This window comes from Nocardia sp. GP40, assembly GCF_050434125.1.
Lineage (GTDB): Bacteria > Actinomycetota > Actinomycetes > Mycobacteriales > Mycobacteriaceae > Nocardia > Nocardia albiluteola.
The window spans coordinates 226326-283996 of record NZ_JBNPVW010000005.1; the positions used below are offsets into that span (position 1 = coordinate 226326).

Here is a 57671-nt window from a genome sequence, read left to right on the forward strand (position 1 = left end):
GAGCCACACCGGCCTGCTCGATCGGTACGAGACCGTCGCCCTGATCGACCTCGGCGCCTGCGGCATGACCGTCACGGTGGCCGCCCCGGCCGACGAGACGGTACTGCACTCGGAGCGCACGAACGCCATCAGCGGTAACGCCGTCGACGAGCTGATCTACCACCACCTGCTCGACTGCCACTTCGCCCGGCGCGGCACCCGGCCCAACCGCACCATGCTCATCAACCGCAGCCGCGCCGCCAAGGAGCACCTGTCCATCGCCCCGGCCGTCACCATCGACCACGTCGCGGGCCAGCCGCTCAAGCTCACCCGCGCCGATTTCCAGGAGCTCATCGCCGACCTGCTCCGCGAGGCCGCCGTCTTCGCCGCCGCGGTCTTCGCGCGGGCACCCAAGTATCCGGATGCGATCACCCTGATCGGCGGCGGCGCCAACATGACGGCGGTCGTCGACGGGCTGGCCGCGCTGCTCGACGTGCCGGTGTTCAGCGTGCCCGAGCCCGAGGCCGTCACCGCGAAGGGCGCTGCGCTGGTTGCGGATTCGGCCCAGCCCTCCGCCTTCCCCGTGATCAGCATCGGCTCCGACGCGAGCCCGAGCACCTTCGCCAAGGTGGTCGGCACCCTGGCCGGCGCGGTGGTCGTCGTCGGGCTCGTTGTCGGCTACGGAGTCCGCGAGCTGGCACCCACCGTGAATCACGACATCTCCCCCGCCGGCACCAGCCGCAGCGCGGAGTTCACCCCGTCCGCGCCGCCGTCGGCCGGCACCCCGGCAACCACAACGGCCGACCAGACCCAGCCCGGCCGCCACACCGCGGCCACGACGGCCCCGACCACCACGACACCGGATTTCCCGCAGCCCACCACCACACCGGCCGACACCCCGACGACCACCGGCGTGCCGCTGCGCCCGGACCCGAACCTGCCGCAGATCCCGCTGCCGGACCTGCCGAAGCTGTTCGGCCCGCTGCTGGGCACCTCGACCGTCCCGCCGACCGTCTCGCCGACCATCCCGAATTCGACCCCGAGCCGCGGCCAGATCATGCCGCGAGCCAACTCGGGTTCCGCAGGTACGGAGCCGACCCTCGAGCCCGCCGACTGACACCTCCGTCGCGAACGGCGCATCCACGGCCCGACGTACATGGGATCGCGTGAATGTCACCGTCGCGCGTCGCCCACGATGTGATCCTCAGTCCCGCCGACGAGCCACTTCATGCCCCTGGTGCATGAGCCTGATACGGGAGCCGGTGCGGCACCAACTCGGCACCGGGTCCAGCTCTGCCTACGCCCCACCGATGTTCGCGCGGTGGCAACGCGGGCGTGAATAGTGGCGGTACAGCTCATACGGCCCGGCTGCGGGGTGTCCGGATCCCGTAGGCTTTCGCGAGATATGGACAGGAAGGGACCGGCGCGCGGCACTGTCGCGGCCCTCGTTGTGGCCGCCGCGACGATGGGTGCGAGTGCCTGCGGACATGCCCCGGTCCGCGCTCAGCAGGTCATCCAGGTGTCCGAGAACGCCTGTGGCACCGGCTGGTCCGATCCGCATACCGGGCAGCAGACGCTGTACTTCCGCAATACCGGGTCCAATCCCACCACCGCCGATCTCATCGATGCGGGCACCGGCGCGATCTACGCCGAGATTCCCAATATCGGGCCGAACACCACCCGCGGCACGCGGGTGAACCTCGGCGGCGGGACGTTCGCGGTCCGATGCGCGATGGAGGGATCGGACAACGCGCTGATCACCGGGCCCAAGATCACCATCCCAGGTAAGCCTGCGCTTACCCGCCCCGTCGGCTCCGCAAGCTCCGCCTCCTCACCATCCCGGACGGCCGCCGCGATCCAGCCCGTCACCGCCGAGAACCTGTACGGGCCCGACAAGCAGTACACGGACTACGTCGCGGCGGGGCTGTCCACGCTGGCGACCGATACCGATGCGCTGCGCGCCGCGGTCGACGGCGGCGACGCCGCCGCGGCCCGCACCGCCTGGCTGACCGCCCACCTCGACTACGAGCGGCTCGGCGCCGCCTACGGCGCCTTCGCCGATTTCGACGACAAGCTCGACGGCCGGGCGGACGGCCTGCCGGGCGGCACCGCGGACCCGCAGTTCACCGGCTTCCACCGGCTCGAGTACGGCCTCTGGCACGGTGAGCCGCTCACTGCGCTCGCCGGACCCACCGGCCAACTGGACGACACCGTGCACGCCCTCGTCGCGGCCTTCCCCTCGATGCAGGTCCCGCTGCTGGACCTCGGTCTGCGCACCCACGAAATCCTGGAGAACACACTGCAATTCGAGCTGACCGGCCAGGCCGACTACGGCAGCGGCACCGGCTTGGCCACGGCCACAGCGAATGTCGCCGGAACCCGCGAACTCCTGACCGTGCTGGACCCGCTCCTGCGCTCCCGCTACCCACAATTGCCCCAGGTCACCACTTGGCTCGACCGCTTCGAATCCCTTGTGAACAGCCACCATACGAACGGCACGTGGACTCCGGTGGCCGCGCTGAGCCTCGCCGACCGGCAGCACCTGAACGGCACCCTGAGCCAGTCGCTCGAGTACCTGGCCCCGATCGCCACCATCTGCACGCCGCGAAAGACGTTCCAGTGAACGGGCACAGCACGCGACGCCCACATCGCCGCACCGCGACCGGACACCACACAGGAATACCCGCAACAGCACCGTCGGACTCCAGCCGAACCCCTTGCCGACCAAGCGAAGCCAGGACCGAGCGTCGGAATCGCCGCACCGCGACCGGACACCACGCAGGAACGCTCGCAACAGCATCGTCCGGCGTCAACGCAACGGCGTATCGGCCGGGCTCGGGCGGCTCCGGGCACGGGCAACGAACCGCAGGCGGGCAACCACGAATCCCCGGCACAGCACCGGCCGCGCGAAGGCTCGACGTCCGGGAGGTGGGGCTGTGACCGCGAATCCGCCGAGCCGGCGCGGGTTTCTGCGCAGTGCACTGGTTGCCGGCGCCGCCGGGGTGGGCGGCGCTGTCACCAGCGCGTCCGCCCTGCCCGGCACGATCGCGAATCGACTGCCGCCCTCGTTTCACGGGATCCACCAGGCCGGGATCGCCGATCCGCCCCCGCCCGGCTCGCAGACGATCGTCGCCGCCTTCGATGTCATCGCGCAGGACCGGGCCGAGCTCACCGATCTGTTTCGCACGCTGACCGAGCGGGCACGCGTCCTGAGCATCGGCGGCCCGCCACCGGCGGTCGGCATCACCGCTCCCCCGGCCGACAGCGGCGTGCTCGGGCCCGACGTGCCGCCCGGCGGGCCGATGATCACCGTCGGTGTCGGATCGTCGCTGTTCGACGACCGCTTCGGGCTGTCCGGCAGGCGCCCGGCGGGCCTGACGCCGATGCCCGTCTTCCCCAACGACGCCCTCCAATCCGCCTGGTGCCACGGCGATCTGAGCCTGCAGCTGACCGCGCCCGACGCCGACACCTGCGTGCACGCCCTGCGCGACATCACCCGCGTCACCCGCGGCGCGATGCAACCGCGTTGGCGGACAAACGGTTTCCTCAGCCCACCGCGCCCGTCCGGAACCCCGCGAAATCTGTTCGGATTCAAGGACGGCATCGCCAACCCGGGCGGCGGCGACCTCGAGCAGTTGGTGTGGACCGGGGCGGGCGAGCCCGCCTGGGCAGCCGGTGGCAGCTACCAGGTGATCCGGCTGATCCGGATGCTGGTCGAGTTCTGGGATCGGGTCGACATCGCCGAGCAGGAGAACATGTTCGGCCGGGCGCGCGATACCGGTGCGCCGCTGAGCGGCGATCACGAATCCGATCTCCCGGACTACTCCGACGATCCCGAGGGCCTGGTCATTCCGATCAATTCCCATATCCGCCTGGCCAATCCGCGCACCCCGGACACGGCGAGCAGCCAGATCCTGCGCCGCGCCTTCAATTACGACCGCGGCAACGACCAGGCCGGCAACCTCGACCAGGGCCTGATCTTCCTGTGCTACCAGCGCGATCCGCGCGCCCAGTTCGAGGCGGTGCAGCACCGGCTGAAGGACGAGCCGCTGGTCGACTACATCGCGCCGTTCGGGGGCGGATACTTCTTCGCGCTGCCCGGTGTGCGCGACGACGCGGACTATTACGCGCGCGGATTATTGACGTGACCGGCATCGCGGCACCCACCCGGCCGCGGCGGCATGCGTCACCGCGGGGAGCCTCGGACGCGGCGACATCGCTCAGCTGACAAGCGGTCGTTGCCCTGTGTTCATCCGCGGGAAATCTCATATCGTGACTATCGTGTGACTTCCCATCGCCGTGGGGCGAGCGGGAATTTCTCACGATGCTTCAGGAGGAGATGTGAGCACAGGCTCCCAGGCGTGGCACACGCGGGCCTTCGGCCGCGGCAGGCAGCGCAAGCGCCGCACGGTCATCACCGCGGTCGCGGCGGCCGGGCTGCTAGCGGCCGCCGGGTGCTCCTCCTCGTCGGCTCCCGCCGCCGACGGCTCGGGCGCGACCACGACCCCGATCAAGCACATCGTGGTCCTGTACGACGAGAACATCTCCTTCGACCACTATTTCGGCACCTACCCGAACGCGACCAATGCCGACGGCGTGCCGTTCACCGCGGCGGCGGGCACCCCGGCGGTGAACGGACTGACCCCGGATCTGCTGCAGCACAACCCGAATCTGTTCCAGCCCCAGCGTCTGGGCCCCACGCAGGCCATGACCTGCGACCAGGACCACTCCTACACCGCGGAGCAAGAGGCGTTCGACAACGGGAAGATGGATCAGTTCGTCCAGAAGACCCAGAAGGACGAGTGCCCGGCCGAGTACGGCCCCAATGGGATCGTCATGGACTACTACGACGGCAACACCGTCACCGCCATGTGGAACTACGCCCAGCACTATGCGATGAGCGACAACTCCTTCGGCACCACCTTCGGTCCGTCCACGCCGGGCGCGCTGGAGGTGACCGCCGCGCAGACCTACGGCGCGCAGGCCGTCGACGCGAAATCCGGTCAGCCGGTGAAGGATCCGAAGCTGGTGGCCGCGCCGGACGCGAACGGCGTCGGCTCCGATATCGACGACGCCGACCCGGCCTTCGACGACTGCTCGAACAAGAGCCACACCACCACCGACAACCTGATGTCCATGCAGGGCAAGAACATCGGTGACGAGCTGAACGACAAGAACATCACCTGGGGCTGGTTCCAGGGCGGATTCACCCCGACCGGGAAGAACGCCGGGAAGGCCGTCTGCGGCACCAAGCACGCGAACCTCGGCGGCCAGCAGGTCGCCGACTACAGTCCGCACCACGAGCCGTTCCAGTACTTCAAGTCCACCGCGAACGAGCACCACACCGCCCCCGCCTCGCTGGACGAGGTCGGCCACAACGGGGCGGCGAACCACCAGTACGGGCTGGAGTGGTTCGCGCAGGCCGCCAAGGCCGGGAAGCTGCCCGCGGTGAGCTACGTCAAGGCCGCCGAATACCAGGACGGGCACGCCGGATACTCCGATCCGATCGACGAGCAGCACTTCGTGACCGACACGATCAACACGCTGCAGCAATCCCCCGACTGGAAGTCCACCGCGGTCTTCATCGCCTACGACGACTCCGACGGCTGGTACGACCACGTGGCCGGTCCGGTGATCAACGGCTCCAAGAGCGACGCCGACGTCTACGCCCCGTGCGCGACCAAACCGGCGCTGGGCGACCACCAGGGCCGCTGCGGCACCGGCCCGCGCCTGCCGCTGCTGGCCATCTCGCCGTACTCCAAGACCAACTTCGTCGACCATACCCAGACCGATGAGACCTCGATCGTGAAATTCATCGAGAGCAACTGGTCCCTGCCCGCCCTGGGCAACGGCTCGTCCGAGACCACCGCCGGCGACCTGACGGGCATGTTCGACTTCTCCAGCCCGAAGGGCGCCCAGCTGATCCTCAACCCGGACGGCACCGAAAAGCACTGAGCGCACAGCCATCGACGAAAGGCCCGGGCGACACCACAGGTGCGCCCGGGCCTTTCGTCTGGATGGACGGTAATACCCGAGTCTGTCAGCCGTATTCGGGCGTCGGGGGGATGGCCTCGCCCGCTCGGACCGCGGCGACGACGGCCTCGGCGTCCTTGCGGCGGTACTCCTCGCCGTACACCGCGCCGGGGCGGCGAGGCGACTCCATGACCGTGCAGCCGGCGATGCCGCCGAGGTCGATCGGCACGTAGCCCAGACTCGCGACGAAGTCCGCGACCACCGCCTTGGCATCGGCGTCGTCGCCGCAGATCCACTGCACGACCCGCTCGTCCACCGGGCGGCCGACCACCTCCTCCTGGAAGGCGGAGGTGAGCGTGTTGAAGGACTTTGTGTAGCGGGCGCCGGGCATGCGGGAGGCGTTGAAGCTCGCCTGCGTCTGCCCGGCCGCCGATCCCGGTCCGGGGCCGAACTGGTTGGTGGTGTCGACCACGATCGTGCCGTCCAGTGCGCCCGCCTGCTGCACGGCGCTGTCGATCGTGCTCCACGGCACCGCCAGCACGGTCAGGTCGGTATCGGTCACCGCCTCGCGCGGCGATCCCGCCCGCGCCCGCTCACCCAGCTCGGCGGCGAAGTCCGTCAGCGACTGGGGATTTCGCGAAAAGCTCAGCACGACCTCGTGCCCGGCGCGAACGGCCTGACGCGCGACATTGCCGCCGATGCGCCCGGCGCCGATGATTCCGATCTTCATCATTGTCCTCCCAACAGAGTGAGTTTCGGTGCCCGGACCGTACCTCCACCGCCCGGGACGGTGTGCCGATTGGTCCGAGCGATCGCAGGTCAGCGGTAGCCGTATTCCTGCCAGCGGGCCAGGACACGCTCCTGAGTCGCGGTGGGCCAGCCGTTTTCGAAGCTGCCCTTGATGGGGCGCTGGGATTCGTCGAAGAGGTCGGCCAACAGGCAGTTGTAGATGACCTTGCCCGCTCGGTACGAATGCTGTTCGACCTCGGAGAGATAGACCGAGAGGGCGGCGGTGAGTTCGGCAGGGAAGTGGACCTCACCGTGTTCGGGGTGAGCGCGGGTGGCGAAGGCCCAGACGATCTCGTCCACATTGGTGATGTCGATGTCGTTCTCCACCAACAACACCTTCGGAACCCCGAAACCGGCCTTGCCCGCGAAGACGATCTCGCCGACCCGCTGCGCGAGCTCACCCGAGGACACCGGCAGCTTGTCGTGCCAGTCGGAATCAGCGGCGACAATCAGCCAGTGCAGCGCCGATTCGTACGAGAACCAGGTCGAGGCGATCGGCAGCCCGGCCTCGCGCAACTGGTAGAGGATCTCGGCGGCGTGCATCGTGCCGGTGGCGGTGTGGTCCTCCTCCACCGGCGGCCCGGCGGCCACCACCGGGAGAATCGCGCCGTCGCGGTAGGTGATGGCGGAGACGTGGAAGACCGGTTTCTCCGAGGATTCAACGGCGTTGTAGCCGGGGTATTCGTTCATCGGCCCCTCCGGCACCGTCTCGTCGAAGGCGATATGCCCCTCGATGACGATCTCGGCGGTGGCGGGGACCAGCACATCCACGGTTTCGGCGGGCACCACCTCGATGCCCTCGCCGAACAGCGCCCCGAGGAAATGGGATTCGTCCGCGCCCTCGGGCATCGGCATGGCCCCGACGAACGGCAGGCCGGGCTCGACCCCCAGCGCCAGAGCGATCGGCATGGGCTTGCCCTGCTCGGCCCACTTGGCGCGAATTATACCCAGGTGCTGCGGCCCGGGAATGAGGCAGGCCAAGGTGTTTCGACCGGCAATCATCATGCGGTTGATCGACCAGTTGGTCCACGAACCGTCCGGAGTCTTGACGATGTTCATCCCGTAGGTCTGAATGTATCGACCGCCGTCGTTGCCGTGGATGAGCGGGGTCGGGAACGCCAGCAGATCGATGTCGTCGCCGCGCACGATGTTCTGCTTGCACGGCGCGGTGGCGGCCGGGACCTGGACCGGCGGAATGCCCGGCTTGCGCCGGGCCTCGACGATCGTCTCGACGATCTGCTGCCCCGGCGCGTTCGCGGGCAGGCCGAGCGCCAACGCGATTCGCGCCAGCGGATGGCTGGGCCCGGACAGTCCGCCCGGCGCACCCAGCACCCGGAACCCGCTGTCCTGATAGCCGGTAATGTTGGTGAACAGCGGGGCCGGGGCCTTGCGGTCGTAGGAGCGGCGAATGATCGCGCCCAACTCCAGGTTCCAGTCGACCTCGGCGTCGACGCGCTGGATCTCACCGATCTCGGTGAGCGCATCGATGAACTCGCGAAGGCTCTTCAGATGTGCCACAGGCTCTTTCCTTCTCGTACTCGGGCATCGGCGGCCGTACGGCGCGCCGAGACGTTCTATTCGCTTGCGGTAACGGCGGTCTCGCCCCAGCGCGGCAGGTCCGGCACGTCGATCCCCAGCAGGTCCAGCGCGCGGCCCGCGGTGTGATCGACGATGTCGGCGACCGAGCCAGGGTTCAGGTAGAAGGCCGGGACCGGGGGCATGACGATGCCGCCCATCTCGGTGACCGCGGTCATGGCGCGCAGATGCGCCAGCGTGAGCGGGGTCTCGCGCACCATCAGCACCAGCCGCCGGCGTTCCTTCAGGGTCACGTCGGCGGCGCGGGTGAGCAGGTTGTCGTTGTTGGCGTAGGCGATCGCCGACAGGCTGCGGATCGAGCACGGCGCCACGATCATTCCGGCGGTGCGGAACGAACCCGACGCGATGGACGCGCCGATATCGGCGGGCCGATGCACCACATCGGCCATGGCGGCGAGATCCCGCGCGCTCAGTCCGGTCTCGTAGGCGCGGGTCTGCTGCCCGGCCGGGGTCACCACGAGGTGGGTCTGCACCCCGGCCTTGCGGGCCAGCTCCAACACCCGGATCCCGTAGGCGATGCCGGTGGCGCCGCTGATCCCGACTATCAATCGCCGTTCCTCACTCACCGAACCAGCTTCGTCGTCGTCATGACTCGTCATCAACGGGCAAATTCGGCACAATCCATAAGCGATGTTTATGGTTGAGAACTCCGATCCGGACCGTATCGACCCCGTCGAACTGCAGGCCTTCCTGGTACTGGCGGAAGAGCTCCACTTCGGCCGTACCGCGGCCCGGCTCGGGCTGTCCCAGCCGCGGGTGAGCCAGCTGATCCGGACACTGGAGCGCCGCATCGGGCGGCAGCTGTTCCACCGCACCAGCCGTCGCGTCGCCCTCAATGCCTTCGGCGAGCAGCTACTGGCCGGCGTCCGGCCCGCCTTCGCCGACCTGCGCCGGGCCATCATCGATACCCGCCGGGCCGCGCGCGGCGTCCGGGTGGGCTTCCTGGGCCCGTATGCCTCCGCGCTGGACACCGGAATGGCCCGGTTCCGGGCACGCCATCCGGACTGCACCATCACGCGGATCCAGGTCCCGTGGATCGACATCCTGGGCCCGCTGCGCCGCGGCGAGGTCGACGTGCAGGTGTGCCTGGCGCCGATCCAGCAGCCGGATATGACGATCGGCCCGGTGCTGGCCACCTACCCGCGCATGCTGGCCGTCGCACGCACCCATCCGCTGGCTGGGCGCGGCTCGGCGGATCTGGAGGATCTGGCCGAACTCCCGGTGATCGGACCCGATCCGGCCGTCACGCCCGAATTCGCCCGCGACTTCTGGCCGCCGGAGACCACCCCGTCCGGCTGCCCGATCCGCCGCGGCCCCCAGGCGCGGACCGAGCCCGAGATGCTCAGCGCCGTCGCACATGGGGACGGGGCGTTCCTGACCACGGCGGCCATGCCCTCGCACTTCGCCCATCCCGGCGTGATGTTCGTGCCTTTCACCGGCATGCCGGACGCGCGCGCGATCCTGATCTGGCTGTCGTCCAACGACTATCCGAAGATCGCCGAGCTGGCCGAGCTGGCCACTGGCTGATTACGACAGCTGGCTGGTGGAGACCGGCAGACCGGGATCCGTTGCGACGGTGAGCGCTGAGGGCTTGGCCCCACCCGCGATGACGTGTGCGCCCAGGGTCGCGATCATCACGCCGTTGTCGGTGCACAGCCGGGGCTTGGGCACCCGCAGGGTGACACCGGCTGCGGCACAGCGTTCTTGCGCCATCGACCGGATGCGGGAATTCGCGGTGGCGCCGCCGCCGAGCACAAGGGTGTCCACGCCGACGTCCTGCGTCGCGCGAATCGCCTTGAGGGTCAGCACATCCGCTACCGCCTCCTGGAACGAGGCCGCGATATCGGGTATCGGCAGCTCCCGGCCCTCGCGCTGGGCGGCCTCGACATACCGTGCGACGGCGGTCTTCAGCCCGGAGAAGGAGAAGTCGTAGCGGGCATCGCGCGGGCCGGTCATGCCGCGCGGGAACGCGATGGCCTTCGGATCACCGTGCGCCGCGGCGGCATCCAGCGCGGGGCCGCCGGGGTAGCCCATGTCCAGCAGCCGCGCCACCTTGTCGAAGGCCTCGCCGGCGGCGTCGTCGACGGTGCTGCCGAGCTCGACGATCGGCTCGGCCAGATCGGTCACGTGCAGCAGGTGAGTGTGGCCACCCGAGACCAGCAGCGCCACGCATGGCGGCATCGGGCCGTGTTCGAGGGTGTCGACGGCGACGTGGCCGCCGAGATGGTTCAGCGCGAACAGCGGGATATCCCACGCCGCCGCATAGGCTTTCGCGGCCGCGACCCCGACCAGCAACGCACCGGCGAGGCCGGGACCGATCGTCACCGCCAGCGCGTCGGGCTTGGCGATGCCAGCCGCGGCCAGCGCCCGCCGCATCGCCGGGACGATCGCCTCCAGATGTGCCCGCGAGGCGATCTCGGGTACCACGCCGCCGAACCGCGCGTGCTGTTCGACGCTCGAGGCGACCTCGTCGGCGAGCAACTCGCAGGTGCCGTCGGCACGCCACCGGACGATGCCGACTCCCGTTTCGTCGCAGGAGCTTTCGATGCCCATGACGATCATCGCTTCGCTCCACTCACGACTCCACCTCGCCGGCGCTCGGCTCCGCCGTGCGTGGAGCCACGCTGGCCTGTCGGTTCGCTCCGCTCACATGAGCACCTCGTTCGGCTGGTCGGCACCGCTGAGCGCGGGGCGGCGCATGGTGAAGGCGTCCGCGCCGCTGGGCTGGTAGTAGCTCTTGCGCAGGCCGATGATGTGGAAGCCGTGCTTCTCGTACAGGGCGATCGCGGGCGCGTTGTCGGTGCGGACCTCGAGGAAGACCGGACCGCCGCGGCCCCCGGCCTCTGCCAGCAGCGCGCGCAGCAGCAGCGTGCCGATCCCGCCGCGGTGACAGTGCGGGTCGACGCCGATCGTATGCACCTCGGCCTCGGGATACTCGAGGTTGCCCAGCAGAGCGATGCCGCCGTAGCCGACCATGCGGCCGGCTTCCTCCCGCGCGACCAGGTACCGGTTGTGCGCCCCGGCCAGCTCCGACCGGAAGGCCACCTCCGGCCACGGATCGTCCTCGGGGAAGAGCACTTTCTCGAGTTCGGCGCAGCGCGCGATATCGGCGGGCGTCATCGGCTCGATCCGGATCCCTACGGGCGCAACGGGATCCGATAACGGCAAGTCGACCTGGTCGCCCATGTCGCGTGCCGCGGTATCGGGCGACGGCGCCTCGCCGGTCACGAGCGGACCGCCTGATAGCTGCGCTCGACCGCATCGGGCCGGCGCAGATACAGCGGTGTCAGCGGGCCCGGGTCCGCCCGGCCCAGCAGTTCGGCGGCCGCGCAGACGACCAGGCCCTCGGGAGACGGCGTCTCCACCGGCAGCACAGGCAGATCGAAAAAGTCTACGTGCGAGGCGGATCCGGCGATCACCGTGGAATCGCCCGACTCCAGGTCGCCCGGCTTGCACACCTGCGGCCCCGACACGCGCACGACCGTGTCGACCCGCGCGCTCTCCGAGGGCCCCGCGCCCGGGCAATCGCCGACGGTGGCCACCACGAACGCGCCCTCCGGCGCGGCCCCGGACACGGCCCGGTAGCGGGCCCAATACACCTCGCGTCGACGGGCATCGGTAACGACCAGCAGCTCGGCCTCGGCGTCGGTGATATCGCGCCAGGCGGCGGCCGCGATCGCATCGAGGCTGCACACCCCATACACCGGCAGCCCCAGCGCGTCGCCGAATGCGGCGGCGGTCGCCATGCCGACACGCAGGCCGGTGAAGGGCCCCGGGCCGAGGCCGACCACGACGGCGTCGAGCTCGGCGCGGGAACGGCCTGCCGCGTCGAGGCATTCGAGGATTTGCGGCGCCAGCACCTCGTTGTGCGCCCGGGCATCGACGGTCACCCGGGAGGCGAGCGTCTGCAGGTCGTGGTGCCTGGGGGCGGCCTGGTCCAAAACCACCAGTCCTGCTGTGACGGCAGGCGTCGCGGTGTCGACGGCGAGTACAAGCATGATTGCCTCAACGATACCGGTTGGTCACCTTCGGCCCGCGTGCGGTTCAGCTGGAGGCGACCCATTCCCAGGTGGCGGTGCGCACGTCGGAGTCGGGCTCCCGGCGCAGCAGGACCCGCAGGTGACGGTCGGCGAGATGTTCCACGACGCCCAGCCCCCACTCGACGACCACGACCGCGTCGTCCAGCTCGGTGTCCAGATCCAGGGCGTCGAGCTCGTCCAAATCGCCGCCGAGCCGGTAGGCATCGACGTGGACCATGGGTATCGCGCCGGGATGTCCCCCGGCGCGGTGCTGGCGGGCGATGACGAAGGTCGGGGAGCTCACCCTCCCCTGAACGCCCAGGCCCGCCGCGAGCCCGCGGGTCAGCGCGGTCTTGCCCGCGCCCAGTGGGCCGTCGAGGACGACCAGATCGCCGGGGCCCAGGTCGCGGGCCAGCTCCCGGCCCAGCGCCTCGGTGTCCTCGACCGTCGGCAATGTGCGCTGCTCAGCCATGAGATACCCACTCACATAAAGTGATTCGCGTCACTGCTCGGACAAGCGGCGCGAACACCCGTCCCGCCTCAACCACGCAGTACCTCCCGCTCGGCACCGGTGGCCGCGAGCCCGCTGCGCAGCAGGAGGCGATCCAGGGCGGCATTCACCAGGTCCGGACACTGCAGGTGCACCATGTGCGCGGCGTCGGTGACCCGCACCACGTCCGCGTCGGGCAGGTGCCGGGCCAGCGCCGCGGAATTGCGGAATGGAATCACCAGATCGTGCACGCCGCCGAGGACCAGTGCGGGCCGCGGCGCCAGCAGGGGCACCGCCGCGGACTCGTCGTGCAGCTCCAGCGCCTGGAAGAACTTCACCACGGTGGCGACCGGGGTCCGGTCGATCATCGAGGTGGTCATGCGCGACAGGGTCGGGCTCACATCTCCGTGGAACGAGCTGACGTGCAGGATCGGGGCGACGACGTGCCGCGCGGCCGCGCGCCCGGCCTGCATCAGGGCGGGCGCGGCGTGCACCGCCACCCGGAATCCGTCGATGGCCGGACTGCGCAGCAGCTGGGCCACGCCGGTCTCGGTGACCTCGGCCGCGGCGGTCGACAGCAGCGCCACCGCGCGCACCCGCTCGGCGAACAACTCCGGGAACTGCGCGGCCGCGGCCAGGATCGCCATGCCGCCCATGGAATGGCCGACCAGCATCAGCGCGCCGGTGGGCGCGCAGGCCCGCACGACTGCGGCCAGATCGCGGCCCAGCTGCGGCACCGTGCAGCTCCCGGCGCTCGGCTCACCGGACCTGCCGTGCCCGCGCTGGTCGAAGAACACCATGCGAACCCCTGGGCCCCACTGTTTTTCGAGGTCACGGCGCTGAAAATGGAAGGACTCCATGCTGTTACAGAGGCCGTGCACGAAAACGACCGTGGCCCGCGCATCTTCGGCCCCGCATTCGCGAACCGCCAGTGCCACACCGTCGTCGGCGACCACGGTGCGTGCGCGGTCCCGATCCAGCAGCGTGAAATCCTCTTCGCGCAGCTCGTCGCAGCGCGCGGGCCAGCGCACCGTGGCGCCGACCCGGCGCAGCGCATGCGCACCGGCCAGGCCGCCCAGCACGCCCGCCGCTGCCATCCCACCGCTCCAGGCGCCGATTCGAAACCCCTGTGGCCGAGCAGATCTCATCAACACGCCCCTTCGCCCACATATCGCCGCACGACCCGCCCGCGGGGCGAGCACACGATCTCATAGTGGATGGTACCGAGCAGATCGGCCCACTGCTGGGCGTGCGGATCCCCCGGGTTTCCGCCGAACAGCACCGCGGTGTCACCGTCGCCGACGCCCTCGGCGTTGGCGCCGAGGTCGACCACCAGCTGGTCCATGCAGACGCGCCCCACGCTGGGATAGCTCCGCTCGCCGATCCGCACCGCGATGCGGCCGCCCAGCGACCGGAACACACCGTCGGCGTATCCGGCCGGGATCAGCGCCACCGTGGTGTCGCGCGGGGCGACCCACTCGTGCCCGTAGGACACGCCCTCCCCGGCCGCGACCCGCTTGACCAGTACGACCCGCGCCTGGAAGGTCATCGCCGGGCGCAGGCCGAAGTCGGAGATCTCCGGGACCGGCGACAACCCGTAGAGCGCGATGCCGGGGCGCACCATGTCGAAGGCGAGGTCGGGCCGGGTCAGCGCCGCCGCCGAATTGGCCAGGTGCGCCACTTCGGGCTCGAGGCCGAACTCCTTCGCCGCGGCGATGGCGTCGAGGAAGCGCTGGCGCTGCATATCGTTCGCGGGATGCTGCGGTGTGTCGCCCAGCGCGAGGTGGGAGAAGACCGCACGCAACCGCACCGCGCGCTCGGCGGCCAGATCGCGCAGCAGCCCGAGTAGCCGCGGATATTCGATGTCCGAGGCGCCGTTGCGGTTCAGGCCGGTGTCGACCTTCACCGAGACGGTCGCCGTCCGTCCGGTCGCCTGCGCCGCGTCCGCGACGACCTGAAGCTGGCGCGCGGAGGACACCCCGAGCTCGATATCGGCCGCGACGGCGGCGGCGTAATCGGCGTCGATGACGTTGAGCCAGCTCAGGATCGGGGCATCGATGCCCCCGGCGCGCAGCTCCAGCGCCTCCGGAATCGTGGTGACGCCGAGTTCGACGGCGCCGGCGGCCAGCGCCGCCCGGGCCACCCGCACCGCGCCGTGGTTGTAGCCGTCGCCCTTCACCACCGCCATCACCGCGGCGTCACCGGCGTGCCCGGCGAGCACGCGCGTGTTGTGCGCGATGGCGTCGAGGTCGACGACGGTTTCTACCTGCGGGTCGGTGCTGTTCATACGCACCGATCCTGCCATTGCCACGGCATGTGGCCGAGAGCCGGTGGGTCGCCCGGCCGCGATCGAGGGCATCGCCGAGATCGGGCGGGAGGAAGTACTTGCTTGGAGTGCGCTCCAGGCGCCTACCGTGGTCAACGGGCACTACCGGCCCCTTTACCCGAGATGGAAGGCCCTTTCATGAGCAAGGTTTGGTTCATCACCGGTGTGTCGCGTGGGTTCGGCCGCGAATGGGCGCTGGCCGCGCTGGAGCGCGGCGATCGGGTCGCCGGGACCGCGCGGGATGTGTCCACCCTGGCCGAGATCGTCGCCAAGTACCCCGACACCTTCCTGCCGGTGCGTCTGGACGTCACCGATCGCGACGCCGACTTCGCCGCCGTGCAGGGGGCCGCCCGGCATTTCGAGCGGCTCGACATCGTCGTCAACAACGCCGGATACGGCCAGTTCGGCATGATCGAGGAGCTGACCGAGGCCGAGTTCCGCGCGCAGCTGGAGACGAATGTGTTCGGCGCGCTCTGGGTTACGCAGGCGGCGCTGCCGATCATGCGGGCGCAGGGCAGCGGCCACATCATCCAGGTGTCGAGCATCGGCGGCATCAGCGCGTTCCCCTCGATCGGCGCGTACCACGCCTCGAAGTGGGCGCTGGAGGGTTTCTCGCAGTCGCTGTCCCAGGAGGTCGCGAGCTTCGGCATCCACGTGACCCTCATCGAGCCGGGCGGCTTCAGCACCGACTGGGCGGGCCCATCGGCGAAGCACAGCACCCCGATCCCGGCCTACGACCACATCCGCGAGCTGCGCGCCAGGCAGCGGGCCGCCCGCAATTCCGGCGACCCCATCGGCACCCGCGCGGCCATCCTGGAGGTCGTCGACGCCCCGAAGCCGCCCCTGCGCATCTTCTTCGGCATCGACCCGCTGGGCATCGCCACCGCCGATTACGAGTCGCGGCTGGCGCTGTGGCGCGAATGGGAGCCGACATCGCGTTTGGCTCAGGGCGAGTAGGGGCGCGCCCCCGGCGGGTGGACTCAGGCCATCTCGGGCACTCTGAGATGGGCCAAGATCAGCTCGAACTCCGTCACCTCTTGGACGCTGACACCCGCCCGCCGGGTCAGTGTGCTTCTGATCTGATCGATCTGGACCCGGCTGCCCTCGAGCGCCCGCAGACCGGCCCACGCGGTCACGCCGACCGCGCGGCCGGTCGTCCGGTTGACGAACAGGCTGGCGCTGCAGAATCCGTCCATCGTCTCGAGTGCCGGCAGCACGCCCGTCCGGAAGGTCTCGATCTCTCGATCGATCTCGCCCGGATTGCCCTGCATCCAGGTGCACCGGGTGCTCGCGCCGTCGCCGGCGGCGTGATCGCGGTGCATGACCGGAATATCCCATTCCTCGATCACCTCGAGCCGGCCCTCGAAGGCCAGGGACAGGCCGTCGCGCAGGGGTTTCACCTGCGGTCTGCTGTCCTGCATCGCGGCTTCCGATTCCCACGCGGTGGTGGCGACGCAACGCCTCGAGGTCCTGTCGACGAGCAACGACAGCCCCACCCAGCCTGGCATCTCGGGCAGATTCGGCATCACCACATCGCGGAGGTACGCGGTCCCGGTGTCGATCGCCGACAGCCTGGCCACAATCGTGCTCGAACGTGCGTACACGGGCCACCTCCCAGTGCGAAATGAGGCGGCGCCCTGGGCGGCGCCACCCGGACATACCCACCCTCCTCCACGGTGCGCCCGTACACAATGGCCCGACCAGGGGCAAGCCGGATCAGCCGCCCTGTTCCAAGACCACGACGTCCCATCCAACGGCGACAACGAGTTCGCCCGCAGGCCCGAAGCAGACCGCGCCGACTTCAGCGCCGAAGGCGAACCGGTGTGTGAGTTGCCCGGTGGCAACGTCCCACACTCGCAGGATCCCGTCAGCGCTACCGGCAGCGGCGACGAGCCGGTCGCCGAGGACGGCGGTGCGGAATTCAAATGCGCGGCAGGGTGCATCGCCGCGCTTCAGCGCGTGGCGAGGGCACGGAGGGTCTGGATGGCGGAGTGCACCTGGTGCAGGAGTGGGGTGGCGGAGATGGGGGCGCCGGGGGCGTTGGCGGGCGGTGCCGCGTGGGCTGCCAGGTTTGCGGCCAGGGCGTGGGTGCGGGCTGCCGCGGCGGCGGCCCACTGCGGGGGACGGCCCGCGGCGAGCAGGGCGCCGATGATGCCCGACAGGACGTCGCCGGCACCTGCGGTGGCGGCCCAGGAACCGCCCGCCTCGTTGACCAGGATGGGGGCGCCGGGTGTCGCGACCAGGGTGGCACGGCCCTTGAGCAGGACTGTGACCTGCCACTTCTCGGCCAGATCACGGACCGCGGCCGACCGGTCGGGGCCGGGGTCGGCGCCGGTCAGACGGGCAAACTCGCCGGCGTGCGGGGTGAGCACGGTGGGCGCGGCGCGGCCGATGACGGGGGCCGGGTCGGCGGCCAGCAGCGTCAGCGCGTCGGCGTCGACCACCACCGGCAGGTCGGTGGCGAGGATTTCCGAAAGGCGCTCGCGGGCGGCGTCATCGGTGCCGCCGCCGGGTCCGCACACCCAGGCCTCCACCCGCCCGGTAGACGAAACGGTCTTGGCGGCAATCACTTCCGGGAAGTGGGCGAGCACCTCGGCCGCGCCCGTACCGGCGTAACGGACCATGCCCGAGGTCGCGGCCACCGCGGCTCCGGTGCACAGCACCGCGGCCCCGGGGTAGGTCGCACTCCCGGCGCAGATTCCCGTGACGCCCTGGGTGTACTTGTCGTCGTGGGGGCCCGGCACCGGCCAATGCGCACCGATCGAGGCCGGTTCCAGCGCAGCGAGTTCGGCCGCTGGGAGACGTAAACCGATGGGCACCAGCTCGATTCGCCCGCACCATGGGGCAGCGAGCGCGTGCACCGGCTTGTGCGCGCCGAAGGTTACCGTGACATCGGCTCGCACGGCCGGGCCGTCCACCGCGCCGGTATCGGGGTCGACCCCGCTGGGCAGGTCCGCGGAGACGATCGGAACATCCACTGCCGCAACGAGTTCAGCCGCTCGCGGGCGCAGCGGACCGCGCCCCGAGATACCCACGATGCCGTCGACCACCAGATCCGGCGCGCCGAGTTCGTCGGCGACGCGCCCACCCGAACGGCGTAGTGCCGCAAGCCCTTCCGCGTGCGCCCGCGCGGGGGAGAGCAGCACCGCCGTCACCGCCACCCCGCGTCGCCGCAGCATCGAGCCCGCCCACAGCGCATCGCCACCGTTGTCCCCGGAGCCGATCAGCAGCGTCACCGCCCGCCCGGCCACCCCGCCGGTGCGCGCCCGCAGCTCCGCGGCGACGACGCGGGCCAACCCGTAGGCCGCCCGCTGCATCGGAACCCCCGCGGGAACCCGCCCGAACAGCTCCGCCTCGGCCGCCCGCACCTGCTCCACCGTGAAATACCCGCGCATCGTCATGGACCGCCCTCCTACCGCATCGGCATCACACCGTCAGCAGACTACGCCGCCCGGGTCGGCGACTCGAGCGCCGCGAATGGTTGCGCGGCCCCGGCAGCGACGAGTGCTCCCAACCCGCGCCGGAGCCGGTGGACGCGCAATCGAGCCCACCCAGGGCGAATGAGCGGCTACCGCTCGGGACTAGGCTGGCCACATGTCGGCCGGTGGGAATCGATGGGTGCGTCTCGGGGGCTGTGTCGCATTGCTGGCCGCCTTGGCCGTCAGCGGGTGCGGTTCGGGGGCGAAGACATCCGCGCCGAGCCCGGCATCCTCCGGGGCGGCGACGTCAGCCGCCACGGCCCCGGTGGCCGCGGCCACCGTCGAGGTCAAGGACATGAAGTTCTCCCCCTACGCGATCACCGTCACGTCCGGCGGCACCGTGACCTGGAAGTTCGAGGACCGCTACCCCCACGCAGTGCAGGGCATCGGCGACTCCGCGATGGGCATCGACAGCCCCATCTTCAACCAGGGCCAGTGGAGCCACACCTTCACCGTCCCCGGCACCTACCGCTACATGTGCCCCCTGCACCCGGACATGCGCGGCACCGTGACCGTCCAGTAGGTCGCTTCGGGCGCGTGAGCTCCTCGGGGATCTTGCAGAACATCCCGGAGAGCGACGTCCGCCCCCGGGCCGGCGGCAGACGCACGCGACCCAGGGGCGGAAGACCGAAAACTCAGTACGCCGAGTTGACGTTGTCGATCGTTCCGTACCGATGCGCCGCGTAATTGCAGGCGGCGGTGATGTTGGCGACCGGGTCGTAGATGTCCCAGGACGTGCCGTCGACGTGGTAGGCGCGGAAGGTCGGGTCGATGACCTGCATCAAGCCCTTGGACGGGATGCCGCGGGCGGCGTTCGAGTCGTACAGGTTGATCGCCCGCGGGTTGCCGCCGGACTCGCGCATGATGTTCCGGTGAATCGCGCCGTAGCTGCCGGGGATGTGGTTCTGGTTCAGGACGAACTGCGCATTGCGGATCCAGCCGTCCAGGTTGTTCGCGAAGACCGGCGTCGGGGCCGGCAGCAGCTGCGAGAGCGGCTGTGGCAGCGGCGGCAGCCCTTGCTCCCACTGCTGCAGCTGCGTCGCGGGCTGCTGCAGCTGCGCGGGGACACCGGCGGTGAACGAGGAGGCGTGGGCCTGTGCCGGGATGGCGATCGCGGCGGCGGCAATGACGAGGGGGAACAGTTTGCGTAGATGCATGGTGTTGTCTTTCGGCAGCACGAATCCAGCGAGCGCCGGTCCGGCACTGCGGCCGGCGTTCGTCGACGCGCTGAGAATTCCTTTGTCGGTTGTTATGCGGATTGGAGATTCAGTTATCCGCGGATGTGACGCGGGGCGTGGTACGCCGAACTTCGGCGACGGGCAGCGGAGCGGCAGGAGCCGACGTTCGCCGCTGCGTGGTTTCCGTGCTCGATAAGTCGGCTCGGGGCGCGATCTAGCAAGTCACAGATTGGTTGCGACAAATGAACGCAAACCTAACGAAAGGTGAACTGCGGGTGTTTTTGCGAGTGATATATCTATCAATCGATCCCAAATGTGACCTAGGTAACATGCAGAGGGGCCGATCGCCTCTTACAAGTACCGGTTTCGCAGGGTTTCGAGACTCAAAAGAGACTCAGAAGATATCGAATCGGCCTCGATCGGACAGCCCTACTCGACGGTGACCGACTTGGCCAGATTGCGCGGCTTGTCGACGTCGTACCCGCGCGCCTGAGCCACCTCGGCGGCGAAGACCTGCAGCGGAACCGTCGACAGCAACGGCTGCAAAAGCGTTGGCGCCGAGGGGATTTCGATCAGATAATCGGCGAACGGACGCACCGTGTCATCGCCCTCCTCGGCAATGACGATGGTGCGGGCGCCACGCGCCTGAATCTCCCGGATGTTGCTGAGCAACTTGGAGTGCAGCACCGCGCGCCCCTTCGGCGAGGGCATCACCACGATCACCGGCACGCCCTCCTCGATCAGCGCGATAGGGCCGTGCTTGAGCTCGCCGGCGGCGAAGCCCTCGGCGTGCATATACGCCAGTTCCTTCAGCTTGAGCGCGCCCTCCAGCGCGACCGGATACCCGACGTGCCGGCCCAGGAACAGCACCGTGGACGCGTGCGCGAACTCGCGGGCCACCTCACGCACCCGCGGCGCGGTCTCGAGGACCTGCTCAACCAGGCGCGGCATCCCCTCCAGCTCGGCGAATTCGCGCGCCACCTCGTCGGGGTACTTGGTACCGCGGGCCTGTGCAAGCGCCAGTCCCACAAGGTAATTCGCGGCGACCTGAGCCAGGAACGTCTTGGTGGCCGCGACGCCGATCTCCGGCCCGGTCCGCGTGTACAGCACCGCGTCGGACTCCCGCGGGATCTGCGCACCATTGGTGTTGCAGATGGCCAGGACCCGCGCCTTCTGCTCCTTCGCGTGCCGGACCGCCTCCAGCGTGTCTGCGGTCTCACCGGACTGCGAGATCGCCACCACCAGCGTGGAGCGATCCAGAACCGGGTCGCGGTAACGGAATTCGCTGGCCAGCTCGACCTCGACCGGAATCCGCGTCCAGTGCTCGATCGCGTACTTGGCGAGCAGTCCCGAATGGTAGGCGGTGCCGCAGGCGACGACAAATACCTTGTCGACCTCGCGCAGCTCCTGATCCGAGAGTCGCTGCTCGTCGAGCACGATGCGGCCGTGCGCGAAATGCCCGATCAGCGTGTCGGCGATCGCGCGCGGCTGCTCCTGTATCTCCTTGAGCATGAAGTAGTCGTGGCCGCCCTTCTCGGCGGCGGCCAGATCCCAGTCGATCGTGAACGGGCGGGTGTGCACGCCGGTGTTCCCGTCGAAGTCGGTCACGGTGTACCCGCCCGGGGTGATCACCACGGCCTGGTCCTGCCCGAGTTCGACTGCCTCCCTGGTGTGTTCGATGAAGGCGGTCACATCCGAGGCGATGAACATCTCGCCCTCGCCGACGCCGACCACCAGCGGGGTCGACCGCCGCGCGGCCACGATCGTGTCCGGGTGCGCGGCATGGGTGAACACCAGCGTGAAGGCGCCCTCGAGGCGGCGCAGCACGGCCAGCGCACTGGCGACGAAATCCCCGGCCGTCGGGCCCGCGGCGTAGGCGCGGGCGACCAGGTGCACCGCGACCTCGGTGTCGGTGTCGCTGCGCAGCTCGACCCCGGCGTCCTCGAGTTCACGGCGCAGCGGGGCGAAGTTCTCGATGATCCCGTTGTGCACGACTGCCACCGCGCCGGTGGCGTCGCGGTGCGGGTGGGCGTTGCGGTCGGTGGGCGCGCCGTGGGTGGCCCAGCGGGTGTGGCCCATGCCGGTGGTCCCGGCGAAGTGCTCGGCCCCGGACTCGGCGAGCTCGGCCTCCAGATTCGCCAGGCGACCGGCCTTGCGCTCCACCGCGATGGTGCCCGCACCGTCGAGGATCGCCACGCCCGCGGAGTCGTACCCCCGGTACTCCATCCGACGCAGCGCGTCCACGACGACGCCGAGCGCGTCCCGGTATCCGACGTAGCCCACGATTCCGCACATGGGGTCCCAGCCTACTGGGGTCCGGAGGCGGCAGCGACAGGGCCGCGACCTGGGGATGCGGCCGGTGCCCGGGTGCGCTCGATCCGCACGGAGAATCGTCATGTTCGCTCGAGCGGACGGGCCGAGGTCGCCGAAACGCACGACTCGGCGTTCGATTCTCGCGCCGGCAATCCCGGCATCGGCGCTGGCCACCCGGGGTAGCGACGGCGGACGACCAGGTGCGGGCCGCGGCGCCGAATTCCGGTCGGCACCGGGGCCCAACCGGGTGCGACGACGAGGCTCGACCCGGCGAAACGCCGTATGCGGGTGGGCATCGGATAAGTTCGTCATCGTGTCGGCGTCTGTGAAATCGCTCATGAGCACCCTGGCCAGCCCGGGCCCGCATCGGGTCCTGCGCGGCAATCTCGGCATCGCCGGGCAGCCGGGCCTGGTATTCACCCCCGAGCAGGGCCTCAACCTGCCCGCGGTCGCATTCGGGCACGGCTGGCTGGCCGGTGTCGGCAACTACAGCAGGCTGCTCGAGCACCTCGCGTCCTGGGGTTTCGTCGCGGCGGCGCCGGATACCGAGCGCGGCCCGGTCCCCTCGCACCTGAACCTGGCCACCGACTTGCTCACCACCCTCGATATCTGCACCGGGGTGCGGCTGGGCGACGGCAAGATCAGCGTGCATCCCGACAAGCTCGCCCTGGCCGGGCACGGTATGGGTGCGGGCGCGGCCGTGATCGCCGCCTCCCAGCGCAAGGTCGCCGCGGTCGCCGCCCTCTACCCCGCCTATTCATCCCCCGGTTCGGAATCCCTCGCCCCCGGTATCGAGGCGCCGGCGCTCGTCGTGGCGGGTGACGACATCGACTCCACGTCCTGCAATGCCATCCCGCTGGCCGCCGCGTGGGGTGGGGAGGCCGTGCTGCGCGCGGTCGACGGCGCCTCCCAGAACGGCATCGTCCGCGGCCGCCGCGCCCTGGCCGCCCTCGGCGCCACCAAGTTCGAGCCCCGCACCGAGCGCACCACCCGCGCCCTGCTGGTCGGCTACCTCACCTACCGGCTCCTGGGCGACAAGAAGTACAAGGCCTTCGCCGACCCGGACCAGATCATCCCCGGTACCCACGTCGTGGATCCGCACGAGGTGCCCGAGCCGGAGCCGCCATCGAAACTTCAACTGCTGCAAGCGGTTCAGATGCTGCGCAAGTAGGGTTCAGCGCTTCGTCCGCGCATACCGATGCGAGGCAACGAAGCCGGGCGCTTCATGCACCGCATGCGCGAGCGTACGTGGGAGCCTCTTGGGCAACGGCATCGCATCTACGAGTGTCATTGCCGGGCAATCGAACCCGGCGCCACCCGTTCTTGCAGTGCGGCCGACGCGATCCCATTTCGGCGCATATCGCGGCGGGAGAGGACGATTCAGCCGATGCGCTGGCGGGTCGGTTCGATGAGCGCGATGACACGCTCCTCCTCCCGGGAGTAGGAGTTGCCGGTGTATTTCGTCGAGATCTTGTCGACGATCTCCCACCCCTGCTCGCCGTCGAGCCATTGGACGACCTTGCCGCGGATGACGATCGGCCGATACGGGTCGTCGACCGGGGTCAGCGACAGTGCGACCCGGGGGTCGCGATGCATGTTGTCGGTCTTGAGATAGCCGGGGCCGGTGATGATCGCGATGTAGTCGCCGTGAGTGCTGATCCAGAGGGGGACGGCGTGGGGTGCGCCGTCGGGCAGGATCGTGGCGAGGTGGGCGATCGGGGTGCCGTCGAGCACCTGGCGCAGTTCGGGGTTCAGCATGACGATCATTCCCTTCGGAGTTCCTTCAAGAGACGCCACAACCGTAGCTCGCGAAGTTCCCTGAAGGAACCCCAATCGTTAAACTGGATCCATGCAGAGAACGGACTTCAGCGGCATGGCCTGCTCGATCGCCCGGACGCTCGACGTCATCGGGGAGCCATGGTCGCCGCTGATCCTGCGCGACGTCTGGGTGGGCATCAACCGCTTCGACCAGCTCCAGGCCGATCTGGGCATCTCCCGCAAGGTCCTGACCGAGCGCCTGAACCACCTCGTCGACCACGGCGTACTCGAACGCCACCCCTACGACCAGCGACCGCGGTACGAGTACCGCCTCACCCCCAAGGGCATAGAACTGGTCGACATGCTCATGGTCATGACCCGCTGGGGCGACAAGTGGCTGGCGGGCGCGGCCGGCCCGCCGGTGCTCTACCGCCACCACACCTGCGGTCAGGTCAGCGCCCCCGAAATGCGGTGCGCCCACTGCGGGGAGCCGATGCACGCGGACAATATCGATACGCTGCCGGGGCCGGGGGCGGGTGTTTGATGGCGCGGCCAATCCGACCAGCACCCGGCCGACCGCCTCCATCGCATCGCTTCACCGTGCCGCATGGATCCCAGCAGGCCCGCTACACATCGATGATGTCGTTCAGCTATGGAACCGGTTGGACGTCCCGGCCGTCCAATCCTGACGAGCGGATTGTGACGATTCAGCCAAAGTCCGGTCGCCGCACTAGATGATGAAGGGGTTCGAGTTGGCCAGGTTCTTGGGATCGACACCTCCCCAGCCATCCGAGAACGCCGTCCAATCCCGGGGCGAAAACCAGAAACCGAAGCGACACGGCGCACTCGACGATCCCGACTATCCCTCACCGCGAAAGCTCCGGCGCATCTTGGCCTTTGCGCTGGACGTGATGATCCACGTCGCAGCCGGTGCCGCCGTCAGCGTCGCCTCCGCGCCGGAGACCGCGAGATACGCTCTGCTGCACAGAGAATGGAACAACCTGGACACCATCCCCGTCCTCACGGTCCTCTACTTCCTGGCCGCATCCTTCATCAATCGGGTGATCATTCAGGCGATCTTCCACACAACCGTCGGTAAGGCGGTATTCGGTTTGGTTGTCCTGTGCCCCGACAACGGTCGGTACCCATCATTCGGCCGCCTGGTCGCAATCTGGCTGTTCGACGTTTCCCTACCGTTCGCGTTCTTCGGCGACGGAATCGGCCCCGACCGGCCCGAGGACTGGGTACCGACTGCGGTTCGGTGGCGGGACGTCAGAGCAACCGGCAGAGCATTGCGGGCGCGCGGGTGAGCTACGGATCGCGTAGTAAAGGTCGAGGCGACGATGCGAATCATCCACCGCGGCAGGAGATACGGGGGATCGAGACCTTCGCGCGGCTCGACGAGCAGGTTGAGACGCCGCGACCTTACGGCGAGGGGGTCGACCCCCGCTACCCGTCACCGAGACTGTTGCGATGGGTATCGGCGTTCGTTGTCGATTGGCTGCTGCATGCCGGGCCGATGATCGCCGTTTTCGCCATATTGGCACGGGATGGCGAGCTGGCCGACAGGTTTCCTCAGGCTCGGCTGTGGGCGATTATCTCCTGGCCGATTCTGTCGTTCGTGAACCGCACCATTGTCCAGCGGATATTCCACGCGACCGTCGGCAAGGCTCTCTTCGGCCTTGTAGCGATCCGACCCGAGGATGGCGGGTGTCCCACCTATGGCAGGCTGGTAAAGGTGTGGCTGTTCGGTTTGCTGAGCTGGCTCATCGTCGCGATCAGCGCAATCGGCAATTATATCGGCGGCAGTGGAGGCTACAGGGACGGAATCGATTTCGTCTTGCCGGCTGTTCGCCGGATGGATGTCACCAGCGGTAAGTAAGGGCGAGTTCGTCTCTCGCAAGCGGAAACCTACGACCCGACGGCCCGAGCACGGGTATACGTCGCAACGGGACGCCGACAGCCACGTTCTCCGTCGGGCCGACCGTGATGTCCTTATGCGTCCGCTATGGGAGCGATATCGATCCGACCTTCAATCCTGTTGTCGCTGTGGAGCTCTGGCTGAGCATCATCGTGCTCGGCGACGCTACCGGGCTTGATGACGACGGACAGTGGGCCGCGCCGCTCAGTCCAGTATGGTCCGCCGGATCGCCAATGCGAGGCCGATGACCAGGTCGGCCAGGAGGCCGATGACGGCCGTCGCGAGAAGAGCCGAAAGGTACCGCTGCGGCGTCTGGTCGCCGACGTCGATCGAAATGAGTACCTTGAAGGTCTGCCCAAACCCCGCGGAAAAAGCGGCCAGGCCGTCGATGATTATCATGAATATATTGACGATCTCCGCCAGCAATATCCCGAAGTACGCACCCCCACCCCGGCGAGCGGTCCCGTCGCGACGCAGGCCGTAGGCAATCAGCACGACAAGCGCCAAACGTGCGCCCGCCACGGCGGCCGGCAGCCAGAACACCCCGCCCGAGGGGTTTGTACGCCGTTCGACCAGCAGCAGACCGACCGCCGCGACGACGCCGACAACCGCGGCGATCAAAGTTACGACCGGCACGCCGTACGGCCCTTTACGCTCAACCCGTCGTTCGATGTGCCGGCACGCTGTCGCATACTCTCTATTCGTATAAAAAAATCCAAACTGACAACACTGAACCTCGCGCTATCAGCAAGTCTGTCAGCTGTCCCGCCATTCAGGCATGAACCCGCGCAGCAACAGCTCGACCGGCACCAAACTCACGGTCGCTAGTCGAGCGGCATGCCGACTAAACCAGTCTGCGATACAGAGCGAATGAATCGTATCCGCCGTCCAATACCGCGCAATTCACGCTTGGCTCCCTGCCTCGGAGGATCTACCTGCCGGATAGAACCCGCGCGATGCCCGCAATCACCAGCCCAACTCCCGTAAGCACGACTGGAAGTCGCTGTTCGTGCCAGTAAGCCGCGAGCACGAGCACTCGATCAACCCGTTCGTCGTGGATCGTAAATTCACACCGCGAGCTACCTCCTGGTTTCGCGATGGTAAACCCTGGAGAATCGGGACCGCTGTAATGCACCAGTCGGGTGCCACGTTCTTCCACCCGAGTCAATAAACCCAGTCCATACTGTTCGAATTCGCCGCTAGCCTCTCCCTTGCGAGCACGACTGGCCATGGAGACACGTCCGATCTGAGGGCCAACCTTAAGATTTTCTCCAATGCCGAATGCGCGGCCCGGGTTACTCGGATCGACCATTCCGATCGAATAGCGAAGGTCGGGACCGAGGACGCGAAGCATATCTGTTATTACTCTCCCTCCATTCGCGTCACGTAGCACTCGTTGCATTCGCGCAATTGGACGCCGCTGCCCCGACACGAGTACATCGTGCCGACGTTCACCGCTCCACCGCGGCACAACACTGAACTCCGTCGCATTCTCCAGCACAGCTTCATTCTCCAGCACGTGAAAGTACCTCCAATCAGGCCCTAGAGAGCCGCCAGATAGCCGGTGCGCGATGCCCCGTCCTTCGCGGACCATCCGCTCTGCTTTTCGAAGTCGAATCCATGCTGCTCTACGTCCTGCATGAGCCCACCCGCACTCTGATCGCCCCAAGCTCCCGAGTTGCCCTGTTGTAGTTTCTCGATCAGCGACTGAATGAGCTCGACCGCCTGGCGAATATCATTATAATAGTTTTGAATTTGCTCCAAGCAGTTCACAACCTCCCGAACCCGCTTGTATATCTTTACCCCTCGCCACGCTGTCCAGGCGGCCGCGAGAACATCTGCAGCCGGATCCTCGGGGCCAAGGCCTACCGTTTCAATAATCGCATCACCCGCTATCACTTTGGCGGCTTCCTTTGCCAGCTCCTTTACCTCGTTGTCGATGACATTACTGGCATAGGAGACGACGATCTGAACCAAGGCGAGGATGGCCTCATATCCGTCCTTATAATAGCCAGCGATAACCTTTGCACGATCTCCCACACCCCCGATACCGTTTGTCCATCGGAACATATAGGAGTCGAACGCGGTGGCGGTATCCCCCTGCCATTCGCTGCCAATCTTCCACGACCCCTTACGGAGGGTGCCAGCAACGGTATAACAGGCATCGCCAAGCGTATCGTATGCATCGTGCAGGTACATCAATCTATCCCAGTCGCCCAGAAGAGGCTTCAGAAGTAGATCAATGAAACTGTGCCCGGTAACCATCTGAAACGCTTTGTCCGCAATCCAGATATCATTACCCGCGCCCGTAACCTGCTTTCCCAAAGCACCCTTCGTCTTATCGATCGAAGCGTCTTTGGCATTACTCAGCTTTCCTTTCACCCCCTCGCCGCTGAAAATCTTTTTGAACATCGACTCTTCGTCTTTGTCTTTAGCGCCGGGAATCTGCCCCGCAATCAACCCCGTAAGAATGCTGCCGGAAGGAGCCTTCTCGCTGGAGGGCTCCTTCAAATTGATATCTTCATCATTAAAATTCAGCTGCTCACCAGCCGGAGTGCCCAGGGTCGATATGTCCGGGACCCCGGAAACCATATCCGGAAAGGCCGTTTTCAACGCAGCGGCGTTCTTCTCGTCCTCAGTCCGCAGTTCTTGGTCAACGGTGGTGACTTTATCTTTGATGGTACCCATGCCTTTTTGGCACTGCTTGAGAAGATCGCCGATTTGCTCGGCTTCGCCTTTGACTGTCGGTATGATTACCGTCAACAGCCCGTCGAGTCCATCGACGTCCGAACACTGCTTTCCGGTCCATGCGACCATCGGTCCAAAGTGGTCGCCTTGCTTGGATACAAGACCACAGAAGCCTGTGAAATCGTCGCTCGGTGGCACCTTTATTTGGCCGGCCACGTGACCCCCTTCGATTGTCGATCCACTCTGCGTGCACGCTACCCAACCGATCGTCCGACCGCAGGGGGGCGCCTCAACTTGGACGTACGAGACCACCAGATGGTTCCAACATTGTGTAAAGCCCAGGGGGACGGCTGCATACGCGGGTGCCTCGGTCTATCATCGACCGGAGCGATGAAGGGTGTGGGAGCCGTGATGGATGACGAAACAATCAACTTTGGCGCAATCCTGGCCGAGATCGACCGGAAGGAAGCCGACCTCGAGGCGGCCGGGCGTCGTCTGGCCGCCATCACAGCCACCGCGCGATCCGCTGACGGCCTGGCCGAGGTCACGGTAAGTGCCACCGGCGCAGTGACATCCATCCACCTGTCCCCCGAGACGTTTCGTCGCAGCACCCCAGAATATCTAGGGAAGTCCGTTGCAGAGGCGGCCCAACAGGCCACGCGACAAGTTAGGCAGTCCACCCGGGCGGCGGTCACTCCGATAGCAGCAGTTGGCAAGGAGTTGACCGAAGCTGTCGAGGAACCCAAAGCGCCTCGAGCACATACGCAGTCGGCACAGATTGATGGTATCGGCGCAGAAGCCAGCTCGACTGATCGATCGGCTCGAGTGGGCGTCGACGCGATGGGAATCGTCGCGGTGGTTCATATCGCGCCCAACGCATATCGCGGAGGAACCACTACACGGTTGGCCGCCGCAATCACGGAGGCTGCCGAACTGGCCGCTCGGCAGATGTTTGAGACCCGCATAGGCACAATCGAATCGGAAATCGGCGTGGAGGACATGCCGAATATGGACGACTTCTTCCCGACGCCGGTCGCACCCGAGCCCGCGGTCCCGGTTCAGGCCCCGCCCCCCGCATACACTCCGCCTCCCCCGGCGGCCGGTCCCGCGGTTTCCAATTGGAATCCGATCAGCGGACGGCCCGGGGAACAGGTTGTCGGGCCGTCGGATTGGGACGATGAGATGGGCGATTACGGGGGCGGGCAGCAGCAGTCCTGGCTCCGCTGATGCTCTGGTGGCCGAGCCGACAATGACGGCTCGGCCCTGCCCGCCTCAGACGAGCCAGCTCTTGCGGTTGTAGTACTCGTCGTCCGGATCTACATCATCAACTGCCCGGACCACCTCGTTGGCTTTGCGGAAGGCGGCTGCGCGCGCGATGGCGGCACGCTGCTCACGAAGTTCGGCCTCTCGGCGCTCGGCCTCCGTCATCGAGCCGGACGGCTGCCACTCGCTGCGTGGCTCGTCGTCCACTCGCCTGACTGCTGGCTCATTTGCGCGCGGGACAGCGGTGACTGCGTGCTGTGCGCGCAGCTCCGCCGCCCGGCGTTCATGGGCTTCGGCCTCACGCCGGGCACGTTCCTCGGCCTCCTGGCGCTCGCGTTCCTCCGAGGTGTCCGCGTACTCCTGTCGGGAGGCTTCGGCATCCAGCCGCTCTTGCTCCTCACGGCGGGCTTCGGACGCAAAGAACTCAGCGCACGCAGCGGCGTTCCGTACTGTCTGTTGTTTGACCTCGTCGAGTTCGTCCGACAACAGCGCCATACGGCGGCGATTCTCCGCCGCGATACGGTCGATCTCAGCGGCGTAGTCCACCATCTCGAATCTCCTTGTGTCCGACGAGGTTCCGGCACATCACAGCGGTCCCGATTCGGCAAGCTCCGCGCCGCTGTCGGGCTTTTGTGGCGACTGCGTGGTGGTCTTCGATTTGTCGGTGCCGCCGGCGTTTGTCGGCGCCTGGGGCACTACCGGAGCGGTCGCGACATTCGAACTGCTTCCACTCCCCGAATTTGATGACGTGCCCTGGTTACTCGTCGATTGATCGGTCGACTTATGAGTTCCGGCCGATTGGTCGGTCGACTTCTGGCTGCTGTTCGACTGATTGTCGGACTTGCCATCGGTCGATGAATGATGAGCGGACGACGCCGACGACGAATCCGATGTCGAGCTGCCCTTACCGCTCTCGTCCTGGGAGGTGATGACGGGGATCCCGTGCTCGTCGAGCTTGAGGGTGTACGACTTGCCCTTGCCGTCGGAGTCGTCCAGGACCAGCTCCAGAACTCCGTTCTTGCCCTGCTCCAGCTTCAACTGCTTACCCGCGATATCGAACTCGGCCACCGGTTTTCCGGTCGTGTCCGACACGGTCGACTTGGCATTGTGGGTGCCGAGGAGCCCGTCGATCCCCTGCTGGATCTGCGTCGTCAGGGAACCCAGCCCCTGCGTCACCGACTGGCTCAGCGACGCAAATGTGGAGCCGAGACCACTCACCTGCGACACCGCCGATTCGGCACTCTGAACCAGCGTGCCGAGGCCGGTGAGACCCGATGTCACGGCGTTGAACGCGGACGTGATGGTCGATATACCCGAGGTGCTGGTCAGCGATGTGCTCATCCCCGAAACCGAGGTGCTGGTACCTGAGCCCGACGAATCGCTACCGGATCCGGTTCCGGTGCCTGATGGTGAGGCTGACGTGCTCGAGGGGTTGGTCGAACTCAGGGATGCTGAAGCCGAGTTCGAGTTCGAGTTCGACGGCCCCTTTCCGTCCGATGGGCGGGGATACCGCGTGTCGTGCACGGCATTCATCGCATCGGTAATATTCTTATAATACTGATTTATACTGTTGTCGGCTTGAGTGCAGGCGTCATCGAATATTTTGAGCTTACTCTCGAACTCGGGCTTGAAGACTGCATCCAACCAGTATTGGGAAGCGACCTGGGTGAGCCGCCCCTTGTCTTCCGATAGAGGGTTTTCAGCGTCCGATGCATCCTTCCATGCCGTTTCCCCATTATCGTGCATCTTCAAGATATTCCTATCGGGAAACCATGAATCTACCGAATCGACCTGCTTCCCACTGACCCACTCCCGAGCTTTACAGATATCGATCATCATCTGAACGTCAGCGGGAGATCTCCCGCTGATCTCAAACTTAGGATTGGCCCCGTCGAAATCGGGAATATGGTACACCAATGCAGCCTTGTCGATGATCGCCTGACGGGTCGAATCGATCATGCTGCCGATCGTGTCTGCTGCATGCTGCGCCGCCTCGATGTCGTTCCCGGCCAGTTTGATCTGGTCCGCAACCATGCTATGGGCAGTCTGGGCGGCCGCACCGCCGCTCCAGGCTTGCTGCAAACGAATTCCGCAGTTTTGCTGCGTCTCCAGTTGGGTCTTCGCCTCCGTCAGCGCCGCGTTCAATGCGTCACGAGTAGTCGAAAGCTTGACCAAGTTCATTCCGCGCTGCTCGTCGTATCGAGCTTCCAGGTCTTGAACTGTCTTGCAGGAGCCATTATACATCTGCTGATAGAGAGGATAGAACTCGATAAAGTACTGAATCCCAGCGTTTGCACCCCAGGTCAGGATATCGTCAACCGACTTTCCCGCATTGGTCTTTTCATCCGCATCACTGGTTGCCATTACCGCGCCCTATGCTCCCCTGAAATAGTACTGGACTACTGATCAAGATTTGATAGTTGACTTGCATTGTAGCCATCGGTCCACCCGTACGAGATCGATGCCGTGCCCAGCGCAAGAGAAGTTGCCGTGATCGCATCACTCCAGTGCTGGAGCCAATCGGCAATATGCTTCAGCCCGTCGTGAACCGCCGTCCCCTGAGCTGTATACGCACGCCCCGCCTCACACTCGGCTCCGTTACGTCCGGTGCCGAACAGGTGATCGGGACTGCTGATGGCCTTCGACTGCGTGGTGATAACGCCAGCCGATTCTTGCATGTGACCAGCCAACTTGCCCAAGTCATCCGCACTGACATCTAGTGGCGCGGTCGCCATTGCTCTGTCCCTCCGCTCCCCGAACTGTTTCCTGCCATCGCGTCGTCGACGTACTCGCTCGACTTGCTTACCTGGTTGGACGCACGCCTGGCACAAACGGTTCCGTCAGAGCATAGAAGTTGCGGGAAGCGTCCAGCAACAGTCGATCCCGACCACGTCCGTGGCCCCGCGCCCGGCTGTCTGCGCGCCGAGGGCAACTCGAACCCCATGCCGTGGCAGTAGCTCTGCGCCACCGCTACTCGAGGCCACGTGGTGGTTGGACGGCCTGGAATGTCGGCGGCTCGTTGGTAGGGCTCTGACGCCCTACTTCCCGATCTTCCCGTGATCCGTACGCACCCACTCCGACGTCCCGTCGGAATTGTGGTGGAACTCCCACGCGGAGTAGTCGCCATCATTGTCGACGACGGTGAGGTGGTCGGCGAAGCCGTCGTGGTCCATGTCGGTCCAGACGTCCATGGAGTGGGGGCCCTGGACGGTTTCGGTGTCGGGGTGGCCGTGGCCCGTGAGGTCCTGGGTGGGGTGGTGCATTTCGACCGAGCCCAGGTGGCCGAGGTCGGAGTGGGAGTCTACGTCCGGCATGTCCAGGCCTGGCAGATCGCCTGAGTTGATCATGTACGGCTCCTCGGGACGGGGCTGCGGAAGTAGGGTCCATCCTGACATCCCGGAGGGGCGCGGCGCACCAACTAATCGGCGTTCCTGGGGATAACCGGCCGAATGCGAGGTGAATCATATGCGCGTCGCGCCGGATGGACTGTGGATAACTCCCCCGATCGTCGCCGGGCATGTCGGCGCCTGATGACCGCTATTGCCCCGGACCCTCCGCCGTCGCAGCATCGACTGCACCCGAACTCCACGGACTGCGCCCACGCTCGACAGGCGCCGCCCAACACGCAAAGTGTGCGAGGCAGTCTGCCCCGCACATCTTGCGCGTCCGCACTCGACTCGGTTGCGCGGAGAGTCGACTCAGTCGTGCGGAAAATCCTCGGACGGGTACACGTTCGTCGGCCCGGCGACCGGAGAGACGCTCGGGCCCTGCGGAACCACGATCCACAACGCAACGTAAATGAGGAACTGAGGCCCGGGCAGCAGGCACGAGAGCACGAAGATCAGGCGCACGAGAGTCGCGTCCCAGCCGAAGTATTCGGCGATGCCACCGCATACGCCGGCGATCCACTTGTCGTTGTTCGAACGGGTGAGACGGCGGATTTCACTGGTCATGCCTCTACTCTGCGGTCCCGCGGCCGCCCGCACATCGGGGCGCGAACCCGATCCGCACCCTGATTTCCGCGCCCCGCGCCTCAGGGTGCAACCCGGAGCGCCGCGTCCTCCCGACGAACCTGGCTCACGCCCGCCGAGGCCGATCGCAAGCAGCCCGTACCTGTCGGCGCGGCCCCGTCTGACCGATATCCCACGCAGTTCACTTCGATCGACCGGCCGCTGCCCGGGGCAACGCGGGCCGGGCTCAGCCCGCCACGCCACGCACGGCACACTCTTACCGTGAACGAGCGCACCGCCCCCTTCGATCCGACACGACCGATCGGCAGGTCTTACCGAGCGAGCGGCCCATCAGTACAACGCGCCGCGCGCATGCTGGCACTGGGCGAGGCGCGGTCGTGAGCGAGCTTGCGAGCGAACCAGCAGCACAGGGCGCCGCGCGCACGACGGAGCCGAGCGTCAGCGAGGCGCAGTCGTGAGCGCAACCCTGCACGCCCGGAACCTCTCCGCCGGACACGGTGAGCGGGTCCTGTTCAGCGATCTGGATCTGGTGCTCGCGCCGGGGGACGTGATCGGGCTGGTCGGGGTGAACGGCGCCGGGAAGTCGACACTGTTGCGGATACTTGCCGAGGGTCGCGCGCCCGAGGGCGAGATCGCGCTGAGTCCGCCGGATGCGACGGTCGGGTATCTCGCACAGGAACCCGAGCGGGTGGCAGGGGAGACCGTGCTGCAGTTTCTGGGGCGGCGCACGGGAGTGGCTGCGGCGCAACGCATCATGGACGAGGCCGCCGAGCGGCTGGGCGAGGGCGGGGACGACGACTACTCCCCCGCCCTGGAGCGCTGGCTGGCGCTGGGCGGCGCGGATCTCGAGCAGCGCGCGCAGGAGGTGGCGGTCGAGCTGGGGCTGGCGCAGAGCCTGCCCAACGGGCTGGACACGCCGATGACGGGGTTGTCCGGTGGGCAGGCGGCACGGGCGGGGCTGGCCTCGGTGTTGTTGTCCCGCTTCGACATTCTGCTGCTCGACGAGCCCACCAACGATCTGGACCTGGACGGCCTGGCACGGCTGGAGCAATACGTCACCGGGGTGCGGGCGCCGCTGATGGTGGTCAGCCACGACCGGGAGTTCTTGGCGCGCACGGTGAATCGCATCCTCGAGCTCGACCTTGCGCAGCAGCAGGTGGGTCTCTACGACGGCGGCCACGAGTCCTACCTGGCCGAGCGCGAGATCGCCCGCCGGCATGCCCGCGAGGCCTACGAGGAGTTCGCCGACACCAAAGCCGGTCTCGAAGCGCGGGCGGTGATGCAGCGCAACTGGCTCGAGCACGGCGTGCGCAACGCGCGCCGCAAGGCGAAGAACGACTCGGACAAGGCCGGTCGCAAGATGCGCGCCGAATCCACCGAGAAGCAGGCCTCGAAGATGCGTCAGACGCAGCGCCGGATCGAGCGGCTCGACGTGGTGGAGGAGCCGCGCAAGGAATGGGAGCTGCGGATGGAGATCGCCGCCGCCCCGCGCAGCGGTTCGGTGGTCGCCACCGTCTCGGGCGCGAGCCTCACCCGCGGCGACTTCACACTGGGACCGGTGACCGCACAGGTGGATTGGGGTGATCGCATCGTCCTCACCGGCGCCAACGGCTCCGGGAAGTCCACCCTGCTGGCGCTGCTGCTGGGAAAGATCGTGCCCGACACCGGAACCGCGACGCTCGGGTCGGCGGTGGCCGTCGGCGAGGTCGATCAGGCGCGCGGGCTGTTCCGCGGAAACGCCACGCTGGCGGACACTTTCGGCGCCGAGGTGCCGGACTGGCCGGAGTCCGAGGTGCGCACGCTGCTGGCCAAGTTCGGCCTGCGCGGCCCACATGTGCTGCGCGCCAACGACACCCTCTCCCCCGGCGAGCGCACCCGCGCGGCCCTGGCTCTGCTCCAGGCACGCGGGGTGAACCTGCTCATCCTCGACGAACCCACGAACCACCTGGACCTCCCAGCCATCGAACAGCTCGAGCAGGCCGTCGAATCCTTCACCGGCACCCTGATTCTGGTCACCCACGACCGCCGCATGCTCGACACGGTCCGCGCCACCCGCCGCTGGCACATGGAGGCAGGCAAGCTGGTCGAGGACTGAACCAACCGCGTGTCAGCGGTACCGAGCCGCCAACGGCCCACGTCACCGCCCCTGCTACCGCCTCGGCGAATCGGCGGTCGGTGCGCCGCCGTATCGGGAGCTGCTGAGAGCGCGGTGCCGGATCACCGTAATGGCTTGTGCCACAATAGAAAGTAGCGCCAGAACACTAGCCGGCGGACCTTGACTCCCGGAAGACGGTCCGTGGCGATCCCCCGGACGTCGTGCGTGCTGAGCGGCGGGTCGCCGACCATCGGCATCGCAGTATCGCTGGGCTCGTGTGCGAACCATGGTCGTCGAGTTACCGTGCGCAGCAGGTAGAACGCGAGCGCGTAGACCCGCTGAGCAACCAGTGCGACCACTTCGTATCCCAGGTCCCGCCGATCGACGCGTGGAAGCGCGACGACGGCCAGCACGCCGCCCGGCCGCAGTGCCCGATCCAGCACCGGTAGCACCTCATCGAGCGGAACATGGTGCAGCGCAGTCATCGACACGATGGCGTCGTACCCCTCCGCGGGCAGCGGATGCTCCAGCACATCGCCGAGAATGCACATGACATTGTCCGGCACCCGCCGCTCGGCAAGCTCGATCATGACCGGCGACCGATCGATCGCATCCACCCGCCCGGCCCGCCGCCCCAACTCCGCCGCGAGCGCCCCCGCCCCGCACCCCACCTCGAGCACCCGCGCGCACCCCGGCGGCACCCGCCGCAGCAGCAACCGCCGATAGAACGCGTTGTGATCCCACAAGAACCGTTGCATCAGCCCACCCTGCCAGCTCCCGCACCCCGTGACTATGCGGCTGCTCCCAATCCATAATCCACGGTTCGCAACGGGGCGATCGTGTACGTCCTCGAGGTCGAGGAACTGCGTCACTTCAACCGGTCGAGCGATGGCCCATAGTTCCCCATCACGCCGCCCGTATCTCACGCCACGAGACAGTGAGTAGCGTCCCCGGCACGCGTCGGGAATGGTCGATATATGCCGATTCAACGTCTCAATCATGCCGTGCTGTTCGTCTCCGACGTGGAGCGGTCCGCGGCCTTCTACAGCGAAGTGCTCGGATTTCGTCGGCTGCCGGGCAATTTCCCGGGCGCGGTCTTTCTCCAGGCCGAGGGCTCGGCCAACGATCACGATCTCGGGCTGTTCCAATCGCCGGATCCCTCGACTCCGCATCGCACCGGGCGGGTCGGTCTGTATCACCTGGCCTGGGAGGTGAATACGCTCGCGGAGTTGCAGCGCGTGCGCGAGGCGCTGACGGCGGCGGGCGCTCTCACCGGCGCGTCCGATCACGGATCCACCAAGGCGCTGTACGCCGCCGACCCCGACGGCATCGAATTCGAGGTCTGCTGGCTGGTCCCCGATGCCGCCATCGAGACCGAACTCGCCAACCAGACAGTCGCGTCCGCGCCGCTGGACCTCGCGGCGCTCATCGATACCTACGGCGCCGACACCCTGGGTGGCCCGCGCACCGATCACGCCGTCTGGCAGCGATTGTTCGCCGCGCGGCCGCGCGACTGACGGGTGCTCTACCCGCCGTCGGCGATGGCGGCGATCAGGGTGCGGCCGCCGACGGTCTGGGTGGTGATGATCTGGGTGTAGGTCTTCGGATCCTTCGTGGGCTTCTGCTCGGTGAGGCGGACCTCCCACTGGGTGCCGTCGGGGCTGCCGCGGGTGATCGAGACGCAGTAGCGGGTGCCCACCGGAGTCTTGTTGATGCCGCGCTGAATCTGGTCCGCGGCCGGAACTTTCGCATCGGGCGCGACGACGGCGCGGGCCGCGTAACCCGAACGCTGCACGTAGTAGGCGCGTTCGAAGGCGAGGATCGCATCGGGGGCGGAGCCGGTGCCGCCCGGATCGGTGCCCGAGACGACATCGGCGTCGTGGCGCTGCTCGCACCCGTCGGACGCGATCACACCCGGCACACTCGGCACATCCGACGCTGACGACGACGGGGCGGCCGAGGCGGCCGCCGCACCCGCCAGCGTTGGCGCGGGCGCGCTCAGCATTCCCGGATGACGGTGTTTGCCGGTGTGCAGGACGGTCAGGATCACCGAAACGACGACAATCGCGATACCGGCCAGGATCAGCACGCTGATGATCTTGTCGCGGCTCGGAGGCGCGTTCCCGGTCCGCGGGCGCGCGCGCCGCAGCCGCGACCCCGCGCTGGCGCCGGTCCGGTCGACGATCTTCGGAACCAGGGCGGCATTGTCGGGATCGCCGTAGTCGTACTCGCGCGCCGGCATCGGGGGCGGCGGGGCGGCCGGCTCCGGATTCGGTTGCCGCACACCCTGATCCAGCCATTCCTCCCACCCCCCGGAATGGTCACCCGATCCGGGGATGGGCAGCGGATCGCGCCGCGGCGGCCGGCGCCGAGGGGCGCCGCGACGACTCGGCCGGCGCCGGGCCGGAGGACGCAGCATCGGCAGACCCAGGTCGAACGGGTTGTCCGAGCCCGGATCCGGCGGACCGGAGTCAGGTGGTGTCATCGCCGATCAGAACGAGTCATCGCCGAGATCGCCGATGACGGCGGCCGGGACCATCTCCTCGACGGCGGCCGGCGCGGTCACCCCGAGCTGGCCGTCGCGCTTGGAATCACCGCCGCCCGAGCCCGGCGCGGGCGGCAGTGCCAGCCCCGCCGCGGGCGGCGGAGCCGGGTGGGTGGGCGCGGCGGGAGTGGAGGTGTCGGGCGATGCGGGCGCGGGCTGCGGATCGTGCGCGGGCGCAGGCGTACTCGCGCCCGGCGTCGCGGTATTCGACGACGGCGCGGGCGTGCTGGGCGCGGCCGCCCCCGGCGTGGGCGGAAGGATCGAGGTCGAGGTGCCGGCCGGCGCGGGCGCCGACTGCGCCGCCTGGCCACCGCCGAAGTTGAACAGGCTGGGCTGGGTGCCCGCACCGTTGCCACTGCCACTGCCGCTACCGCTCGGATTGATCAGCTGCGGGATCGCCTGCTCGGCCACCGTGGCGCCCTGGTCGATGGCGTGCTCGCCGACCTCGGCGATCTTGTCGATCAGCTCGCTGCCGATGCTGACGCCCGCGTTGATCGCGTCGGAGCCGACGTTCACGCCCGCGGCCAGCAGCTGCTCCTGCAACTGCAGCTGCGCGGCCGTGGCCGGATCCAGCGGCTTGCTGTTGCCGTTGACAACCTCGTTGGGCGCGCCGGTGTAGCTGTTGTCCGGGCTGTAGCTGTTGTTCGAGCCGTAGTTGCTGCCATTCGAGTCGTAGCTGCTGTTGTTCGACGAGTAGTTGCTCGAATAGGTCGGGGCGGAGCTGTTCGAGTTGTCGTTCAACGACAGATCGGCCGGGGTCGTGACGGTCAGCGGACCCATCGAATTCAATTTCCGCGTGTGCCCGTCCATTTCGGTCTTCGCGGTGTTGACCGCGGTAATCGCCTCGCGCAGCGCCTGGGAGGCACGGGTGATCACCGCATCGGTGTCCGGCGCGGCCTTGGCGTTGTGCAGGATCGTGCGCGCGTCCTGGCGGAAGTCGGCGATGATGCCGTCGACCTTGGTCGCGGCCCGTGCACTGGTGGCCTGCGCCTCGGACAGCACCTGGACGTACTGCGGCCCGCGGTCGGAGATGTCACCGATCTGGGTGCGGGTGGTGCGCAGCGCGGGCACGGCCGCGTCGGCGGCGGGCCCGGACCAGGTCGATTCCAGCGCCTGCATGCCCTCGCGATGCGGAGCCTCGGTGTCGGCGGCCTGCGTGGTGGACCTCGTCAGCGCCGCGACGATGGCCTGATTCGGGGTGCCGGCGCCGGTGCCGAGCGAGGCCCGCAGCGCCAGCAGCGGCTGCACCAGCCGCGCGATGATGGGCGGATCGACATTCGGATCGCTGGTTGTGGTGGTGGACTTGGCGTTCCGGGCCGAAACCGGCGGCCGCCGCCGCAGCCCTGTTCCTCGCCTCATGCCTCCACCTCGCTGGCGCTCGGCTCCGGCATGAGCCGAGGACTCGGCAGCATCATTGTTCGGTCGCTTCGCTCCCTCATGCCTCCACCTCCCTAGCGCTCGGCTCCGGCATGAGCCGAGGACTCGGCAGCATCATTGTTCGGTCGCTTCGCTCCCTCATGCCTCCACCTCGCTGGCGCTCGGCTCCGGCATGAGCCGAGGACTCGGCAGCATCATTGTTCGGTCGCTTCGCTCCCTCATACGAGTGTCTCCCCGGTCTTGGCGATGGCGGTGGCGGTACCGCTGTCGGAGGACTGCATATCGGTGTTGTATCCGCGCAGCACCTGCCCGTAGGCGTGGACCAGCTGGCCCGCGGTGGACAACGCCTGCACGTGCTGCGACACCGCGGCGGTGAACTGGGCCGCGAATTCGGCGCCGACCTCACCCAGGTCGGCCGCCAGCTGTTCGGGATTCACCGCGCCGCCCGCGGCGACCGCCGCCGAGGCCAGCTGCTGTGAAACGGTATCCGCAACCGATGTATAGGCAGCCATGGCCGCCGGATCGAGCTTCAGCGTGTCCACTGTTCCCCCTCACGGAAATCAAGCTTTCGCTGTCGCTTTCACGAGACGAGATCCACCATACGTGGCATTCCGGCGCAGCGCGCTCCGATCCCGCCGATCACTCGGTGTGAAAGCCTCACCCGGTAGTGCGATCGTCTCAGAGGGCGGCGACGCGTTTGGCCAGGTCGTCGGCGAGCTGGCGGGCCCGATCCGGATCGGTGGCCTCGACCATGACGCGGACCAGCTGTTCGGTTCCGCTGGGGCGCAGCAGCACCCGGCCCGAATCGCCCAGGATCGCCTCGGCCTCGGCGACCGCGTCGCGGACCTCCGGCGATGCGGCGACCGCGGCCTTGTCCGAGACCGGGACATTGATCAGCACCTGCGGCACCGTGTCGACCACGCCCGCCAGATCCGCCAGCCCGCGCCCGGTTTCGGCCATGCGGGCCATCAACTTCAGCCCGGTCAGCACGCCGTCGCCGGTGGTGCCGAACTTCGGGAACACCACGTGGCCGGACTGCTCACCACCTAGGGCGTAGCCGCCGCGGCGCAGCTCCTCGAGCACGTAGCGGTCGCCGACAGCGGTGGTGTGCACCGCGATTCCGGCCTCCCGCATCGCGATGTGCAGGCCCAGATTGCTCATCACCGTGGCGACGAGGGTGTCCCGAGCCAGCTCGCCCGCCTCGTGCATGCCCAGCGCCAGCACCGCCATGATCGCGTCGCCGTCCACCACCGCGCCGGTCGCGTCCACGGCCAGGCAGCGGTCGGCGTCGCCGTCCAGGGCAAGGCCCAGATCCGCGCCGTATTCACGCACCGCGCGCTGCACCTGGTCCAGATGTGTGGAACCGCAACGATCATTGATGTTCAGGCCGTTGGGCTCGGCGTTGATGGCGATGACGCGCGCGCCCGCCTCCCGGTACGCCGACGGGCCGACATCCGACGCGGCGCCGTTCGCGCAGTCGAGCACGACCGTCAGCCCGCTCAGGTCGCGGCCCGTGGCCTCCACCAGATGCTCGACGTACCGCTCGTGCGTCCCGGCGAGGCTGTAGTGCGCGTCGACGTGCCCGTCGACGCCGGACTGGCTCAGCACCCGCCCGATCTCGCCGCCGGTCGGGCGCACAAAGCTCTTGGCGCGCACCAACTCCTCGATCCGGTCCTCGATGGCGTCGTCCAGCTTGTGCCCGCCCGCGGCGAAGATCTTGACCCCGTTGTCGGGCATCGGGTTGTGCGAGGCGGAGATGACCACGCCCAGGCACGCGTCGTAGGCGGCGGTCAGATAGGCGACCGCGGGCGTGGGCAGCACGCCCACCGAGAGCACGTCCACCCCGGCCGAGGTCAGTCCGGCGGTCACCGCCGCCTCGAGCATTTCGCCGCTGGCGCGTGGATCGCGGCCCACCACCGCCACCGCCCGCACCTTGCCACGGCTGAGTACCTGCGCGGCCGCGGCGCAAACCTGTAGTGCCAGTTCCGGACTCAGCGAATCGTTGGCCAGCCCGCGGACTCCGTCGGTGCCGAACAAACGTCCCATGAAAACTGCCCCTCATGTGTGGATTTCGGCATCCGCGGGCAGGAACCGCGAACGTCGTATCGTGCAGGCGAGATCCCGCGGACCGGATGCGGGAGATGCCGCGGGGTTCGAGGGTGAATACCGCCGAAACCCTACGCGCACCAGTTCAATACAGCACGAGAGCAGGCACCCCCGGTAGGGGCGGCCTGCTCTCATACATATGACGCGCCGACCGTAACCCGTCCGACACCACAGCGGGTGCCGGACGGGGTGGCCGGAGGATGCAAGATCAGCGCTTCGAGTACTGCGGAGCCTTGCGGGCCTTCTTGAGGCCGTACTTCTTACGCTCGGTCGCACGCGGGTCACGCGTGAGGAAGCCGGCCCGCTTGAGGGCGGGACGATCCTCGGGGGTGACCTCGATCAGCGCGCGGGCGATCGCCAGGCGCAGCGCGCCGGCCTGACCCGACGGGCCGCCGCCGACCAGGCGGGCGTGGATGTCGAACGACTCGGTGCGCTCGACGGTGACCAGCGGGGACTTCACCAGCTGCTGGTGCACCTTGTTCGGGAAGTAGTCCTCGATGCTGCGGTCGTTCAGCTTGAACTGACCGGTGCCCGGCAGCAGTCGCACGCGAACCACGGCCTCCTTGCGGCGGCCGACGGTCTGCACCGGACGGTCGATCACGATCGGGGCGACCGAGACGGACTCGTAGGACTCCTCGTAGCCGGCGCCCTCGTCGACGATCTCGACGGCGGTGTCCTCGACGACGTAGTCGTCGTTGAATTCCTCAGGAGCGGTCACTGGGCCACCTGCTTGATCTCGAACGGAATGGGCTGCTGAGCCGTGTGCGGGTGCGACGGGCCGCCGTAGACCTTGAGCTTGGCGCCGATCTTGTTGCCGAGCTTGTTCTTGGGGATCATGCCCTTGACGGCACGCTCCACCACACGCTCCGGGCGGGTGTCGAGCAGCTGCCCGACAGACCGGGCCTTCAGGCCGCCCGGGAACCCGGAGTGGGTGTACAGCTGCTTGTCCTGCCGCTTGTTGCCGGAGACGGCAACCTTGTCGGCGTTGATGATGATGACGAAATCGCCACCATCGACGTTGGGGGCGTAGGTCGGCTTGTTCTTGCCACGCAGCAGATTCGCTGCCTGCACGGCAAGGCGGCCGAGCACCACGTCAGTGGCGTCGATGACGTACCACTTGCGCGTGGTGTCACCCGCCTTGGGGCTGTACGTAGGCACAGTTTTTCCCTGTCTGTCGTTGTGTTCTACCGGCCAGGCGAGCGGTCGGGCGGCCCCGGCGGCCGGCTGAGACCCGGGGAGCCCGTGGAGACGCACGGGAGAATCCGCGACGTACTACACGCCAGCGGACAACGCTACCAGCCCGGCCGCACGCTCCCGAAATCGATCCCCGGCGCTCGGCTAGATGTGGATCGGCGAGCCGAGGTCGAGACCGTCCGGCTGCTGGACCGGGGCCGCCGATGCGGCCGCCGGCCGGACCGAGCCCGCGCGGGGGCCGATGGCGTCGGCGGCCGGGCCGACCAGTCCGGCGGCCGAATGGATGGCGATGGCGGCCAGCGCGACCGCCCCCACGATCGTCGGCGCGCCGAAAAGGTTGTCCTTGACCTTGTTCCATATCTGACCGGACTGCTCGCCCTCGCCACCGGGCCGGGCCGGGGGTTCGGGGTGACGCGCGCGGGGACCGGACGGTTCGGTGCCGAAACCCATCTTGGTCGTCTGCTTGGTGTCGGCCGGGGAGCCCGGCGCGATAGTCGCGCGGCCGTCCATGGACGCGAAATCGGAGCGCACGTTCGAGACCTGATCGCGGGGGACATGGATGGTCTGTTCGTCGTCCTCCTCGGCGTCGGGCGCGGCATGCCGCCCCGGGGACGCGGGGGACTGCCGCGAATCCGGGACCTGCCCGGTCGGCTCGGGCCCGCGCCGGCCGTGACGGCCGCCCTCGGCTGTCGCGACCACCGCGGAACCCTGCGCGCTCGGCGGGGTGTTCACCAGGTTTTGCGCCCCCGTGCCCGGGCCCGGGTAGGTGCCGCCCGGACGCGCCGGGCCCCGGCCGCCCTGTTGCGCCTGATTCACCGGACGGCCCTGGTCGGGCGGGCGCGGCGGGGCTGCCGCCTGCCCCGGGCCCTGCGGTACCGGCGCCGGTCCGCCCGGACGCGCGGGTTCGGGGCCGTATCCCTGATCGGGGCCCTCGTCGGCGTATTCGCTGTCGGTGACCAGCAGATGCGCCGCGCCCAGCACGAGGGAGTGCATCGGGTGGTCGGCCACGCGCAGCCGGTGCCCGAGATGGTTCTGGAACGCCAGGCGCAGCGCGTCGTTGAAGCACACGTTGCCGGTGAGCAGGACGGTGGAGGTGTCCGCGCGGATCGACCGGGCCGCGGCCATCACCTCGATCACCACGTTGTCGGCATGATGCGCGTCGCGCATGGCATCGGGCGAGATCGGTACGCCGACCGATTCGGTGGGCTGCTCGTCGTCGCCGTTGACCGAGACCACCAGGCACTCGCGGCCGTCGGAGTAGACCCCCGTGGCGCTGGTCGCGGCGCGGCCGGGCTCGGGCGGGGTGACCACGCCCAGGGCGCGCACGTATCCGGACAGCGCCACGGACTCGGGTAGCGGTTCGCAGGCAACGTCCAGCTGTTCGACCAGCCGGGCGTACTCGTCGATCTTCTCGTCCGGCCAGTCGTCCGGATACGGCAGTGCGATCACGTCCGGCTTGCCGCGCACGTACTTGCCGATCGAGGCCAGCGGGTTGTACAGCCGCGCCCGGAACACCAGCTCGGCGGGCCACGTCGCACCCGCGATGCGGATCTGCTTGTGGCCCAGGATGTCGCGAACATCGGATATGGCAATGCCCAGGTCGGAGCGCTGCCTGTCGGAGCCTGCGGTGTGCAGGCGACCGGATGCATCCGCCAGCAGGTACGCGGGCGGGGTGTATGTGCCTTCCACCTGGACCGGGCGGATCGGTATGCCACCGCCACCGCCGGCCACGGACACCACATCCCAGCCGAGATGTACTGCCCCAACTCGAGCCGTCACAGCCACAAGTGTGCCTTCTTCTTCGGCGACACGCGCGACCGGGCAGGTTTATCACCTGGTTGCCGCCGTTTCGCGGGGGTCCGACATTGACTACTCACGAGGAGGACTTCCGCAGCCGCAGCCTCCACCACGTAATGATCGATAGAACTACAGCCAACGCAACGAGCATCCCGATGTCCAGCATCCAGATGTTCGCCGTGTGTTTCCACAGCGCCTCGTGCATCACGTCGCTGTCGGCGGGGTCCAGGGTCTTCAGGTTGACCGTCGAGGCGCCGGCGCCGAAACCCCAGCGCGCGGGGAACAACCAGGCGATCTGCTCGAGTACGACGCGATTGGTCACCGAGATCATGCCGCCCGCCATGACGAGCTGCACCATGATGACGACCACCAGCAGCGGCATCACCTGTTCGCTCGACCTCGCCAGGGTCGACAGAAGCAGGCCGACAATGACGCAGCAGACCGCGGTCGCCGCGATGTCGACGTACAGCTCGATGTTGCCCGAGGGAATCAGCGTGCCGTGCCCCGGCTGCTTCTTGCCGATGAGCACGATCGCGACCAGCACCGCCGCCTGCAGCATCGCGGCGAAGCCGAAAATCGTGATCTTGGCCATCAGATACGACCAGGGCCGCAGCCCAACGGCCCGCTCGCGCTGGAAGATCGGGCGTTCGCCGACCAGATCGCGCACGGTCAGCGTGGATCCCATGAAGCAGGCGCCCAGCACCAGCACGACGAGCAGCTGCAGTGACTCGGTACCGCCGGACGGTATGAAAGCGATGCCGCCGTGCCCGTCGCTCACCTGGGTGAGCGCGCCCTTGGAAAATCCGTTCTTCCCCGGCACCACCAGGGACAGCCCGCCCAGCACGAACGGCAGGATCGCGAGGAACGCCAGGTACCCCCGATCGGCCAGGATCAGCCGGACCTGCCGCCGGGCCAGGGTCGAGAACTGTTTGCGCGCACTGGTCTTCGGCGGCCGCCCGACATCGCCGCGCGGCGCGGGCGGTGGTGGCGGCGGCACCGCGGCCTGCCGCGAGCGGTAGTTCGCGAACGCGCCGTCGGGGTCGGCCGCGACCCGCGCGAAGATGTCCGCCCAATCGCTGGTGCCCAGCACCTCGCCGACCGCGCCGGGATGCCCGAAGTACGCGGTCTTGCCGCCGGGCGCGAGCAGCAACACCTGATCGCACATGTCCAGGCAGGCCACCGAGTGGGTCACCACGATGACGGTGCGCCCGGCGTCGGCCAGCTCCCGCAGCATCGTCATGACCTGGCGGTCCAGCGCCGGGTCCAGGCCGGAGGTCGGCTCGTCCAGCAGCAGCAGCGCCGGGCCGGTGAGCAGTTCCATGGCCACCGAGGCGCGCTTGCGCTGGCCGCCCGAGAGGCGGTCCACGCGGGTGTCGGCGTGCTCGGTGAGCGAGAGTTCCTGCAGCACACCGTCGATGACCTGGCGGCGGTCGGCCTTGGTGGTGTCGGGGGGCAGCCGCAGCTCGGCGGCGAAGCCCAGGGCCTGGCGCACGGTGAGCTGACGGTGCAGCACGTCGTCCTGGGGGACCATGCCGATACGACTGCGCATGGCCTGGTATTCGGCGTGCAGGTTACGGCCCTCGAAGGTGACCACGCCCGCGGACGGATGGGTCGCTCCCGCAACGAGTTTGGACAGCGTCGACTTGCCCGCGCCGGACGGCCCGATCAGCGCGGTCAGTGTGCCGCGCCCGGCCTGCATGTTGACATCGACCAGCAGCTGCTTGCGGCCCTCGACGGTGAAGCCGACGCCGTGCACGTCCAGGCCCTGTTCGGCCACGGGCTTCTGGCGCAGCGCCAGCGTGCCGTCCTGCACCAGGAAGTCGGCGTTGCCGATGGTGACGATATCGCGCTCTCGCAACGTCGTTCGCTGTTCGCGGCTGCCGTTGACGAAGGTGCCGTTGGCCGAGCCGAGGTCCTCGATGACCAGCCCCTCGGGCCCCTTGACCAGGCGGGCGTGCCGACGGGAGGCCAGCGGGTCGTTGACGACGATCTGGTTGTCGCTGGTGCGGCCGAGGGTGAGGCCGCCCGGCGGAATCCGGTCGGCGCGCGCGACGGGACCGGTGGAGGCGCGCGCCCGCATCGGCGGGAGCATCGAGGCATCGGCCTTGGTCGTCATGTTCAGGTTCGCCGCGCCCGCGTTCGCCGCAACTGGTTGCGACGGGCGGGCATTCGGGGAAGCGGGAGGCTGCGGTGCGGACGGGGGGACCCGATCCTGGGGCCGGCCCGCGAGGCCCTGCTGCCCGGACGCCGGTGCGGCCGAATTTTGTTGCTGGCCGGCGAGGCCCTGCCCGGATGCCGGTGCGGCGGGGGGCTGCTGCGGCGGGGCCGGGGGGCGCTGCAGAGCGGCGGCCGGCGCGGGCGGCCACTGGGGAGCGGGCTGTTGCACGCCCGGCGCCGGCGTCGACGGGTGCTGCCGGCCCGGCTGCTGCAGACCCTGTGCGGGCGTCGGCGGACGCTGCGGCGGGGCCATCTGCCCCTGCGGCGCGATCTGGCCCGGCGGCGTCGATCCCTGCGGCGGCATCGCGCCGTAGGGTGAATTCCCAAGTCCCTGCGGCACATTCCCCGGCCCCCGCGGCGGAGTCATCGCTCCTTGCGGCCCACCCGCACCCAGTGGCGGAGTCAACGAACCCTGCGGGGGCATCCCCGGCGACTGCGGCGTACCCACTCTCTGCGGCGGCATGGCGGGACGCTGCGCGGGCGGCACGGGACGCTGCGGCGGGACAACCGAGCCCTGCGGGGGCCCGGAATACTGTGCCGGGGGCACCGGCGCATTGGGGAATTGCATCGCGGGCCCCGGACGCTGCTGCGGCGGGGCGGGAGGACGCTGCGGTGCGGGCTGCGGCGCGCCGTCCGGCAGCAGCTGTAGCAATGGCCCGTCGATCGCGTTGCCCAGCCGCACCTGAGTCGCCCGGCCGATGTGCACCGGCCCGGTGACCCGCTGCGCGTCGACGAACACGCCGTTGGTACTTCCGTTGTCGGACAGGATCCAGCCGCTACCCTGCCAGCTGAGTGTCGCGTGGACCCGGGAGATCAGCGGACTGTCGACGAACAGCGTGACCTCCGGCGCGCGGCCGATGGTGATCTGCTGACCTGCGTTGAAGCCCCTATCGACTCCCTCATAGCGCACGGTGATCCGCTGTGCCCCCGGTGATGACATGTGCCGGATAATATGCGAAAGCTCGGACATCGGTGGAGTGCATATTTTCTCGCGCACCCGCCCGCAACGGATCCGCGACCGCCCAGGGGAGGACGTACAAGTGGCGAAACGCCAGGTGATGGCGGCGTTTGCCGCGCTGGGGCTCGCGGTCACGGTGCTCACCGGCTGCACCTCGACCGTCGTCGGGCGCGCGGTATCCATCTATCAGGATCCGTTCCTGGTCGCGGGACTGCCCACCACGAGCGGTCCGAGTGGCCCGCGGCCCGGAGCGCCGGACAGCACGCTGACCGCCGCCGGCGGCGACCGCGGCGAGTTCGACACGCTCGCCCTGAACGCCGTCGAGGACATCCAAAGCTATTGGCAGGACGAGTATCACAAGGATTTCGACGGTACGTTCGCCCCGGTCACCACGCTGCACTCCTGGGACGCCAAGTCCACCGTGAACAGCCCGTTCTGCGGGCAGTCCACCCTGCGCCTGGTGAACGCGGCGTACTGCCGGCTGGACAATTCTATCGGGTGGGATCGCGGCGTGCTGCTGCCGCTGATGTCCGCGAGCTTCGGCAAAATGGCGATCGTCATGGTGCTGGCCCACGAGTACGGCCACGCGATCCAGAACATGGCGCACACCGTCGAGGACAAGACCCCGGTGATCGTCAAGGAGCAGCAGGCCGATTGCTTCGCCGGGGTGTTCATGCAGCATGTGGCACAGGGCGGTTCGAAGCACTTCACGCTCAACACCTCCGACGGCTTGAACAGCGTGCTGGCCGCCACGGTGGCGATCCGCGACGCCAACCCCGGCGACGTCGAGTCGGTGCACGGCTCGGCCTTCGAGCGGGTGAGCGCGGTGCAGATCGGATTCACCGACGGCCCCAAAGCCTGCGGAGCCATCGACATGACGGATGTGAACAACCGCCGCCGGGGCCTGCCGCAGTCCTACGGCGACGATCCCACGCACGGCGAACTGCCCATCACCAAGGACAATCTCATCGAGCTCGGCAAGGCCATGGCCTCGATCATTCCGGTCTCGGACGAGCCGTCCTACGACTATCACGGCGCCCGGATGGGGTGCTCGGACGCCACCGACACCGAGCCGGTGACCTACTGTCCCGCAACGAATACCATCGGCACCGACGTACCTGGCCTGGCCACCCGCGGCGCGGCGAATGCCGATGACCAGAACGGCTTTCCGACCCGCATCGCGGGCGACTACAACGCCTACGTGGTGTTCGTGTCCCGGTACACCCTTGCGGTGCAACACAATCTGCACGAACAGCTGTCGGGCGCGAAGACCGGCCTGCGCGCGGCCTGCCTGTCCGGGGTCATCACCGCCAAGCTGGGCGATCCGACCCGCACCGCGGCCACCGGCGATATCGCCCTGTCTCCCGGCGATCTCGACAAGGCGGTCTCGGGCCTGCTCACCGACGGCCTGGCCGCCAGCGACGTCGCGGGAAAGACCGTCCCCAGTGGATTCTCGCGCGTGGATGCCTTCCGCGCGGGGGTGCTGGGCACCCAGCAGACGTGCGAGTCCCGGTACGAGTAGCCCGGAATCGGTTGGGGCTCAGCCGAAGGGCGGCGGCGCGGCCGGATCGAAGCGCAGCACGCGGTTGCCCAGCATGACCTCGGTACCGTACGTCAGGGCCAGGGGCTGGCCGGGCTGCAGGCGGATCCAATCGTAGCCGGGCGGCCGGGCCTGCGTGCCGTTGGTCGAGCCGCGGTCCACGAGCGTGACATCCCAGTTCACCAGGCGGATCTCGGCATGCGCGCGGGACATGCCACCGGAATTGTCCTCGATCTGGAACGGCGCCAGGCCCTGCCGGGCGGCATCGGAGTTCTGCGGGTCCCGGCCCAGCACCGTGTCCGAGACCAGGGTGAACGTGGTGCCGTCGTCGAGCACCAGCGTGCCCAGGGCCGGACGCAGCACCTCCGCGAGCTGCTGGGTCTGATCCACCGGCATCCCGCAGACCGTGCAGAACGCCGAGCGCGGATCGCTGGGATGCGCTCGCGCACACTTGAATCCCAGCACCCGCACGCCCGGCGCGGCCGCACGGTCGGGCTTGGCCGGATATCCCTGCGGGTTCGAATCGGGCGAGCCGTGCCGGCCCTGTTCGGTGGGCATGCTGTGCGCGTCGGACTGCTGTGAGAACGGCGGGGGCTGCTGGAAGAGCGGTTGTTGCGGCAACGGCGGGGGCTGCGGCATGGGCGACGGCGCGGGTTGCGGCACAGGCGGCTGCGGCGACAGCAGGGGTTGCGGCACGGACGGCTGCGGCGACAACAAGGGTTGCGACACGGACGGCTGCGGCGACAGCGGGGGCTGCTGCGACTGGAAATCCGCAGGTCGACCGAGCTGGGTCTGCGCCAGGCGCCGCAGGTCCACCGCGGGCTGCGGCACCGAAACCGGCGCAACCGAAACCGGCGTAACCTCGACATCTCGCGCCCGTGACCGCCGTCCCTCGAACCAGATCACCGCCCCGGACGCGAGCGCCACACCCTCGACCAGGGAGCCGATTCCACGCCCGGGCAGCTCCGGGGCGCGACCGGGCTCCTCGTCGACGAAGATCGCCGCCGCCCGCGCGGGCGCCTCGGCGATCCGATCGACGGTGAAGGCCGCATCCGCGCCGCGCAAATAGTCGACGCCGGTCTCACCGGCCAGCACCGCGGTAACCGCGCCGTGCAGGAAGATCGCCACCCCTCCGGTATCGGCCTGCGACACGATCCCGAGGTCGATCCGGTTGCCCGGTTCGCTTATCAGCCAGTCCGTGACCTGCTGGGCGATGAGCCGCCCGGGCCCGCCGGGGCTCTGCTCGGCCGCCTCGAAGGCCAGCTGCGACAGCGCCTCGGCCGCGCGCATGGCCGCGGAATCATCGCGCACGGGACCGCCCTCACGGTGTGCGACCAGCACGAAGACGCCCGCCACGCGAACCACGACATGGTTTCCGGAGACGACCTCGACCTGCCGATCCCTCACAGGAATCGGCCCCTGAGGCACAGGCCCCCGATCGTCGTCAGCACACGCAACAGGTTAAAGCACCGGCACACCGCGAGTCCGGCGCTCCCGGCATTGCTATCGTACGAACCGCCCTGGAGGGAGAAGGATGCAGGCCACTCCGGCGCCGCAGTGTGCCGCCGCACTCGTCGCGAGTGCCCTGATGATCATTGTCAGTGGTTGCGGGGCAATGGTTTCCGGCACACCGGAGCGGCAGGAGACCAACATGTCGCGACTGGATGTCGGCCACTACCGGATCGTCCCGCGCGCGCTCGGCGACGCGCTGAACAACCGCCAGGCACGCATCCGCGAGTCGCAGCGGCTGGCCGATTACGTCGCGTTGCCGTCCGAGGCGGATCCCGCCCTGACCCAGCTGCAGGACTCCGGGCTCGTGATCGACCACAACGGCCTGGACGGCATCCTGGTCAACGACACCTTCGAGGCCGATACCCCGGGCCTGCGGGGCGGATGGGTTGTCACAGGGCAGATCCCGCCCACCACCGGATCCGCGCCGCCGGCGCGCACGATGAGCATCGCGGTCATCGAGCTCCCGGACGCCGCCCGCGCCACCGCCGCCGGATCGGCGCTCGAGCACGACGACTTCACCTTCGCGCCGGCCAATCAACCCGTGCCGATGCCGAAATATCCACAGGCCCGGGCACATTGGCAGCCGACGGTGGCCTCGCTGGGCACCTGGCTCACGCACGGCTCGTTCGTGGTGTTCGTCAAGGTGGACGCGCCCGCGGCACCCCCCGACCTCGGCGCCCTCATCGACCGCACGCAGCGGGCGCTGGACGCGGAACTGCCACTGCTGGACGACTTTTCGCCAACCCCGGCCGATCGTTTCGAGCACCTCCCGCTCGATCCGGACGGACTGCTCGGACACACACTGCCCTCGGCGCGGCAGACGACCCGCCAGGTCCCGGACGGCGTCTACGCCGGGCGCGGCGCGATCGAACAGCTCGACGATCCGGACATCCGGACGCTGACGACGGGAGACATCGATCGCGCCGCCATCGGGGGCGCCAAGGTCTTCCACAGCCGCACCGGCGCGGCGTCGCGCGCGCTCTGGGCGCGCTGGCGGCCGGCATCGCGCGACCATCTCCTCCCCCCGCCGCCGGGAATCCCGGGCAATATCGAATGCTTTTCCGACACACAGGAATCCGAGCCGGACACCGACGAATGCGTCTTCCAGCTCGACCGCTACACGGTCCTGGCGAAGGACCCGAACCTCGATGTACTGCACCAGAAGGTGGCGGCGCAGTACGTCCTGCTGACGGATCGATGAGGCGCATGCGAGAGCGAATCCGCCGCTTCCGGGTCGTCGTCCTCACGACGATTCTGGCCGCCGCGATCGCGACCGTCACCGGCACCCTGACCTCCTCCGTCGTGCCCGGCCACGCCGTCGCGGGGATGACGGGCACCGAGCTGCGCACGCTCAATGTCGGCCCGTACGTCGCGAATCCGGCCGACTACCGCCCGGAGACCGACTCGGCCGACGAGGTCTACCGGCTCGAGGCGCGCCGCATGTTCGGCTATCTGGCCGACCCGTCCGATATCGATCCGGACCTGAATTTCGCCTCGGACGTCGAGAGCATCGACAGCGACGCCGTGGGAATCCTGGACAACGATCATCTGCTGCCACAGGCATTCGCCTCGATCGCCCCCGCGCACAGCCTCATCGGCGGCGTCATGCTGGGGCGCAACAACCGGAGCCTGCGCGCGCGCCGAGCCGCCGACATCGCCCTGCTGCGCTTCGGCGATCCGGCCGCGGCCCAGGCGGCGGCGGGGGATCTCAACGGCGCCATGGGATCTCCCGGACGTCACCCCCTGCCCGTCGCCGAGCCGAATGCCCCGGCCGGATCGGCCGACGACGCGACCGGTCAGCTCCTCGCGGTGCGCGGCGCGTACCTCGTGCTGATCCAGGCCGTGCTCCCGCGGCCGGATCCGGTCGCGCTGGCGGCCCGGCTGACCGCGCTGGCGCGGGCCCAGTTCGCGGCAATGGCGAGCCTGACACCCACACCGCTACAGGACATCCCGGGACTCGAGGCGGACCGGGACGCGATGCTGCGACGCACACTGGCCGATCCCCGCAGCGTGGTGGCGCCCAGCGACTACTCGCTCGACAACCTCGAGGGCGTCTACGATCCCGGCGCCGCACTGCATTTCGAGGACGACGCCGGCCTGATGCGCCGGGCGTTCGCCGCCGACGGCGTCGACCTCGTCGCCCAGAACGCCGGAAAGATCTACCGCACAAGGGATCTCGATTCGGCATTCCGGCTGCAGGCGACGCTGACCCTCGTCGGGCACGACGACCAGGAGCTCGCGAACCCGCCGGGCATCACCGATGCGCACTGTGTCGAGCGGGACGAGGCGGATCCCGTGACCAACGCCCGCTCGATCTGCGCGGTGGTCTACGGGCGCTATGTCGGCCTGGTCGGGTCCGCGGACACCCTGGAGGGCCGGACCGAACAGGGGCTGTATCAGCGTGCGGCCGCGCAGTATTCGATCCTGGCCGGGAGCCGGTAACCCACGGATGTTGCCAGCCGCGAGAGCCCGCGCGGCGACCCCCGGTGCGGTACTTTTGATCGGTTACCTGGAGGAACCGGGGGTCCCGCAATGCGCCTCACGACACGCCACATACAGGCGTCGCTGACCGCGGCCGCAGCCGTCGCGCTCCTGGCCGGATGCGGGGTGAAGGGCACGCCGACCGCCGCCGAACTCGATGTCCGCACCCTGAATGTCGGCAGCTTCGCCGTGGACAAACACTCCTACACCCAGACCGCCGGCACTGCCGGTGCGCTGGCGGAGGGCATGCGGATGTCGCGGGCGGTGGTTCCGGCGGTGGCGATCGACCCGTCGCTGGTGGTCGGCCAGGGCGGGCGCGTCGTGGCGGACGACACCGAGGCCACCACCCGCCTGCTCGCCGTGGTGTCCAAGCCGATCCTGGACAAGGAGAACCTGCTCGCCGGCTACACCACCTCCGGCGCCGACAAGGCCGACGAGCCCGGCAGCGGCGTCGCCACCTCCGACACCACCTCGGTCACCGACTTCGTGATGCGATTCCCGGACGCCGACACCGCGACGCGCGCCGCGGGCGAGCTCGAGGACGCCGATTTCGGTGTCGACCCCGTCGACAACCAGAAGCTCACCCTGCCGAAGTATCACGATGCCTTCATCCACTGGCGCCCCGGCATCAACAACGTCGGGGCCTTCCTGGCGCACAAGGACTTCGTGATCTCGCTGTTCGTCGAGCGGCCCAAGCCGGACGATCAGGATCTGCTGGCGTGGGTGAGCAAGTGCTTCGACGCCCAGGTCCCCGCGCTGGACGCGTTCACCGCCACGCCGGCCGATCGGCTGGCCGGCCTGCCGCTGGATCCGGACGGCCTGCTGGCCCGTGCGGTGGTGCGCGACCGCACCGCGATCACGCCCGACCGGGATCGCTTCGCCAGCTACGGCCCCAACGATTTCATCGATAACGGCCAGGACGAGGCGGGGCGCCGGAAACTGGCCGCCGATACCGGCCTGGATGCGGTCGCCATCGCCGACACCAGCACGGTGCTGCGCGTGCGCGACGCCCCGGCGGCCGGGCGTCTGGTCAACGGCCTGGTCGCCGCCACGGACACGACCTACGAGTCGGCCGACGCTCCCGCGCAGCTACCGGGCGCCCGGTGCCTGCAGCTGAGCAGCAGCGGCGACAGCACCCGGCAGTTCTCGTACCGCTGCTTCATCACCCACGGCCGGTACGTCGAGGTGGTCGTGAGCAACGACCGCTCCGATATCCGGACCCGAGCCGCGGCCGCATATGCGCTGCTGGCCAACAGCCTGTGAACGCGTACAGGGGTTAACTTCAGACCCGGCCACCGTCGGCCGGGTGTGTAGGATACCGACGGGCCGTCGCCGAGCGGGTGGACGCGGCCGTGTTCCACGGGAGGGGAAGTATGCGCAGGTCGTCGGTATCAGCGATCGGCCTGACGCTGCTGCTCACCGCCCTGCTCACGGGCTGCGGTTCGAGCCACGGCGGGTCCTCCCCCACACCACGGATCGACCTGAGCGCGTTGGATTTCGGCCCCTACGACGCGAGTCCGCGCGATATGGGCAAACCGAAGAATGCGCTGCAGGCCGCGGACATCGAGGCCGAGCGCCTCGGCAACGTGGTCCCGCTGGCGATGGATATCGATCCCGCACTGGTCTACGGCGGAAATTCGAATGCCGTCGTGTTCACCGATCCCAAGAATTCGATGCTGCCGAATTTCTGCAATCTGGACAATTTCGCCGCCGTGGCGCCCGGCCTGGTCGGCGGCTTCGTCAGCTACGGCAGGAGCAGCCAGGCGAACGCGGGCCTCGAACTGGTCGACGCGGTGATGCTCTTCCCCGACGAGCAGTCCGCCGCCGGCGCCGCCACCGCCCTGGAACATCTCGATTTCACCAGCAAGCCCGGCAACCATCCGGTGCCGATCCCCAAATATCCCGCCGCCCATGCCCATTGGGAACCGGGCACGCAGGCGATCGACGACTGGTACGCGAGCGGGAAGATGCTCGTGTTCACCTCGGTGTACGACCACGCCAGGATCTGGTTCCACCACGCCGACCTGCCCGAACTGGTCGGCAAGGTCACCAAGAGCCTGGACACGGTCGTTCCGGCGATCGCGAAATTCACCCCGCATCCGGTCGATCAGCTCACCTATCAGCCCATCGATGATTCCGGCATGCTCGGCCGGACGATGGTGCGCCCCAAGGCCTCCACCGACGACTGGCTGAATCCGCCCGCGGTCTACGACGCGCATGCCGCACTGAACTGGAGCACCGACCCGCTGAGCACCCAGCAGTGGCTCGTCGCCGACGGCGTCGACAAATACGCGCAGTACGGCAACGATCTGTACCGCACCCGCGACGAGGGCACCGCCCTGGACGCCCGCGACCAGCTCGGCGATCCGGAAAAGCACTTCAAGTCCGCCGCACCGCCGCGCGGCCTGCCGATCGCCAAATGCCGCCAGTACCACGGCCCGCAGACCCAGGCAATCCACTATTACTGCGCGGTGGCCCACGGCCGCTACGCATCCCAGTCCTGGGGCGACCAGCTGCTCGATGCGCAGCAACGCATTTCGGCCCAGTACGCGATCCTGGTGAAGGCGAAATCATGACCTCCCCGCGTCGCCGCCTGATCGTCGCGCTGGCCGGAATCGGCCTGGCCACCACGCTCACCGCGTGCGGTTCGGCCGTGCACGGCTCCGCCGGGCCGTCGGAGATCGATGTGCGCACCCTCGACATCGGAAGCTACCCGGTCGATCCGCTGGACATCCACGACGACGATCCCCCCGATCTGCTCGACAGCCTGCAGATCGCCGGGCTGCGGCTGAGCGAATTCGTCACCACGGCCTACGATGTCGACCCCCGGATGCGCGTGGGTCTGACCTCGCAGTCGTTCACCTCGGGTCTGCTCCCGGGCAGTCTCGGCCCCGGCGATGCGATGACCGCGGTCGCCAAGCGCGACGACATGTACTTCGGCTTCGAATCCGCCGGCTCGGATCAGGGCAACTTCCTGGGCTCCGGCGACTGGCCCACCCCGGACAAGCAGAACTCGACCACGATCGATCTGATGGTCATGCAATTCGCCGACCCGGCCACGGCCGCCCGCGCCGCGGGCGACTTCTATGCCGCGGACATCGGGGGCAACAAGGCCAATCAGCCTGTCCCGCTGGGCAAATACCCCGACGCGCACGCGCACTGGCGGCCGGGCGCGCCGGTCATGCGGTCGTTCCTCGCGCACGGTTCGTACGTGGAGGCGGTGGTGGCGTTCGCGCCGACCGCCGATCAGGCCAACCTCAGCGCGCTGAGCGAAAAGACCTACGACACAGAGGGTCCGGTACTGGATCAGCTGTCGCCGATCTCCGACGTCGACACCCTGAATCTGGCATGGGATCCGGAATATCTGCTGAGCCGCGCGCTGAACCCGGATCAGGACGGCAATCCGACGTTCGGCGATCAGAACGCGGTCTTCGGCCCGCGCGGCATTCTGCACTACCTGCCAGATCGGGCCGATGCGAAGAAGACCTTCACCGCGATCGGCGGCCTGAAGTTCGCCAGAACCGGTGACGCACTGGTGGTCCGCACCGCCGACGCGGCCGACGCCGCGAAGGCGGTGACCGATCGGCTCACCCCCGGCCCGCATCACTCCAACGCGGAGGCCGTGCCGAAGCTGCCCGCCTCGGCGTGCGTGGACAACAGCGACGGCGGCGACGAGTGGGCGTCCTCGCTGGGCGGGCAGAAGCGTTTCACCTGCATCGTCGCCTACCGCAACTACGTCGGCTACGTCGAATCCAATCAGCTGATCGACGCGCATCAGCGGGCCGCCGCACAATTCGCCCTGCTGGCCAACAGTCAGTGGGAGCCTTAGTATGGGCGAGTTTGGGCGGCAATCATCCCACCGATCGAGAGTGAGTTTGTAGAAGATGGCGATGAGTCCCGGCACCATCGTCGGTGGGTATCGGATCGAGCGAGTGCTCGGCGCCGGCGGCATGGGAACCGTCTACCTGGGCAAACACCCGAGCCTGCCGCGCATGGACGCGATCAAGGTGCTCAGCGGTGAGCTGTCTTCCAATGCCGAATTCCGTGGGCGTTTCGAGCGCGAGGCCAATCTCGCTGCGGGACTTGACCATCCGAATATCGTCTCG

Annotated in this window: 53 protein-coding genes and 1 pseudogene (2 of these 54 cut by a window edge); 21 read left to right on the forward strand and 33 right to left on the reverse strand. The window is 68.2% G+C overall.

The window, feature by feature from the left end; all coding sequences use genetic code 11:
- From ABH933_RS17515 to ABH933_RS17530, 4 genes are all read left to right on the forward strand, one after another.
- Positions 1-1096 carry the 3' portion of an Hsp70 family protein gene (locus ABH933_RS17515; protein WP_429420681.1) on the forward strand. The gene continues 371 nt to the left of window position 1, outside the view, so the window shows 1096 of its 1467 coding nt (coding positions 372-1467); the start codon falls outside the window, past its left edge; it ends in the stop codon at positions 1094-1096.
- A 288-nt stretch (positions 1097-1384) separates the two neighbouring features.
- Complete coding sequence (locus ABH933_RS17520; protein ID WP_429420679.1) at positions 1385-2602, forward strand: imelysin family protein; 1218 nt, start codon at positions 1385-1387, stop codon at positions 2600-2602.
- A 313-nt stretch (positions 2603-2915) separates the two neighbouring features.
- Positions 2916-4127, forward strand: coding sequence for a Dyp-type peroxidase (locus ABH933_RS17525; RefSeq protein ID WP_429420677.1), 1212 nt, complete (start codon positions 2916-2918; stop codon positions 4125-4127).
- A gap of 193 nt (positions 4128-4320) precedes the next feature.
- Entirely contained in the window at positions 4321-5934 is a 1614-nt protein-coding gene (locus ABH933_RS17530) for a phospholipase C (RefSeq protein WP_429420675.1), read from the forward strand.
- Positions 5935-6019: 85 nt separating this feature from the next.
- Here ABH933_RS17530 and ABH933_RS17535 read toward each other — a convergent pair whose 3' ends face one another.
- Genes ABH933_RS17535 through ABH933_RS17545 form a run of 3 tightly spaced genes read right to left on the reverse strand, consistent with a single transcriptional unit; the run spans position 6020 to position 8903 of the window.
- Positions 6020-6868, reverse strand: coding sequence for an NADPH-dependent F420 reductase (locus ABH933_RS17535; RefSeq protein ID WP_429455052.1), 849 nt, complete (start codon positions 6866-6868; stop codon positions 6020-6022).
- Positions 6772-8259, reverse strand: coding sequence for a UbiD family decarboxylase (locus ABH933_RS17540; protein WP_429420673.1), 1488 nt, complete (start codon positions 8257-8259; stop codon positions 6772-6774). The genes ABH933_RS17535 and ABH933_RS17540 overlap by 97 nt, the downstream gene beginning before the upstream one ends.
- Positions 8260-8315: 56 nt before the next feature.
- Positions 8316-8903: a UbiX family flavin prenyltransferase gene (locus ABH933_RS17545; protein WP_308166429.1), complete on the reverse strand. Its 588-nt coding sequence runs from the start codon at positions 8901-8903 to the stop codon at positions 8316-8318.
- Between the two features lie 70 nt (positions 8904-8973).
- Here ABH933_RS17545 and ABH933_RS17550 point away from each other — a divergent pair, with 70 nt between their 5' ends.
- On the forward strand, positions 8974-9864 hold the full coding sequence (locus ABH933_RS17550) for a LysR family transcriptional regulator (RefSeq protein ID WP_429420671.1): 891 nt from the start codon (positions 8974-8976) through the stop codon (positions 9862-9864).
- Here ABH933_RS17550 and tsaD read toward each other — a convergent pair whose 3' ends face one another.
- From tsaD to alr, 6 genes are all read right to left on the reverse strand, one after another.
- The gene (gene tsaD / locus ABH933_RS17555) at positions 9865-10899 is read right to left on the reverse strand and encodes a tRNA (adenosine(37)-N6)-threonylcarbamoyltransferase complex transferase subunit TsaD (protein WP_429420670.1); all 1035 of its coding nucleotides are present in this window, start codon (positions 10897-10899) and stop codon (positions 9865-9867) included.
- Between the two features lie 84 nt (positions 10900-10983).
- Positions 10984-11523 (reverse strand): ribosomal protein S18-alanine N-acetyltransferase, encoded by a 540-nt coding sequence (rimI, locus tag ABH933_RS17560; RefSeq protein WP_429420878.1) that lies wholly within the window; start codon positions 11521-11523, stop codon positions 10984-10986.
- Between the two features lie 38 nt (positions 11524-11561).
- Positions 11562-12335, reverse strand: coding sequence for a tRNA (adenosine(37)-N6)-threonylcarbamoyltransferase complex dimerization subunit type 1 TsaB (tsaB, locus tag ABH933_RS17565; protein WP_429420667.1), 774 nt, complete (start codon positions 12333-12335; stop codon positions 11562-11564).
- A gap of 46 nt (positions 12336-12381) precedes the next feature.
- Complete coding sequence (tsaE, locus tag ABH933_RS17570) at positions 12382-12828, reverse strand: tRNA (adenosine(37)-N6)-threonylcarbamoyltransferase complex ATPase subunit type 1 TsaE (RefSeq protein ID WP_215916423.1); 447 nt, start codon at positions 12826-12828, stop codon at positions 12382-12384.
- Positions 12829-12896: 68 nt separating this feature from the next.
- Positions 12897-13943: an alpha/beta fold hydrolase gene (locus ABH933_RS17575; protein ID WP_429420665.1), complete on the reverse strand. Its 1047-nt coding sequence runs from the start codon at positions 13941-13943 to the stop codon at positions 12897-12899.
- Between the two features lie 50 nt (positions 13944-13993).
- Entirely contained in the window at positions 13994-15133 is a 1140-nt protein-coding gene (alr, locus tag ABH933_RS17580) for an alanine racemase (protein ID WP_429420663.1), read from the reverse strand.
- A gap of 177 nt (positions 15134-15310) precedes the next feature.
- Here alr and ABH933_RS17585 point away from each other — a divergent pair, with 177 nt between their 5' ends.
- A complete protein-coding gene (locus ABH933_RS17585) occupies positions 15311-16129 on the forward strand; it encodes an SDR family oxidoreductase (RefSeq protein ID WP_429420662.1) in 819 nt (272 codons plus the stop codon).
- A 23-nt stretch (positions 16130-16152) separates the two neighbouring features.
- On the opposite strand, the gene ABH933_RS17590 is transcribed toward ABH933_RS17585, so the two are convergent.
- The 3 genes from ABH933_RS17590 to ABH933_RS17600 form a co-directional block, all read right to left on the reverse strand.
- Positions 16153-16776: a hypothetical protein gene (locus ABH933_RS17590; protein ID WP_429420660.1), complete on the reverse strand. Its 624-nt coding sequence runs from the start codon at positions 16774-16776 to the stop codon at positions 16153-16155.
- A 348-nt stretch (positions 16777-17124) separates the two neighbouring features.
- Entirely contained in the window at positions 17125-18567 is a 1443-nt protein-coding gene (locus tag ABH933_RS17595; RefSeq protein WP_429420876.1) for an NAD(P)H-hydrate dehydratase, read from the reverse strand.
- A gap of 186 nt (positions 18568-18753) precedes the next feature.
- Positions 18754-18948 carry a hypothetical protein gene (locus ABH933_RS17600; RefSeq protein WP_429420658.1) on the reverse strand — a complete coding sequence of 65 codons (195 nt, stop codon included), beginning with the start codon at positions 18946-18948 and terminating at the stop codon, positions 18754-18756.
- Here ABH933_RS17600 and ABH933_RS17605 point away from each other — a divergent pair.
- Positions 18947-19174 carry a cupredoxin domain-containing protein gene (locus ABH933_RS17605; RefSeq protein WP_429420656.1) on the forward strand — a complete coding sequence of 76 codons (228 nt, stop codon included), beginning with the start codon at positions 18947-18949 and terminating at the stop codon, positions 19172-19174. The genes ABH933_RS17600 and ABH933_RS17605 overlap by 2 nt on opposite strands.
- A gap of 112 nt (positions 19175-19286) precedes the next feature.
- Here ABH933_RS17605 and ABH933_RS17610 read toward each other — a convergent pair whose 3' ends face one another.
- Both ABH933_RS17610 and glmS read right to left on the reverse strand, forming a co-directional pair.
- Complete coding sequence (locus tag ABH933_RS17610) at positions 19287-19808, reverse strand: transglycosylase SLT domain-containing protein (protein WP_429420654.1); 522 nt, start codon at positions 19806-19808, stop codon at positions 19287-19289.
- Between the two features lie 450 nt (positions 19809-20258).
- A complete protein-coding gene (gene glmS, locus ABH933_RS17615) occupies positions 20259-22124 on the reverse strand; it encodes a glutamine--fructose-6-phosphate transaminase (isomerizing) (protein ID WP_429420652.1) in 1866 nt (621 codons plus the stop codon).
- 331 nt (positions 22125-22455) lie between these two features.
- Between glmS and ABH933_RS17620 the strand changes: the two genes are divergently transcribed.
- A complete protein-coding gene (locus ABH933_RS17620; RefSeq protein ID WP_429420650.1) occupies positions 22456-23313 on the forward strand; it encodes a chlorophyllase/cutinase-like alpha/beta fold protein in 858 nt (285 codons plus the stop codon).
- Positions 23314-23522: 209 nt separating this feature from the next.
- On the opposite strand, the gene ABH933_RS17625 is transcribed toward ABH933_RS17620, so the two are convergent.
- Positions 23523-23909, reverse strand: a complete 387-nt coding sequence (locus ABH933_RS17625; protein WP_429420648.1) for a PPOX class F420-dependent oxidoreductase — start codon at positions 23907-23909, stop codon at positions 23523-23525.
- 82 nt (positions 23910-23991) lie between these two features.
- On the opposite strand from ABH933_RS17625, the gene ABH933_RS17630 reads away from it, so the two are divergent.
- From ABH933_RS17630 to ABH933_RS17640, 3 genes are all read left to right on the forward strand, one after another.
- The gene (locus tag ABH933_RS17630; RefSeq protein ID WP_429420646.1) at positions 23992-24444 is read left to right on the forward strand and encodes a winged helix-turn-helix transcriptional regulator; all 453 of its coding nucleotides are present in this window, start codon (positions 23992-23994) and stop codon (positions 24442-24444) included.
- Positions 24445-24637: 193 nt separating this feature from the next.
- Complete coding sequence (locus ABH933_RS17635; protein ID WP_429455053.1) at positions 24638-25210, forward strand: RDD family protein; 573 nt, start codon at positions 24638-24640, stop codon at positions 25208-25210.
- A complete protein-coding gene (locus ABH933_RS17640) occupies positions 25207-25782 on the forward strand; it encodes an RDD family protein (protein ID WP_429420642.1) in 576 nt (191 codons plus the stop codon). The genes ABH933_RS17635 and ABH933_RS17640 overlap by 4 nt, the downstream gene beginning before the upstream one ends.
- Before the next feature lie 243 nt (positions 25783-26025).
- Here ABH933_RS17640 and ABH933_RS17645 read toward each other — a convergent pair whose 3' ends face one another.
- Both ABH933_RS17645 and ABH933_RS17650 read right to left on the reverse strand, forming a co-directional pair.
- Positions 26026-26457 (reverse strand): hypothetical protein, encoded by a 432-nt coding sequence (locus tag ABH933_RS17645; protein WP_429420639.1) that lies wholly within the window; start codon positions 26455-26457, stop codon positions 26026-26028.
- A gap of 906 nt (positions 26458-27363) precedes the next feature.
- Positions 27364-28725, reverse strand: coding sequence for a hypothetical protein (locus ABH933_RS17650; protein ID WP_429420637.1), 1362 nt, complete (start codon positions 28723-28725; stop codon positions 27364-27366).
- A gap of 195 nt (positions 28726-28920) precedes the next feature.
- On the opposite strand from ABH933_RS17650, the gene ABH933_RS17655 reads away from it, so the two are divergent.
- Positions 28921-29736 (forward strand): YbaB/EbfC family nucleoid-associated protein, encoded by an 816-nt coding sequence (locus ABH933_RS17655; RefSeq protein WP_429420635.1) that lies wholly within the window; start codon positions 28921-28923, stop codon positions 29734-29736.
- Positions 29737-29781: 45 nt separating this feature from the next.
- Here the strand turns inward: ABH933_RS17655 and ABH933_RS17660 are convergent, their stop codons facing one another.
- From ABH933_RS17660 to ABH933_RS17680, 5 genes are all read right to left on the reverse strand, one after another.
- Positions 29782-30321: a hypothetical protein gene (locus ABH933_RS17660; RefSeq protein WP_429420633.1), complete on the reverse strand. Its 540-nt coding sequence runs from the start codon at positions 30319-30321 to the stop codon at positions 29782-29784.
- A gap of 36 nt (positions 30322-30357) precedes the next feature.
- Positions 30358-32136, reverse strand: coding sequence for a hypothetical protein (locus ABH933_RS17665; protein WP_429420631.1), 1779 nt, complete (start codon positions 32134-32136; stop codon positions 30358-30360).
- Positions 32137-32171: 35 nt separating this feature from the next.
- Entirely contained in the window at positions 32172-32507 is a 336-nt protein-coding gene (locus ABH933_RS17670; RefSeq protein ID WP_429420629.1) for a hypothetical protein, read from the reverse strand.
- A gap of 303 nt (positions 32508-32810) precedes the next feature.
- Entirely contained in the window at positions 32811-33119 is a 309-nt protein-coding gene (locus ABH933_RS17675; RefSeq protein WP_215916410.1) for a DUF6802 family protein, read from the reverse strand.
- A 351-nt stretch (positions 33120-33470) separates the two neighbouring features.
- Complete coding sequence (locus ABH933_RS17680) at positions 33471-33725, reverse strand: PspC domain-containing protein (protein ID WP_429420627.1); 255 nt, start codon at positions 33723-33725, stop codon at positions 33471-33473.
- Positions 33726-34197: 472 nt separating this feature from the next.
- Here ABH933_RS17680 and ABH933_RS17685 point away from each other — a divergent pair, with 472 nt between their 5' ends.
- Positions 34198-35838, forward strand: coding sequence for an ABC-F family ATP-binding cassette domain-containing protein (locus ABH933_RS17685; RefSeq protein WP_429420624.1), 1641 nt, complete (start codon positions 34198-34200; stop codon positions 35836-35838).
- A gap of 122 nt (positions 35839-35960) precedes the next feature.
- Here the strand turns inward: ABH933_RS17685 and ABH933_RS17690 are convergent, their stop codons facing one another.
- On the reverse strand, positions 35961-36596 hold the full coding sequence (locus ABH933_RS17690; RefSeq protein WP_429420622.1) for a class I SAM-dependent methyltransferase: 636 nt from the start codon (positions 36594-36596) through the stop codon (positions 35961-35963).
- 219 nt (positions 36597-36815) lie between these two features.
- Between ABH933_RS17690 and ABH933_RS17695 the strand changes: the two genes are divergently transcribed.
- Positions 36816-37355: a VOC family protein gene (locus tag ABH933_RS17695; RefSeq protein ID WP_429420620.1), complete on the forward strand. Its 540-nt coding sequence runs from the start codon at positions 36816-36818 to the stop codon at positions 37353-37355.
- 8 nt (positions 37356-37363) lie between these two features.
- On the opposite strand, the gene ABH933_RS17700 is transcribed toward ABH933_RS17695, so the two are convergent.
- The 9 genes and pseudogenes from ABH933_RS17700 to ABH933_RS17740 form a co-directional block, all read right to left on the reverse strand.
- Complete coding sequence (locus tag ABH933_RS17700) at positions 37364-38323, reverse strand: hypothetical protein (RefSeq protein WP_429420618.1); 960 nt, start codon at positions 38321-38323, stop codon at positions 37364-37366.
- A 6-nt stretch (positions 38324-38329) separates the two neighbouring features.
- Entirely contained in the window at positions 38330-39742 is a 1413-nt protein-coding gene (locus ABH933_RS17705) for a hypothetical protein (RefSeq protein WP_429420616.1), read from the reverse strand.
- A 236-nt stretch (positions 39743-39978) separates the two neighbouring features.
- Entirely contained in the window at positions 39979-40302 is a 324-nt protein-coding gene (locus ABH933_RS17710; RefSeq protein WP_215916403.1) for a hypothetical protein, read from the reverse strand.
- A 136-nt stretch (positions 40303-40438) separates the two neighbouring features.
- The gene (gene glmM, locus ABH933_RS17715) at positions 40439-41806 is read right to left on the reverse strand and encodes a phosphoglucosamine mutase (protein WP_429420614.1); all 1368 of its coding nucleotides are present in this window, start codon (positions 41804-41806) and stop codon (positions 40439-40441) included.
- A gap of 268 nt (positions 41807-42074) precedes the next feature.
- On the reverse strand, positions 42075-42527 hold the full coding sequence (gene rpsI / locus ABH933_RS17720) for a 30S ribosomal protein S9 (protein WP_429420874.1): 453 nt from the start codon (positions 42525-42527) through the stop codon (positions 42075-42077).
- Between the two features lie 53 nt (positions 42528-42580).
- The gene (gene rplM, locus ABH933_RS17725; protein ID WP_215916401.1) at positions 42581-43024 is read right to left on the reverse strand and encodes a 50S ribosomal protein L13; all 444 of its coding nucleotides are present in this window, start codon (positions 43022-43024) and stop codon (positions 42581-42583) included.
- Positions 43025-43204: 180 nt separating this feature from the next.
- Positions 43205-44839, reverse strand: a complete 1635-nt coding sequence (locus ABH933_RS17730) for a hypothetical protein (protein ID WP_429420612.1) — start codon at positions 44837-44839, stop codon at positions 43205-43207.
- A 94-nt stretch (positions 44840-44933) separates the two neighbouring features.
- Positions 44934-47327: an ATP-binding cassette domain-containing protein gene (locus ABH933_RS17735; protein WP_429420872.1), complete on the reverse strand. Its 2394-nt coding sequence runs from the start codon at positions 47325-47327 to the stop codon at positions 44934-44936.
- 429 nt (positions 47328-47756) lie between these two features.
- Positions 47757-48215, reverse strand: a pseudogene (locus tag ABH933_RS17740) (FHA domain-containing protein); the annotation flags it as partial.
- Here ABH933_RS17740 and ABH933_RS17745 point away from each other — a divergent pair.
- On the forward strand, positions 48133-49554 hold the full coding sequence (locus ABH933_RS17745) for a neutral zinc metallopeptidase (protein WP_429420870.1): 1422 nt from the start codon (positions 48133-48135) through the stop codon (positions 49552-49554). The pseudogene ABH933_RS17740 and the gene ABH933_RS17745 overlap by 83 nt on opposite strands.
- A gap of 18 nt (positions 49555-49572) precedes the next feature.
- Here the strand turns inward: ABH933_RS17745 and ABH933_RS17750 are convergent, their stop codons facing one another.
- A complete protein-coding gene (locus ABH933_RS17750; protein ID WP_429420610.1) occupies positions 49573-50979 on the reverse strand; it encodes an FHA domain-containing protein in 1407 nt (468 codons plus the stop codon).
- Between the two features lie 127 nt (positions 50980-51106).
- Between ABH933_RS17750 and ABH933_RS17755 the strand changes: the two genes are divergently transcribed.
- The 6 genes from ABH933_RS17755 to ABH933_RS17780 form a co-directional block, all read left to right on the forward strand.
- On the forward strand, positions 51107-52285 hold the full coding sequence (locus ABH933_RS17755) for a DUF7373 family lipoprotein (protein WP_429420608.1): 1179 nt from the start codon (positions 51107-51109) through the stop codon (positions 52283-52285).
- A gap of 5 nt (positions 52286-52290) precedes the next feature.
- Positions 52291-53526: a DUF7373 family lipoprotein gene (locus ABH933_RS17760; protein WP_429420606.1), complete on the forward strand. Its 1236-nt coding sequence runs from the start codon at positions 52291-52293 to the stop codon at positions 53524-53526.
- A 90-nt stretch (positions 53527-53616) separates the two neighbouring features.
- Positions 53617-54828, forward strand: a complete 1212-nt coding sequence (locus tag ABH933_RS17765; RefSeq protein ID WP_429420604.1) for a DUF7373 family lipoprotein — start codon at positions 53617-53619, stop codon at positions 54826-54828.
- A 110-nt stretch (positions 54829-54938) separates the two neighbouring features.
- Complete coding sequence (locus ABH933_RS17770) at positions 54939-56141, forward strand: DUF7373 family lipoprotein (protein ID WP_429420602.1); 1203 nt, start codon at positions 54939-54941, stop codon at positions 56139-56141.
- Positions 56138-57394, forward strand: coding sequence for a DUF7373 family lipoprotein (locus ABH933_RS17775; protein WP_429420600.1), 1257 nt, complete (start codon positions 56138-56140; stop codon positions 57392-57394). The genes ABH933_RS17770 and ABH933_RS17775 overlap by 4 nt, the downstream gene beginning before the upstream one ends.
- A gap of 61 nt (positions 57395-57455) precedes the next feature.
- Positions 57456-57671, forward strand: the 5' end (the start) of a protein-coding gene (locus ABH933_RS17780; RefSeq protein WP_429420599.1) for a serine/threonine-protein kinase. Its footprint extends 1362 nt past the window's final position; the window shows 216 of its 1578 coding nt (coding positions 1-216); the start codon lies at positions 57456-57458; its stop codon lies off the right edge, out of view.

Excerpts from the sequence above, each read along its gene's own strand:
- ABH933_RS17630 (WP_429420646.1), top strand. The coding sequence starts at position 23,992 with ATGCAGAGAACGGACTTCAGCGGCATGGCCTGCTCGATCGCCCGGACG.
- ABH933_RS17585 (WP_429420662.1), top strand. The coding sequence starts at position 15,311 with ATGAGCAAGGTTTGGTTCATCACCGGTGTGTCGCGTGGGTTCGGCCGC.
- ABH933_RS17670 (WP_429420629.1), bottom strand. The coding sequence starts at position 32,507 with ATGGCGACCGCGCCACTAGATGTCAGTGCGGATGACTTGGGCAAGTTG.
- ABH933_RS17550 (WP_429420671.1), top strand. The coding sequence starts at position 8,974 with ATGGTTGAGAACTCCGATCCGGACCGTATCGACCCCGTCGAACTGCAG.
- ABH933_RS17755 (WP_429420608.1), top strand. The coding sequence starts at position 51,107 with ATGCAGGCCACTCCGGCGCCGCAGTGTGCCGCCGCACTCGTCGCGAGT.
- ABH933_RS17655 (WP_429420635.1), top strand. The coding sequence starts at position 28,921 with ATGGATGACGAAACAATCAACTTTGGCGCAATCCTGGCCGAGATCGAC.
- ABH933_RS17595 (WP_429420876.1), bottom strand. The coding sequence starts at position 18,567 with ATGCGCGGGTATTTCACGGTGGAGCAGGTGCGGGCGGCCGAGGCGGAG.
- ABH933_RS17635 (WP_429455053.1), top strand. The coding sequence starts at position 24,638 with ATGAAGGGGTTCGAGTTGGCCAGGTTCTTGGGATCGACACCTCCCCAG.
- ABH933_RS17610 (WP_429420654.1), bottom strand. The coding sequence starts at position 19,808 with ATGCATCTACGCAAACTGTTCCCCCTCGTCATTGCCGCCGCCGCGATC.
- ABH933_RS17680 (WP_429420627.1), bottom strand. The coding sequence starts at position 33,725 with ATGACCAGTGAAATCCGCCGTCTCACCCGTTCGAACAACGACAAGTGG.
- ABH933_RS17660 (WP_429420633.1), bottom strand. The coding sequence starts at position 30,321 with ATGGTGGACTACGCCGCTGAGATCGACCGTATCGCGGCGGAGAATCGC.
- rimI (WP_429420878.1), bottom strand. The coding sequence starts at position 11,523 with ATGGGCGACCAGGTCGACTTGCCGTTATCGGATCCCGTTGCGCCCGTA.
- ABH933_RS17745 (WP_429420870.1), top strand. The coding sequence starts at position 48,133 with ATGGCGGCGTTTGCCGCGCTGGGGCTCGCGGTCACGGTGCTCACCGGC.
- glmM (WP_429420614.1), bottom strand. The coding sequence starts at position 41,806 with ATGGGACGTTTGTTCGGCACCGACGGAGTCCGCGGGCTGGCCAACGAT.
- ABH933_RS17760 (WP_429420606.1), top strand. The coding sequence starts at position 52,291 with ATGCGAGAGCGAATCCGCCGCTTCCGGGTCGTCGTCCTCACGACGATT.
- ABH933_RS17700 (WP_429420618.1), bottom strand. The coding sequence starts at position 38,323 with ATGACACCACCTGACTCCGGTCCGCCGGATCCGGGCTCGGACAACCCG.
- ABH933_RS17735 (WP_429420872.1), bottom strand. The coding sequence starts at position 47,327 with ATGGCCCCGCCGCAGCGTCCGCCGACGCCCGCACAGGGTCTGCAGCAG.
- ABH933_RS17765 (WP_429420604.1), top strand. The coding sequence starts at position 53,617 with ATGCGCCTCACGACACGCCACATACAGGCGTCGCTGACCGCGGCCGCA.
- ABH933_RS17770 (WP_429420602.1), top strand. The coding sequence starts at position 54,939 with ATGCGCAGGTCGTCGGTATCAGCGATCGGCCTGACGCTGCTGCTCACC.
- ABH933_RS17775 (WP_429420600.1), top strand. The coding sequence starts at position 56,138 with ATGACCTCCCCGCGTCGCCGCCTGATCGTCGCGCTGGCCGGAATCGGC.
- ABH933_RS17575 (WP_429420665.1), bottom strand. The coding sequence starts at position 13,943 with ATGGCAGCGGCGGGCGTGCTGGGCGGCCTGGCCGGTGCGCATGCGCTG.
- ABH933_RS17600 (WP_429420658.1), bottom strand. The coding sequence starts at position 18,948 with ATGTCCTTGACCTCGACGGTGGCCGCGGCCACCGGGGCCGTGGCGGCT.
- ABH933_RS17625 (WP_429420648.1), bottom strand. The coding sequence starts at position 23,909 with ATGATCGTCATGCTGAACCCCGAACTGCGCCAGGTGCTCGACGGCACC.
- glmS (WP_429420652.1), bottom strand. The coding sequence starts at position 22,124 with ATGTGCGGAATCGTGGGCTACGTCGGATACCGGGACGCGCTCGGCGTC.
- tsaB (WP_429420667.1), bottom strand. The coding sequence starts at position 12,335 with ATGCTTGTACTCGCCGTCGACACCGCGACGCCTGCCGTCACAGCAGGA.
- ABH933_RS17605 (WP_429420656.1), top strand. The coding sequence starts at position 18,947 with ATGAAGTTCTCCCCCTACGCGATCACCGTCACGTCCGGCGGCACCGTG.
- ABH933_RS17690 (WP_429420622.1), bottom strand. The coding sequence starts at position 36,596 with ATGCAACGGTTCTTGTGGGATCACAACGCGTTCTATCGGCGGTTGCTG.
- ABH933_RS17695 (WP_429420620.1), top strand. The coding sequence starts at position 36,816 with ATGCCGATTCAACGTCTCAATCATGCCGTGCTGTTCGTCTCCGACGTG.
- ABH933_RS17665 (WP_429420631.1), bottom strand. The coding sequence starts at position 32,136 with ATGGCAACCAGTGATGCGGATGAAAAGACCAATGCGGGAAAGTCGGTT.
- ABH933_RS17675 (WP_215916410.1), bottom strand. The coding sequence starts at position 33,119 with ATGATCAACTCAGGCGATCTGCCAGGCCTGGACATGCCGGACGTAGAC.
- ABH933_RS17705 (WP_429420616.1), bottom strand. The coding sequence starts at position 39,742 with ATGAGGCGAGGAACAGGGCTGCGGCGGCGGCCGCCGGTTTCGGCCCGG.
- tsaE (WP_215916423.1), bottom strand. The coding sequence starts at position 12,828 with ATGGCTGAGCAGCGCACATTGCCGACGGTCGAGGACACCGAGGCGCTG.
- alr (WP_429420663.1), bottom strand. The coding sequence starts at position 15,133 with ATGAACAGCACCGACCCGCAGGTAGAAACCGTCGTCGACCTCGACGCC.
- tsaD (WP_429420670.1), bottom strand. The coding sequence starts at position 10,899 with ATGATCGTCATGGGCATCGAAAGCTCCTGCGACGAAACGGGAGTCGGC.
- ABH933_RS17520 (WP_429420679.1), top strand. The coding sequence starts at position 1,385 with ATGGACAGGAAGGGACCGGCGCGCGGCACTGTCGCGGCCCTCGTTGTG.